The 56,679-nt window shown below is 70.8% G+C and carries 50 protein-coding genes and 1 tRNA gene (2 of these 51 only partly in view); 25 read left to right on the top strand and 26 right to left on the bottom strand.

What is annotated here, in order from left to right; all coding sequences use genetic code 11:
- The 7 genes from ACFVYL_RS16465 to ACFVYL_RS16495 all read right to left on the bottom strand — a co-directional run.
- Window positions 1-2,041: the 5' portion of an anthranilate synthase component I gene (locus ACFVYL_RS16465; protein WP_389716251.1), read on the bottom strand. 251 nt of this gene lie to the left of the window's left edge; 2,041 of the gene's 2,292 nt are visible here — the first part of the coding sequence; the start codon lies at window positions 2,039-2,041; the stop codon falls past the left edge of the window.
- Window position 2,042: 1 nt separating this feature from the next.
- Complete coding sequence (locus ACFVYL_RS16470) at window positions 2,043-3,635, bottom strand: AMP-binding protein (protein WP_389716252.1); 1,593 nt, start codon at window positions 3,633-3,635, stop codon at window positions 2,043-2,045.
- 219 nt (window positions 3,636-3,854) lie between these two features.
- Window positions 3,855-5,054: an SDR family oxidoreductase gene (locus tag ACFVYL_RS16475; RefSeq protein ID WP_389716254.1), complete on the bottom strand. Its 1,200-nt coding sequence runs from the start codon at window positions 5,052-5,054 to the stop codon at window positions 3,855-3,857.
- Entirely contained in the window at window positions 5,051-6,286 is a 1,236-nt protein-coding gene (locus ACFVYL_RS16480) for an alpha/beta fold hydrolase (RefSeq protein ID WP_389716256.1), read from the bottom strand. Before ACFVYL_RS16480 ends, ACFVYL_RS16475 begins: the two co-directional genes overlap by 4 nt.
- A gap of 15 nt (window positions 6,287-6,301) precedes the next feature.
- Entirely contained in the window at window positions 6,302-7,822 is a 1,521-nt protein-coding gene (locus ACFVYL_RS16485) for a class I adenylate-forming enzyme family protein (protein ID WP_389716258.1), read from the bottom strand.
- The gene (locus tag ACFVYL_RS16490) at window positions 7,822-8,064 is read right to left on the bottom strand and encodes an acyl carrier protein (protein WP_389716259.1); all 243 of its coding nucleotides are present in this window, start codon (window positions 8,062-8,064) and stop codon (window positions 7,822-7,824) included. The genes ACFVYL_RS16485 and ACFVYL_RS16490 overlap by 1 nt, the downstream gene beginning before the upstream one ends.
- The gene (locus ACFVYL_RS16495) at window positions 8,061-9,125 is read right to left on the bottom strand and encodes a hypothetical protein (RefSeq protein WP_389716262.1); all 1,065 of its coding nucleotides are present in this window, start codon (window positions 9,123-9,125) and stop codon (window positions 8,061-8,063) included. Before ACFVYL_RS16495 ends, ACFVYL_RS16490 begins: the two co-directional genes overlap by 4 nt.
- Window positions 9,126-9,495: 370 nt before the next feature.
- Between ACFVYL_RS16495 and ACFVYL_RS16500 the strand changes: the two genes are divergently transcribed.
- Genes ACFVYL_RS16500 through ACFVYL_RS16525 form a run of 6 tightly spaced genes read left to right on the top strand, consistent with a single transcriptional unit; the run spans window position 9,496 to window position 15,752 of the window.
- Window positions 9,496-11,718, top strand: coding sequence for an MMPL family transporter (locus ACFVYL_RS16500; RefSeq protein WP_389716265.1), 2,223 nt, complete (start codon window positions 9,496-9,498; stop codon window positions 11,716-11,718).
- A gap of 1 nt (window position 11,719) precedes the next feature.
- Window positions 11,720-12,823 carry a 1,2-phenylacetyl-CoA epoxidase subunit PaaA gene (gene paaA, locus ACFVYL_RS16505; protein ID WP_389716267.1) on the top strand — a complete coding sequence of 368 codons (1,104 nt, stop codon included), beginning with the start codon at window positions 11,720-11,722 and terminating at the stop codon, window positions 12,821-12,823.
- Window positions 12,823-13,128 carry a 1,2-phenylacetyl-CoA epoxidase subunit PaaB gene (gene paaB / locus ACFVYL_RS16510; protein WP_389716271.1) on the top strand — a complete coding sequence of 102 codons (306 nt, stop codon included), beginning with the start codon at window positions 12,823-12,825 and terminating at the stop codon, window positions 13,126-13,128. Before paaA (ACFVYL_RS16505) ends, paaB (ACFVYL_RS16510) begins: the two co-directional genes overlap by 1 nt.
- Entirely contained in the window at window positions 13,118-13,981 is an 864-nt protein-coding gene (paaC, locus tag ACFVYL_RS16515) for a 1,2-phenylacetyl-CoA epoxidase subunit PaaC (RefSeq protein WP_389716272.1), read from the top strand. The genes paaB (ACFVYL_RS16510) and paaC (ACFVYL_RS16515) overlap by 11 nt, the downstream gene beginning before the upstream one ends.
- Window positions 13,982-13,986: 5 nt before the next feature.
- The gene (gene paaD / locus ACFVYL_RS16520) at window positions 13,987-14,523 is read left to right on the top strand and encodes a 1,2-phenylacetyl-CoA epoxidase subunit PaaD (RefSeq protein WP_389716275.1); all 537 of its coding nucleotides are present in this window, start codon (window positions 13,987-13,989) and stop codon (window positions 14,521-14,523) included.
- A 29-nt stretch (window positions 14,524-14,552) separates the two neighbouring features.
- Window positions 14,553-15,752 carry a 2Fe-2S iron-sulfur cluster-binding protein gene (locus ACFVYL_RS16525; RefSeq protein ID WP_389716278.1) on the top strand — a complete coding sequence of 400 codons (1,200 nt, stop codon included), beginning with the start codon at window positions 14,553-14,555 and terminating at the stop codon, window positions 15,750-15,752.
- 133 nt (window positions 15,753-15,885) lie between these two features.
- On the opposite strand, the gene ACFVYL_RS16530 is transcribed toward ACFVYL_RS16525, so the two are convergent.
- From ACFVYL_RS16530 to ACFVYL_RS16545, 4 genes are all read right to left on the bottom strand, one after another.
- Window positions 15,886-18,171 carry a heterodisulfide reductase-related iron-sulfur binding cluster gene (locus tag ACFVYL_RS16530; protein WP_389716281.1) on the bottom strand — a complete coding sequence of 762 codons (2,286 nt, stop codon included), beginning with the start codon at window positions 18,169-18,171 and terminating at the stop codon, window positions 15,886-15,888.
- A gap of 221 nt (window positions 18,172-18,392) precedes the next feature.
- The gene (locus ACFVYL_RS16535) at window positions 18,393-18,890 is read right to left on the bottom strand and encodes a flavin reductase family protein (protein ID WP_389716284.1); all 498 of its coding nucleotides are present in this window, start codon (window positions 18,888-18,890) and stop codon (window positions 18,393-18,395) included.
- A 32-nt stretch (window positions 18,891-18,922) separates the two neighbouring features.
- A complete protein-coding gene (locus ACFVYL_RS16540) occupies window positions 18,923-20,401 on the bottom strand; it encodes an aminotransferase class I/II-fold pyridoxal phosphate-dependent enzyme (protein ID WP_389716287.1) in 1,479 nt (492 codons plus the stop codon).
- A gap of 222 nt (window positions 20,402-20,623) precedes the next feature.
- Window positions 20,624-21,340, bottom strand: coding sequence for a DUF5324 family protein (locus ACFVYL_RS16545; protein ID WP_389716402.1), 717 nt, complete (start codon window positions 21,338-21,340; stop codon window positions 20,624-20,626).
- A 400-nt stretch (window positions 21,341-21,740) separates the two neighbouring features.
- On the opposite strand from ACFVYL_RS16545, the gene ACFVYL_RS16550 reads away from it, so the two are divergent.
- Both ACFVYL_RS16550 and ACFVYL_RS16555 read left to right on the top strand, forming a co-directional pair.
- Window positions 21,741-22,274, top strand: coding sequence for a peptidylprolyl isomerase (locus ACFVYL_RS16550; RefSeq protein WP_389716290.1), 534 nt, complete (start codon window positions 21,741-21,743; stop codon window positions 22,272-22,274).
- 132 nt (window positions 22,275-22,406) lie between these two features.
- Window positions 22,407-23,303, top strand: a complete 897-nt coding sequence (locus ACFVYL_RS16555; RefSeq protein ID WP_389716292.1) for a rhomboid family intramembrane serine protease — start codon at window positions 22,407-22,409, stop codon at window positions 23,301-23,303.
- 280 nt (window positions 23,304-23,583) lie between these two features.
- Here the strand turns inward: ACFVYL_RS16555 and crgA are convergent, their stop codons facing one another.
- Complete coding sequence (gene crgA, locus ACFVYL_RS16560; protein ID WP_389716294.1) at window positions 23,584-23,841, bottom strand: cell division protein CrgA; 258 nt, start codon at window positions 23,839-23,841, stop codon at window positions 23,584-23,586.
- Window positions 23,842-23,985: 144 nt separating this feature from the next.
- Here crgA and ACFVYL_RS16565 point away from each other — a divergent pair, with 144 nt between their 5' ends.
- The 5 genes from ACFVYL_RS16565 (at window position 23,986) to ACFVYL_RS16585 (ending at window position 28,397) form a co-directional block, all read left to right on the top strand.
- Window positions 23,986-24,756, top strand: a complete 771-nt coding sequence (locus ACFVYL_RS16565; RefSeq protein WP_389716297.1) for a DUF881 domain-containing protein — start codon at window positions 23,986-23,988, stop codon at window positions 24,754-24,756.
- A gap of 24 nt (window positions 24,757-24,780) precedes the next feature.
- A complete protein-coding gene (locus ACFVYL_RS16570) occupies window positions 24,781-25,485 on the top strand; it encodes a class E sortase (protein ID WP_389716299.1) in 705 nt (234 codons plus the stop codon).
- Between the two features lie 210 nt (window positions 25,486-25,695).
- On the top strand, window positions 25,696-26,355 hold the full coding sequence (locus ACFVYL_RS16575; RefSeq protein WP_389716301.1) for an aminodeoxychorismate/anthranilate synthase component II: 660 nt from the start codon (window positions 25,696-25,698) through the stop codon (window positions 26,353-26,355).
- Window positions 26,352-27,635 (top strand): class E sortase, encoded by a 1,284-nt coding sequence (locus ACFVYL_RS16580; RefSeq protein ID WP_389716304.1) that lies wholly within the window; start codon window positions 26,352-26,354, stop codon window positions 27,633-27,635. Before ACFVYL_RS16575 ends, ACFVYL_RS16580 begins: the two co-directional genes overlap by 4 nt.
- Window positions 27,636-27,659: 24 nt before the next feature.
- Window positions 27,660-28,397: a class E sortase gene (locus ACFVYL_RS16585; RefSeq protein ID WP_389716306.1), complete on the top strand. Its 738-nt coding sequence runs from the start codon at window positions 27,660-27,662 to the stop codon at window positions 28,395-28,397.
- Between the two features lie 266 nt (window positions 28,398-28,663).
- Here the strand turns inward: ACFVYL_RS16585 and pknB are convergent, their stop codons facing one another.
- From pknB to ACFVYL_RS16615, 6 genes are all read right to left on the bottom strand, one after another.
- On the bottom strand, window positions 28,664-30,691 hold the full coding sequence (pknB, locus tag ACFVYL_RS16590; protein WP_389716308.1) for a Stk1 family PASTA domain-containing Ser/Thr kinase: 2,028 nt from the start codon (window positions 30,689-30,691) through the stop codon (window positions 28,664-28,666).
- A gap of 168 nt (window positions 30,692-30,859) precedes the next feature.
- The gene (locus tag ACFVYL_RS16595) at window positions 30,860-32,323 is read right to left on the bottom strand and encodes a peptidoglycan D,D-transpeptidase FtsI family protein (protein WP_389716311.1); all 1,464 of its coding nucleotides are present in this window, start codon (window positions 32,321-32,323) and stop codon (window positions 30,860-30,862) included.
- Window positions 32,320-33,753 carry an FtsW/RodA/SpoVE family cell cycle protein gene (locus tag ACFVYL_RS16600; protein WP_389716313.1) on the bottom strand — a complete coding sequence of 478 codons (1,434 nt, stop codon included), beginning with the start codon at window positions 33,751-33,753 and terminating at the stop codon, window positions 32,320-32,322. Before ACFVYL_RS16600 ends, ACFVYL_RS16595 begins: the two co-directional genes overlap by 4 nt.
- A 26-nt stretch (window positions 33,754-33,779) precedes the next feature.
- Entirely contained in the window at window positions 33,780-35,330 is a 1,551-nt protein-coding gene (locus ACFVYL_RS16605) for a Stp1/IreP family PP2C-type Ser/Thr phosphatase (protein WP_389716315.1), read from the bottom strand.
- Between the two features lie 131 nt (window positions 35,331-35,461).
- Window positions 35,462-35,977 (bottom strand): FHA domain-containing protein, encoded by a 516-nt coding sequence (locus ACFVYL_RS16610; RefSeq protein WP_098243670.1) that lies wholly within the window; start codon window positions 35,975-35,977, stop codon window positions 35,462-35,464.
- 10 nt (window positions 35,978-35,987) lie between these two features.
- Window positions 35,988-36,902 carry an FhaA domain-containing protein gene (locus tag ACFVYL_RS16615; protein WP_389716318.1) on the bottom strand — a complete coding sequence of 305 codons (915 nt, stop codon included), beginning with the start codon at window positions 36,900-36,902 and terminating at the stop codon, window positions 35,988-35,990.
- 552 nt (window positions 36,903-37,454) lie between these two features.
- Between ACFVYL_RS16615 and ACFVYL_RS16620 the strand changes: the two genes are divergently transcribed.
- The 4 genes from ACFVYL_RS16620 (at window position 37,455) to ACFVYL_RS16635 (ending at window position 40,672) form a co-directional block, all read left to right on the top strand.
- Window positions 37,455-37,541, top strand: a tRNA-Leu gene (locus tag ACFVYL_RS16620).
- 199 nt (window positions 37,542-37,740) lie between these two features.
- Window positions 37,741-39,225, top strand: a complete 1,485-nt coding sequence (locus ACFVYL_RS16625) for a DUF2252 domain-containing protein (RefSeq protein WP_389716320.1) — start codon at window positions 37,741-37,743, stop codon at window positions 39,223-39,225.
- Between the two features lie 308 nt (window positions 39,226-39,533).
- Complete coding sequence (locus tag ACFVYL_RS16630) at window positions 39,534-40,277, top strand: hypothetical protein (protein WP_389716403.1); 744 nt, start codon at window positions 39,534-39,536, stop codon at window positions 40,275-40,277.
- A 65-nt stretch (window positions 40,278-40,342) separates the two neighbouring features.
- Window positions 40,343-40,672: a rhodanese-like domain-containing protein gene (locus tag ACFVYL_RS16635; RefSeq protein ID WP_389716405.1), complete on the top strand. Its 330-nt coding sequence runs from the start codon at window positions 40,343-40,345 to the stop codon at window positions 40,670-40,672.
- A 101-nt stretch (window positions 40,673-40,773) separates the two neighbouring features.
- Here ACFVYL_RS16635 and ACFVYL_RS16640 read toward each other — a convergent pair whose 3' ends face one another.
- The 6 genes from ACFVYL_RS16640 to paaA (ACFVYL_RS16665) all read right to left on the bottom strand — a co-directional run bounded on the left by ACFVYL_RS16640 (window position 40,774) and on the right by paaA (ACFVYL_RS16665) (window position 45,754).
- Complete coding sequence (locus ACFVYL_RS16640) at window positions 40,774-41,907, bottom strand: acyl-CoA dehydrogenase family protein (protein WP_389716323.1); 1,134 nt, start codon at window positions 41,905-41,907, stop codon at window positions 40,774-40,776.
- A gap of 170 nt (window positions 41,908-42,077) precedes the next feature.
- Entirely contained in the window at window positions 42,078-43,163 is a 1,086-nt protein-coding gene (locus ACFVYL_RS16645; RefSeq protein ID WP_389716324.1) for a 2Fe-2S iron-sulfur cluster-binding protein, read from the bottom strand.
- A complete protein-coding gene (paaD, locus tag ACFVYL_RS16650; RefSeq protein WP_389716326.1) occupies window positions 43,163-43,663 on the bottom strand; it encodes a 1,2-phenylacetyl-CoA epoxidase subunit PaaD in 501 nt (166 codons plus the stop codon). The genes ACFVYL_RS16645 and paaD (ACFVYL_RS16650) overlap by 1 nt, the downstream gene beginning before the upstream one ends.
- A complete protein-coding gene (paaC, locus tag ACFVYL_RS16655; RefSeq protein WP_389716328.1) occupies window positions 43,657-44,418 on the bottom strand; it encodes a 1,2-phenylacetyl-CoA epoxidase subunit PaaC in 762 nt (253 codons plus the stop codon). The genes paaD (ACFVYL_RS16650) and paaC (ACFVYL_RS16655) overlap by 7 nt, the downstream gene beginning before the upstream one ends.
- Window positions 44,415-44,705 (bottom strand): 1,2-phenylacetyl-CoA epoxidase subunit PaaB, encoded by a 291-nt coding sequence (paaB, locus tag ACFVYL_RS16660; protein ID WP_361896546.1) that lies wholly within the window; start codon window positions 44,703-44,705, stop codon window positions 44,415-44,417. The genes paaC (ACFVYL_RS16655) and paaB (ACFVYL_RS16660) overlap by 4 nt, the downstream gene beginning before the upstream one ends.
- A complete protein-coding gene (paaA, locus tag ACFVYL_RS16665; protein WP_389716330.1) occupies window positions 44,702-45,754 on the bottom strand; it encodes a 1,2-phenylacetyl-CoA epoxidase subunit PaaA in 1,053 nt (350 codons plus the stop codon). The genes paaB (ACFVYL_RS16660) and paaA (ACFVYL_RS16665) overlap by 4 nt, the downstream gene beginning before the upstream one ends.
- Before the next feature lie 185 nt (window positions 45,755-45,939).
- Between paaA (ACFVYL_RS16665) and ACFVYL_RS16670 the strand changes: the two genes are divergently transcribed.
- Genes ACFVYL_RS16670 through ACFVYL_RS16680 form a run of 3 tightly spaced genes read left to right on the top strand, consistent with a single transcriptional unit; the run spans window position 45,940 to window position 48,981 of the window.
- Window positions 45,940-46,926 carry a DUF5819 family protein gene (locus ACFVYL_RS16670; RefSeq protein ID WP_389716333.1) on the top strand — a complete coding sequence of 329 codons (987 nt, stop codon included), beginning with the start codon at window positions 45,940-45,942 and terminating at the stop codon, window positions 46,924-46,926.
- Window positions 46,923-48,185, top strand: coding sequence for an HTTM domain-containing protein (locus tag ACFVYL_RS16675; protein WP_389716335.1), 1,263 nt, complete (start codon window positions 46,923-46,925; stop codon window positions 48,183-48,185). Before ACFVYL_RS16670 ends, ACFVYL_RS16675 begins: the two co-directional genes overlap by 4 nt.
- 10 nt (window positions 48,186-48,195) lie before the next feature.
- Window positions 48,196-48,981, top strand: a complete 786-nt coding sequence (locus tag ACFVYL_RS16680) for a TrmH family RNA methyltransferase (protein WP_389716338.1) — start codon at window positions 48,196-48,198, stop codon at window positions 48,979-48,981.
- Window positions 48,982-49,023: 42 nt separating this feature from the next.
- On the opposite strand, the gene paaN is transcribed toward ACFVYL_RS16680, so the two are convergent.
- A complete protein-coding gene (gene paaN / locus ACFVYL_RS16685) occupies window positions 49,024-50,715 on the bottom strand; it encodes a phenylacetic acid degradation protein PaaN (protein WP_389716341.1) in 1,692 nt (563 codons plus the stop codon).
- 197 nt (window positions 50,716-50,912) lie between these two features.
- On the opposite strand from paaN, the gene ACFVYL_RS16690 reads away from it, so the two are divergent.
- Window positions 50,913-52,424, top strand: a complete 1,512-nt coding sequence (locus ACFVYL_RS16690; protein ID WP_389716343.1) for a 3-hydroxyacyl-CoA dehydrogenase — start codon at window positions 50,913-50,915, stop codon at window positions 52,422-52,424.
- Window positions 52,421-53,014, top strand: coding sequence for a TetR/AcrR family transcriptional regulator (locus ACFVYL_RS16695; RefSeq protein ID WP_389716344.1), 594 nt, complete (start codon window positions 52,421-52,423; stop codon window positions 53,012-53,014). Before ACFVYL_RS16690 ends, ACFVYL_RS16695 begins: the two co-directional genes overlap by 4 nt.
- 32 nt (window positions 53,015-53,046) lie before the next feature.
- Here the strand turns inward: ACFVYL_RS16695 and ACFVYL_RS16700 are convergent, their stop codons facing one another.
- A complete protein-coding gene (locus ACFVYL_RS16700; protein WP_389716406.1) occupies window positions 53,047-53,502 on the bottom strand; it encodes an Lrp/AsnC family transcriptional regulator in 456 nt (151 codons plus the stop codon).
- Between the two features lie 378 nt (window positions 53,503-53,880).
- Here ACFVYL_RS16700 and pdhA point away from each other — a divergent pair, with 378 nt between their 5' ends.
- The 3 genes in view from pdhA to ACFVYL_RS16715 are tightly spaced (each overlapping or abutting the next) and all read left to right on the top strand, a layout consistent with a single transcriptional unit that may run on beyond the window.
- Complete coding sequence (gene pdhA, locus ACFVYL_RS16705; RefSeq protein ID WP_389716346.1) at window positions 53,881-55,026, top strand: pyruvate dehydrogenase (acetyl-transferring) E1 component subunit alpha; 1,146 nt, start codon at window positions 53,881-53,883, stop codon at window positions 55,024-55,026.
- On the top strand, window positions 55,023-56,039 hold the full coding sequence (locus tag ACFVYL_RS16710; RefSeq protein WP_389716348.1) for an alpha-ketoacid dehydrogenase subunit beta: 1,017 nt from the start codon (window positions 55,023-55,025) through the stop codon (window positions 56,037-56,039). The genes pdhA and ACFVYL_RS16710 overlap by 4 nt, the downstream gene beginning before the upstream one ends.
- Window positions 56,039-56,679, top strand: partial view of a dihydrolipoamide acetyltransferase family protein gene (locus ACFVYL_RS16715; RefSeq protein WP_389716350.1) — the 5' end (the start) only. 856 nt of this gene lie beyond the right edge of the window; 641 of the gene's 1,497 nt are visible here — the first part of the coding sequence; the start codon lies at window positions 56,039-56,041; its stop codon lies off the right edge, out of view. Before ACFVYL_RS16710 ends, ACFVYL_RS16715 begins: the two co-directional genes overlap by 1 nt.

Here is a 56,679-nt window from a genome sequence, read left to right on the forward strand (position 1 = left end):
ACCGCGGCGGCAGGCCGCTCAGCAGCTCCCCGCCCCCGTCCACCACCGAGACCGTCGACGGCTTGCCGTGGAAGGGGCGGTCGAGCACCGCGAGGCGCCCGCCCAGGTACTCCACGATGGCCTGCATGCCGAGGCAGACGCCGAAGACCGGGATGTTCTGGTCCTCGGCGACGCGCAGGGTGCCCGCCGTGTCGTGGTCCTCGGGGCGGCCGGGACCCGGCGAGAGGACCAGCAGGTCGGGATCGACGTCCGTCACGAGGGACTTGTCGAAGCCGCCGCGGTACGTCGAGACGCGGGCGCCCGCCTGCCGGAGGTAGCCGGCCAGCGTGTGCACGAAGGAGTCCTGGTGGTCCACGAGCAGCACGCGCGGGCGGTACGCGGAGCGGCCCCCGCCCGCCGGACGGACCACGCCCGCCGCACCGGACGCGCGGACCGCACCGGAGGAACCGGCCGCCCCCGGGCCGAACGGCGCGGCGAGCACGTCGAGGAGCGCCTTCGCCTTCAGCTCGGTCTCCTGCTCCTCGGCCTCGGGCACCGAGTCGTAGAGCAGCGTCGCGCCGGTACGGACCCGGGCCACACCGTCGCGCAGGTGCACGGTGCGCAGGGTGAGGCCGGTGTCCAGGGTGCCGTCGAAGCCGACGCGGCCGACGGCGCCGCCGTACCAGCGGCGCGGGGAGCGCTCGTGCTCCTCAAGGAAGGCGACGGCCGCGTGCTTGGGCGCGCCGGTGACCGTCACCGCCCACATGTGGCTGAGGAAGGCGTCCAGCGCGTCCCGTTCCGGCCGCAGCACGCCCTCGACGTGGTCGACGGTGTGGATCAGCGTCGAGTACATCTCCAGCTGGCGGCGGCCGATGACGCGGACGGTGCCGGGCTCGCACACCCGGGACTTGTCGTTGCGGTCCACGTCGGTGCACATGGTCAGCTCGGCCTCCTCCTTCTCGGAGACGATCAGCGCCTTGACCTGTTCGGCGTCCTCCAGGGCGTCGCGGCCGCGGGCCGCGGTGCCGCTGATGGGCGCCGACTCCACGCGCCAGCCGGTGCCGTCGGCCGTGTGCCGGGCGTGCACCCGGACGAACATCTCCGGCGAGGTGCCCACCAGGTGCTCGCCCTCGCCGAGGTTCATCAGCATCTGGTACGGCGAGGGGTTGCGGGTGCGCAGGGCCCGGAACAGCTCCGAGGGCGGGCAGGGCGCGGGCCGGTCGAAGGTGCGGCTGGCCACCACCTCGAACAGGTCGCCCGCGCGGAACCGCTCCCGTGCGAGGTCCACCAGCGCCGCGTACTCGCCCGGGGCGTGGTCGCCGGCCGGGGCGCCCGCGGGGTCCCCGGCACGGAACGGCCGCGCGGGTGTGGTCCGCGCGAGGCCGTGCGTGCTGCGGCCGTGGGCCGTGAACTCGTAGGTGTGCCGCCAGGCGGTGCCCGCCACCGGGTCGGTGACGGTCACCTCGTCCGGCAGGTGGAGGACCAGGTCGCGGTCGTGGTCCGAGCGGCCGGGCTGCCGAAGGGGTACGGGGTCGAAGGCGAGCACGAGGTCGTAGCCGAAGGCGCCGTACAGCCCGAGGAAGTCCCCGGCGGGGCCGGAGAACGCGTCGCGCACGGCCCGCACGAAGTCGAAGGCGCCGGGCCTGCGCGACCGGTCCTCCTCGCTGAACATGTCCTGGCCGGGTGTGGCGCGCACCAGGCCGGTGAAGCCCGGCTCGTCGGCGGCGAGTTCGCGGACCTCGCGCAGGGAGCGCCGCGCCGCCGCGCGCAGCACCGGCAGAAGCACCTCGCCGCGCGCGTTGAGTGCGCGGACCTCCACCGTGCGCAGCCCGCGCAGCACGATCTCGACGGGCGGGTCGCTGTAGCCGACGGCGTGCCGCCGGTAGCGGTCCGGCGATTCGTAGTCGGAGCGCAGGACGGCGCCCCGGCGGGTGTCCAGTGCGTTCTCCAGCTCCCGCAGGGCGCTCTCGCCGTCGACGGCGGTACGGGCGCGCTCGACGCGCACGCCGGCGCCGGTGGTCCACTCCCGGGGGAGCGGAACGGGCAGGGGGTGGGTGGTCATCTCAGCTCAGCACCTCGTCCAGAGCCGGAATCGAACCGTCCGTCAGACCGGCGGCGAGGACGTTCCGCTTCACCTTCCAGGTGGCGGTGTGCGGCATGTGCTCCCACGCCACGTGCACCGGCTCCGCGACCTCGGGCAGGTGCGCGACGGCGGCCCGCCAGGCGGCGCGGTCGAGCGGCAGGTCGCGGCGGGTGCTCACCACGGGCCGTACGGTGTCGCCGATCCGGACGAAGACGGCCTCGGTCAGCTCGGGGAGCGCCTCGATGAGGGAGTCCTCGGCGGCCAGCAGGCTCTCCAGGCCGTCCGTCTGGTCGAACTCCCGGTCCATCAGGTGCACACAGCCCCAGCGGGTCTTGTATCCGATGTCCTGGAGGTTCCACCAGTCGTCGTCGCACCGCTCGTCGTACAGCTCCTGCTGGCCGACGTAGGTGAGGGCGACGCCGGACGACCTGGCCTGGATGTAGCCGTTGCGGGTGCCCTCGTCCTGCGGGCGGGGCCGGATGCGGGCCTTGGTCATGCCGGGGAAGACGAAGCCGACGCAACGGCCGTCCGCCTTCTCGATGTTGCGGCGGGTGTAGATCCGCATGGTGACCGGGCCGGTCTCGGTCTGTCCGTAGGTCTGGATGAACAGGGGGGAGCGCCGCCGGCTCGCGCCGAGCAGGGTGCGGATGCTGCGCGGGTGGATCGCGTCGAAGGTGCTCATGAAGATGCGCACCCGCTCGAAGGGGCCGTCCGGGATGCCGGCCAGCTCCTCCCAGTGCAGGTACATGTTGGGGTGCGCCTCGACACAGCCGGGGCGGCACTCGGAGAGAACCTCGCGCACGCTGTCCACGTCCGCGTCGGCGAGCGGGGCGATGCCGACGCCGAGCTGCATCGCGGTGGCGAGCGCCGCGTAGGTGCGGGCGTGCACGAACGAGATGCACATGGCGAACGTCTCGCGGTAGCGCAGCAGCTTCGCCATCTTGGCCTGCGTGTTGATGGGCAGCTGCGTGCCGCGGCGGGCGGCGGCGACCAGCTTGGGCACCCCGGTGGTGCCGGAGGTGTGCGTGATCAGCGCGGGCGCGTCCTCCGGGATGTCCGGGTACGGCGGTGCCTCGCCCGGCGCGGTGGTGGCGAGCGAGGGCAGCCCGGCCGCCTCGCCGTGCGCGAGCAGGACGGACGGGGCGTGCTCGCGCAGCGCCTCGACGTGTTCCCCGGCGCGCGCCAGGACGGCCGGGTCGGTGATGAAGTGGTCCGGTGCGAGCCGGCTCATCATCGTCACCACGGTCGGCCACTCCAGGAAGGGCGCGAGCATGGCGGGGACCGCGCCCACCCGGCCGATGGCGCAGGCGAGGAAGAGGATGTCGGCGTTGTGGCTCTTGAAGACGGCCACGGTGTCGCCGGGGCGCACCCCCGCGGCGTACAGCCGGGCGGCCGTGTCCTCGACGAGTTCGGCGGCCTGCGCGTAGGTCGGCCGCAGGCCGAGCTCGGGGGCGAGGTCGAAGGGCCGGTCCAGGTAGAACAGCGAGTCGGGGTACTTCTTCGCGGCCTGCTGGGTGATCAGACCCAGCGTGAACAGCTTCCCGGGCTTGGGCAGATCGTCGGGCAGGTGCATGCGCGGTCTCCTCTCCTGGAGGGGACGGGAGACGGGTGCGGCGTCTCGGGCGTGGGTGGTCGGCGTACGGCGGCGTACGGCGGGTGCGGGCACCGGGCGCCGACGGCGGTGGGGGACACCGTCGGCGCGGTCGGTGCTCAGCGGTGGAGCTCAGCGGGCAGTGCCCGACGGGCGGTGTTCAGTGGGCAGTGCCCGACGGGCGGTGCTCAGCGGTGGTGCTCAGCTGGTGGTGGCAAGGCGGCGCGTGGCCTTGAAGGCGAAGGAGGCGCGGGCCGGTGCCGAGCTGCGGCCGTCGGACTCGATGCGGTCCAGGTACCACTGCACGAAGCGGCTGACCTCCGCGCGGTCCAGGTCGAAGCGCTGGGCGCCCTCGCCGCAGACGGACTCGGTGTTCGTCTGGTCGAAGCGCTTTCCGTTGATCATGTACGAGGCGTAGAACTGGATGCCCTCGTCGAGCTTCAGGTCGATCGCGGTGAGCAGCCCCCGGTTGGAGACGAAGCGGGGCTTGCGCAGCCCGGTGAGCGCGAAGACCTCCTCGATGACCTCGCCGACCTTCGGCGAACCGCCGTTGTTGAGGTGGTAAATGGTGCTCAGCGCCCCCGTACGGCCGATGGCGACGGCGTTCCTGGCCACCAGGTCGACGGGGACGAGGTCGCACTCGATGTCCGGGTCGGCGATGATCGGCACCTGCCGGTGCTGGAGCAGGTTGCCGAACTCCTTCTCCACGGCGCGGCGGAAGCGCAGCGCGGAGGAGACGAAGCCGTACATGCCGGTGAAGCTGGTGGCGGCGCCGGTCGCGGAGTGGCCGATGACGATCGAGGGGCGCAGCACGCGCCACGGCAGACCGGAGGCGGCGACCTCCTGCTCGCCGATGGTCTTGGTGGCCTCGTAGACGTTGTTGGCCGACTCGGTGTCGCCGGGGAACTCCTCGTGCATCAGGCCGGTGCGCTTGCCCGCGACGTACGCGGTGCTGACGTGGTTGAACACCGGCTCGCCGAGGGCCTTGGCGAGCGCGAGGACGTTGCGGGTGCCGGACACGTTCATCAGGTTGATCTCGTCGGCGTGCCGGTCCTCGTACTTGAGGGAGGCGGCGACGTGCCAGAAGGCGCCGGGCGCGACGCCTCCCGCGGCGGCGAGGAACCGGCTCGCGGACTCGGGCAGCGCCTCGTCCGTGATGTCCCCGGCTATCGCGCGGGTGCGCTCAAGGATCGCGGGCAGCAGGCCGGGGACGTCGTACATCTCGGCGGCGTGGCCGAGGGCGTCGTGCAGGCGGCGGGTCGCGGCCTCGTCGTCCTCGCCGCGCACCAGGCACACCAGGCGGTCGGAGGTCTGCTGGAGCAGTTCCAGCGCGACGGCGCCGCCGACGAAGCCGGTCGCCCCGGTGATGACGTGGACGGCGGGAGTGGTGGTGGCGGTCACTTGGCGGACTCCTGGGAGGTGTCGGGCAGGGCGGGGCTGTGGTGGGCGCGCAGATGGGCGGCGATGGAGGCGAGGCTCTCGAAGACCTCCGGCGGGACGTCCATGTCCCACTCGACGGAGAGCTGCTCCTCGATCCGGCCGAGGAGCAGGGTGAACGCCCAGGACTCCAGGCCGATGCTGTTCAGCGGCGTCTCGGCGAGGCCCGTCACGGGCAGGTCGGCCCGGTCGGCGACGATCTCGCGCAGCAGCGCGCAGAGGACGGCGAGCAGCGCGTCGTCACCCTCGGGGACACCGGCGACCGGAGCGGAAACGCCGCCGGTGGCCGTCTCGTCGGCGGCGGGGCCGCCGGCCGGGTCTCCGGTCTGCGGGGCCACGGCCGCCTCGCGGGCCGCCAGCGAGTCGAGGAAGCGCTGGACCCGCGCCTGGAAGCCGTCGGCGTCCTCCATGTACGGGAGGTGGCCGACGTCGTGCATCCACTCGACCTCGCAGTCCTCGATGAGCCGCCCGGCCTCCGCGCCGAGCGTCTCGTTCCACATGTCGTCCTTGTCGCCGAGGAGCAGCAGGGTCGGCTGCTTGATGGCGGCGAGGAGTTCCGGGCCGTCGGTGACCTGGGTGGCGCACTTGAGGTTGGTGAGCATCGGGTCCGGCGGGTGGATGGCGGTGAACGCGGAGCGCAGCCCGAGGTAGCCGGTGGCGCCCATCTCGCGCATCGCCGCCTCGCTGAAGACGACCGAGTAGAGGTGGTCCCAGAGCGCCTGGGTGCCGCCCAGTTCGAGGGAGTTGATGCAGGCGCGCTCGGTGGCCCGGCGCCGGACGCCGTCCCCGGGCGTGCAGGACGGGCCGGTCAGGATCAGGCCGTCCACGCGCTCGGGGTAACGGGCCGCGAAGTCACGGCAGATGAACCCGGACGCGGAGGTGCCGAGCAGATGGGTGCGCTCGATGCCGAGGCCGTCGAGCAGCACCCGCAGGTCCTCGACGTGGTCCTCCCAGGTCATGTCCGGGGAGACCGAGGAGGCGCCCTGGTTGCGCAGATCGTAGGTGAGGACCCGGTTCCGCTTGGCCAGTTCGGCGGTGAAGTTCCGCCACATCGGGGCGATGATGAAGAAGTTGTTGACCAGGGTGAGGTGCGGGCCCTCGTCCCCCTGGATCTCGTAGTAGAGCTCGGTGTCGTCCGAGACGCGGAGCGTGCGCTCCGCGGTGTAGCGCAGGTCGAGCGTCGGTGCGCTGGTCATGGCCTTCCTTCCGGCTCAGGCGCGCAGCAGCTTTTTGAGGATCTTTCCGGCGGGGCTGCGGGGCACTTGGTCGATGAATTCCAGATGCCGGGGGCGTTTGTACGGCGCCAGGCGTTCGGTGAGGTGGGCCATCAGCTCGGCCCGGGTGACGGCGGGCGCCTCGTCGGCCGCGGTGTCCGAAGGATCGGCGGGTCCGGTGACGACGTACGCCTTCGGGACCTCGCCGTAGTCCGCGTCCGGGACGCCGACCACGGCCGCGTCGCGCACCAGCGGGTGCGTGAGCAGCGCGCGCTCGATCTCGGCGGGGTAGACGTTCTGCCCGGCGCGCAGGATCAGGTCCTTGCGCCGGTCGACGAGGCGGATGAGCCCGCTCTCGTCGAGGAGGCCGAGGTCGCCGGTGCGGATCCAGCCGTCGACGGTGATCTCGGCGGTGGCGGCCGGGTTGTTCCAGTAGCCGCGCATCAGCCCGGGGCCGCGCACGGTGATCTCGCCGACGGTGCCGAGCGGCAGCTCCGCGCCCGCGTCGTCGAGGACCCGTACCGACATGCCGGGGATGACCCGGCCCGCGGGCAGCGCGCCGGGGCCCGCGGCGAGGTGGTCGGCCGGGCCGAGAGTGGCGAACGGGCCGCCCACCTCGGTCATGCCGTACACCTGCCGGAAGCCGCAGCCGAGCCGCTCGGCGGCCTCGGCCTGCACCTCGACGGGCATCGGCGCCGCCCCGTACAGGACCTCGCGCAGGGAGCCGAGGCCGGTGCTCGCCATGGCCTTGCTCTGCAGCAGGAAGCGGAGCATCTGCGGGACGAGCCAGACGTGCGTGGCGCGGTGGCGCTCCATCGCCGCGAGCGCCCGCTGCGGTGTGAAGCCCGGCAGCAGTACGACGGTGGCGCCCGCCGCCAGGTAGGTCAGGATGACGGTCATGCTGCCGTGGTAGAGCGGGCAGCAGTTGACCAGCACCATGTCGTCGGACGGCGCCGCCACGGCGAGCCAGCCCAGCGAGATGGAGCGGAACGAGCCGTGGTCGACGGTGACGCCCTTGGCCCGGCCGGTGGTGGCCGAGGTGTGCAGGATCGCGGCGAGGTCGCTGTCGGCCACGTCCGGGAGCCGGAAGTCCTCCGCGCCGTCGCCCTCGGCCCGCGGGGCGGTGAGCTCCGCGTACTCCGGACCGTCCACCGCGAGCCGGAGGCGCACCGGCAGATCGGGGTGGCGCGCCAGCAGCGCGGACTCACCGAGCAGCACACCGGCCCCGGTGCGCCGCACCATGTCGGCCACCTCGGGCGCCGTCAGGCTGTGGTTCAGCGGGACGAACAGCGCGCCGAGCTTGGCCAGCGCGAAGTACGACTCGATGACCTCGACGCGGTCCAGGGACAGGACGGCGACCCGGTCCCCCTTGGCGACGCCGCGCGCCGCGAGACCGCGGGCGAGCCGGGTCGTGCGCTCCGCCAGCTCGGTCCAGGTGAGCGAACGGTCGGCGTCGATCAGCGCCGTGCGGTCCCCGAAGCACTGCTGGTTGCGGTGCAGGACCTGGGAGAGCCACATCAGGCGGCTCCCGCCGCCGCACGGCGGGTGGTGATCATGCGTTCGTAGTCGGCGATGGAGGACAGGCCGTCCATGTCCTCCGCCGTGACCTCCACGCCGGTGCGCTCCTCGATGAGCAGGACCAGGCGGACCAGGTCACCCGAGTCGACCCCGCTGGTGCTGAGGTCGGCGTCGTCGGCGATCTCGCCGCCGAACTCCGTCATGCCGGTCAGTTCGACGAGCATCTCCCGTACGGTGCTCATGCGTTGCCTTTCGCTGTGGTGCCGCTGAAGGTGTTGTCCCAGGACCCGTCGCCGACGGGGCAGTCGTGCACGGCCAGCGGTTCGCCGGCCGGCACGGACCAGGGCAGGAACCGGCTCGGGACGGAGCCGGCGCAGAAGTCGGAGAACTCCTCGTGGGGCGGCCTGTGCCGCTCGGAGAGGACCGCGAAGACCGGGTCGACGGGCTTGAACACGCCGTCCTCGTCCAGGACTTCGCACCAGGCGTGCTCGGCGTCGAGCACCCCCAGGTAGCGGCCGCGCCGGGTCCGGGTGGTCAGCCCGTCCGCCGCCGCCCGGCGCTGGAGCTCCAGGGCGCAGACCGTGCAGTCCATGATCCCGAGCCGCTTCGTCGCGGCCGGGTCGGTGCGCAGCAGCGGGTGCATCCACTGGAAGCGGTACGTACCGTCGCGCAACTCGCCCACCAGCGCGTCGAAGTGGCGCCGCGCGGTGGCCGAGAGCAGCGGGGCGCGCCACCCGGAGGTGGTGACCCGGCCGCTCAGGCGCAGCGACGCGGCGTCGCGCACGACCAGCGCGCCGTCCTCGTGCACGGCGGCCTTGTCGCACTCCAGCGCGTCGATGCCGCCGCCGAACACCTCGGGCGTGGGCAGCGCGATCCGCCAGGTGCCGCCGGGACACCGGGGTTCGCGGCAGCGCAGCCGCCAGTCCAGCGTCCAGTGGCGCGGCGGGGTCCAGGTGTCGGGGGCGCCCGAGGCGAACCGGAGCATCATCCGCTGCCCGGCCAGCGGGACGCTGGCGACGGCGCCGGAGTACAGGGCCGTGTTCGCCAAGTCGTGGTAGTCGAAGCGGAGTTCGGCGCCGGAGCCCTCGTGGGCGAGGCCGCCCTCCGCGAGCCGGTCGAGGAGCTCGTCCTTGCAGCCGAGCAGGGCACGCGCCTCGTCCCGGCCCACCCGCAGCTCCCGGTACCTCTCCGGCATCGGCACCAGCTCGCGCAGCGCCGACAGCCAGGGCCGCAGCGCGGGATCCCCGCCGTCGTCCCCCTCGGGGGGCGGCGCGGCAGCGCGTGCGCGGACGTCAGAAGACATGGTGGCGCGGTCCTTCCTGGACAGGCGGGCAGACGGTGGCCGCCGCGAGCGCGCGGCGGGGCGCTCGGGGGCGGTACGGCAGAGGTACTGCGAAGAGGTACGGCAGGGGCACGGCAGAGGTACTGCGAAGAGGTACGGCAGGGGCACGGCAGAGGTACGGAGAACGGCACGGGGCCGCGCACCGAAGCGGCACGCACATCAGAAGAGTCCGGGACACCGCCCCCGCAATCCCTCGCCCCCCGAGAAAGACGCTGTGGCGTACCCCATAGCCCTGCCGTGGATTGCACGGCCGGTCCGCGACCTCATCACCCACGGGGGCGTCCCGCCCTCAGCCCTGTCACGCCCCCCCCCGCGAAAGGGAGTTTGAGAAGTGTTCGAAAGGCTGTTGCACCTGCTGAAGAGGGGACCGCGGCGTCTGCTCTGGACCGTCGGGCTTCTCGCGCTCGTCTGTCTTGCGGGCGGCGGATCCCAGATGAAGTCCATGACCATGGGCGTGGACGACTACGACGACTCCGAATCGGCCGCCGTCCAGGTCCTCGGCGACGTGGAGAAGGCCACCGGCGCCAGCCTCGAACAGGGCTATGTCGTTCTCGTCGAGCTGGACAAGCCCGTCGACCCCCGCTCCGCCGACCGGCCGGAGCGGCTGCGGCGCGCGGTCGACCTGATCAAGAAGCGGCCGGAGGTCACGGGCGTCGAGGACTACGTCTCGGCCAAGAACCCCGCGATGGTGCGCAAGGACGGCCGGAGCACCTACTTCGTCGCCTCCGTCAAGGGATTCGCGCCGGGCGACGCCGTCACCAAGGCGGTCACCGCGACCCAGGACGCCCTCGACGCGGACAAGAAGCTGGCCGACGGCGTCACCCTCGGCGGCCCGACCGCCTCGAACGTCGAGGCCAGCACGATCTCCAGCGAGGACCTCGGCAAGGCCGAGGCGCTCGCCTTCCCGATCCTGCTGATCCTGCTGCTCTTCATCTTCCGCGGCGTGATCGCGGCGCTGATCCCGCTCGGCGGCGCCCTCGTCTCCATCGCCGTGGCGCTGGGCGTGCTCGGCGCGGTGATGACCGTGCTCGACCTCTCGATCTTCGCCCTCAACCTGGTGATGGCGCTCGGCATCGGCCTGTCCATCGACTTCAGCCTGCTGATCATCTCCCGCTTCCGCGAGGAGCTGCGGGCCGGCCACGAGACCCTCGACGCCGTCGGCCGGACCATGCGCACGGCCGGCCGCACCGTCCTGTTCAGCGGCCTGACCGTCGCCGTGGCGCTGGCCTCGCTGCTCGTCTTCCCGCAGCGGTTCCTCTACACGATGGGCATCGCCGGCATCGCCACCTCCCTCGGCGCACTGCTCTTCGCGCTGCTCGGGCTCCCCGCGCTCCTCACCGCGCTGGGCGGACGCATCAACAAGTGGGCGCCCAAGCGCTGGCAGCGCACCCAGGAGCACGGCACGGGCAACGAGTCCGGCGGCCGCTGGTACCGCTTCTCGCACGGCGTCATGCGCCGCCCGGTGAGCGCCGCGGTGGCCGCGAGCGCGGTGCTCGTCGTCCTCGCCCTGCCCGCCTTCGGCATCAAGTTCACCGGCATCGACTCCGCCTCGATGCCCGCGGACTCCGACGCGGGCCGGGTGTACGCGACGCTGGAGAAGGACTTCCCCGGCTCGCTCCAGTCGCCGGTCCACCTCATCTCCGAGGCACCGAAGGAGGCGGGCGCCAAGCTCGCCGCCTACCGCGAGCAGCTGGCCGGTCTCGACGGCGTCGCCGCCGTGACGCAGCCCCGCCCGATCGGCGACGGAATGTGGGAGACGCAACTGGCGCTCAAGGACGCCCCGTTGTCGCTCGACGCCCAGGACACCCTGGACGCGGTCCAGGCCGTGCACGCCCCGTACCCGACCGTGACCACCGGCAACACCGCGCTCTACGACGCGATGATGAGCAGCCTCGGCGACCACCTGCCGCTGAGCATCGCCCTGATGTCGATCACCACGCTGCTCATCCTCTTCGCGATGACCGGCTCCGTGGTGCTCCCGCTGAAGGCGGTCATCACCAACCTGCTCACCCTCGCCAGCACCCTCGGCCTGCTCATCCTGGTCTTCCAGGACGGCCACCTGGAGGGCCTGTTCGACTTCACAGGCCAGGGCGCGCTCCAGCCGACGATGCTCATCATCCTGCTTGCGGTGGCCCTGGCGATGTCCACCGACTACACGGTCTTCCTGTTCTCCCGCATCAAGGAGGGCGTGGACCACGGGCTGCCGGACCGCGAGGCCATCGCGGGCGGCCTGGAGAAGGTCGGCCGCACGGTCACACTCGCCGCGGTGCTCTTCTGCATCCCGATGGGCGCCCTCGTACTGTCCCGCCTGATCTTCATCAAGCAGCTCGGCTACGGCACGGCCGTCTCGGTCATCATCGACGCCACCCTCGTCCGCGCACTCCTGGTGCCGTCGCTGATGGCGCTGTTCGGCAAGGCCAACTGGTGGGCGCCCGGCCCGCTGCGCCGCTTCCACACGCGTTTCCTGAGCGGCCTCCAGGAGCGGGACGAGCCGTCCGCCGCCACGGCCGCGGGCACCGCGCGTGAGCCCGTCTCCACCGGACGGGAGGCCTGACGTGACCGCGGACACCGCGTCCGCCGAGCACTTGGAGGAGCGTTTCGCGGAGCGCTTCGAGGAGCTGCTCCGCGACGACGAACGGGTCGAGCCGCACGACTGGATGCCGGACGGCTACCGCCGCATGCTCGTACGGCAGATCGGCCAGCACGCCCACTCGGAGATCATCGGCATGCAGCCGGAGGGCGCCTGGATCGGCCGCGCCCCCTCGCTGCGCCGCAAGGCCGTCCTCCTGGCGAAGGTGCAGGACGAGGCGGGGCACGGCCTCTACCTCTACGCGGCGGCGCAGACCCTCGGCGTCAGCCGCGGCGAGCTGCTCGACGCCCTGCACAACGGCAGCCAGCGGTACGCGGGCACGTTCAACCACCCGGCGCTGACCTGGGCGGACACCGGCGCCATCGCCTGGCTCACCGACGGCGCCGCCGTCATCAACCAGGTGCCACTGTGCCGCACCTCGTACGGGCCGTACGCCCGCGCCATGCTGCGCATCTGCCAGGAGGAGACCTTCCACGTGCGCCAGGGCTTCGACTCCCTGCGCGCACTGTGCCAGGGCACACCGGAGCAGCGGCAGATGGCGCAGGACGCGGTGAACCGCTGGTGGCTGCCGGCCGTGGCGCTGATGTTCGGCCCGCCGGACACCCCGGCGAGCAAGGACCGCGCCGCGGCCTTCGGGGCGGCGCACACCAGGCGGGCCATCGCCTGGGGCATCAAGCGCCACCCCAACGACGAGCTGCGCCAGCGGTTCGTCGACATCTGCGTGCCGCAGGCCGAGGAGCTGGGCCTGAGCCTGCCCGACCCGGCCATCGCCTGGAACCCCGAACGCGGGCACTACGACTTCACGCCGGTCAGCTGGGACCAGTACCGCGAGGTGCTCTCGGACGACTCCCAGTGCGCGCGCCAGCGCCTGGCGCACCGGGTCGCCGCGCACGAGGACGGCGCGTGGGTACGGGAGGCCGCCGTCGCGGCCGCCCGTCGCGAGGCGGAACAGGCGGAACAGGCCGAGCGGGCCGGGCGGGCCGAAGGTGCGGCCGCGGCGCGACGGGACACACACGAGGCGGCCCGGGGCACCGCGCCGGCCGCCGGCCAGAGCAGGGGGACACCGTGATGAGTACGTACGCGAGCACGAGAGCCGAGACGCCGTGGGAGGTCTTCGTCAGAACCCGCCGCGGCCTGGGCCACCAGCACGTCGGCTCGGTGCTCGGCGCCGACGCCGACCTGGCGATGGCCAACGCCCGTGACCTGTACACGCGGCGCGGGGAGCCTTCGTCGATCTGGGTGGTCCGCTCCTCGGACATCCGGGCCACCGCGCCGGACGAGAAGGAGCCGATGTTCAGCAACGGCACGGGCAAGCCGTACCGGCTCTCCGAGCAGTACGCGGCTCCGGCGGGCGGCAGCGACCATGGCCACTGAGACCGTGCTCGCACCGCAGGCCACCGCCACCTCGCAGACCACCGCCACGTCACCGGAGACCGCCACGTCGCCGGAGACCGCCGCGCCGCGGGACACCGCCGCGCTGGAGAGCGACACCGCGCGGTACGCACTCGCCCTGGGCGACGACGCCCTGATCCTCTGTCAGCGGCTCTCCGCCTGGGTGACCAGGGCGCCCTCCATCGAGGAGGACCTGGCGCTGTCGAACATCGCCCTCGACCTCCTCGGCCACGCCCGCACCCTGCTCGCGTACTCCGCCGAGCTGACCGGACACGGCGACGAGGACACCCTCGCGTTCACCCGCACCGAGCGGCAGTTCCGCAACGTGCTGCTCGCGGAGATCCCCAACGGGGACTACGCGCTCACCCTCGCGCGCCAGCTCTGCCTCGCCCACCAAACCAGGCTGCTGTACGCCGCGCTCACCGGTTCCGCGGACCAGGCACTCGCCGGGTTCGCCGGAAAGGCGGTCCAGGAGTCGGCCTACCACTGCACGCACGCCGAGCAGTGGACGGTCCGGCTCGGCACCGGCACCGAGGAGAGCCACCGCCGGATGCAGGCGGGCCTCGACCAGGTCTGGCCGTACACCGCCGAGCTGTTCGCGACGGACGCGGTGACCGCACGGCTCGTGGCGGACGGTGTCGCCGTGGACCCGGCGGGGCTGCGGGCGGAGTGGGACGCGGCCGTCGGCGGCGTCCTCGACCGGGCCGGGCTGACCCTGCCCAAGGCCACCTGGCACGCCCGCGGCGGCCGGGACGGCCTGCACACCGAGGGGTTCGGGCCGCTGGTGGCCGAACTCCAGGCGGTGCACCGGCAGTACCCCGGGGGCACGTGGTGACGGCGGTGCGCGAGCGGCCGGCCTCCGAGCGGCCGACCTCCGAGCGGTCGGCGGCCGAGCGGCTCACTCCGGAGCAGGTACGGGAGCGGGTCGCCGCGGTGGCCGACCCGGAGCTGCCGTTGATCACTCTCGGGGAGCTCGGGGTGGTACGCGAGGTGACGGCGGGCCCCGACGGGACCGTGGAGGTCACCGTCACGCCCACCTACACCGGCTGCCCCGCCATGGACGTCATCGTGGCGGACATCCGGACCGAACTCGCCCGCTGCGGGCATCCGGACGGGCGGGTACGGACCGTCCTCGCGCCCGCCTGGACCACCGACTGGATCACGGCCGACGGGCGGCGCAAGCTCGCCGAGAACGGCATCTCACCGCCGGGCAGCCGGACCGCACCGCTCGACCTGCGGCTCGGCACCGGCGTGGCCTGCCCGCACTGCGGCTCGACGGCCACCCGGCCGCAGAGCCCGTTCGGGGCGACGCGCTGCCAGTCCGTGCTGGTGTGTCTCTCCTGCCGGGAGACCTTCGGTCACATGAAGGCGATATGACACCACGAGACGGAGCTGTCCGTACCCTCATGGAGCGAACGCAGAGCCCCGCCACCCCTGCCCCCGCCACTCCTGCCCTCCGCACTCCCGCCCCGGCCGGGACCGGTTTCCACGCGCTGCCGGTGCTCCGCGTGGACCGGCTCACCGAAACCGCCGTGGCCATCACCCTCGGCGTCCCCGAGGCGCTGGCCGCCACCTTCGCCCACCGTCCCGGCCAGCACATCGCCGTACGCCACCGTCTCGGCACCCCGGGCGCGGGCGCGGACGCGGGTACAGCCACAGGCACCGGCACGGGGGAGGAGATCCGGCGCAGTTACTCGATCTGCCGCCCGCCCGGCTCCGCGCCGCCCGGCACACTGCGCATCGTCGTCAAACAGCTGGGTCCCGGCGGCTTCGGCGAGTACGCCGTCACGCGGCTCGCCGCGGGCGACACCCTGGAAGCGGGCCCGCCGAAGGGCAGCTTCACGCTCGCGGACCGGCCCGGCGCGCACCACGTGCTGATCGGCGGAGGCAGCGGCATCACCCCGCTCCTGAGCATGGCGGCCGCCGCCCTGGACGGGGACCCGCGGTGCAAGGTCTCGCTCGTCTACGCCAACCGCACGGCGCGCTCGACCCTCCTCGCCGAGGAGGTGGCGGACCTCAAGGACCGTCACACCGGCCGGTTCTTCGTCCTGCACGTGCTGTCCGGCGAGGAGCGCGAGTCGGAGGTGCTGTCCGGCCGGGTCGACGCGGCGAAGCTGCCGCGCCTGCTGGCCGGGCTCGGCGCCGAACCGCGCGACGCCCGCACGCACTTCTACCTCTGCGGCCCCTGGGGCCTGGTGGAGTCGGCGGACGAGGTCCTGCGGGAACTCGGCGCCGCCCCCTCCCGCGTACGCCGTGAACTGTTCACGACGGACCCGGCGGACCAGTCCATGGCGATCCGTGAGGACACGGCCGCGGGCGACGGTGGCGGCGCCCGCGTCACGGCCAGGCTGCACGGCCGCAGCACCGAGGCCGAGATGACCCCGCAGGACCCCTCGCTCCTCGCGGCCGTCCTGCGGCACCGGCCGGAGACCCCGTACTCGTGCCGCGACGGCCTGTGCGGTTCGTGCCGGGCGCGGGTGGTCGACGGCGAGGTCGTGCTCGCCCGGCGCCACGCGCTCACCCAGGAGGAACAGGACGCGGGGTACACCCTGCCGTGCCAGGCCCGTCCGGTGTCGGACCACGTCGGGCTCGACTTCGACGCGTAGCCGGACAGGTAGAAGCCCCGGACAGGTAGAAAGCCCGGACAGGCAGAAGCCCCGGACAGGCAGAAAGACAGGGCCGGAACCGCACAGTGCGGTTCCGGCCCTGTCTCGTGGAACGGGGTGCCCGACGCCAGTGTTACGTGGCGGGCTCGTGCTCCGTGGCCTCTTCCCCGGCCGTCTCACCCGTGGTGTCGTCGACCGGTGTTTTGACGGAGTCGAGGAGGAGTTGGGCGACGTCGACGACTTGGAGGCTTTCCTTGGCGGCTCCGTCGTTTTTCTTGCCGTTGACGGAGTCGGTGAGCATGACGAGGCAGAAGGGGCAGGCGGTGGAGACGATGTCGGGGTTGAGGCTGAGTGCTTCGTCGACTCGTTCGGTGTTGATGCGCTTGCCGATGCGTTCTTCCATCCACATGCGGGCGCCGCCGGCGCCGCAGCAGAAGCCGCGTTCCTTGTGGCGGTGCATTTCCTGCTGGCGCAGGCCGGGGACCTTGTCCATGATCTCGCGCGGGGGCGTGTAGATCTTGTTGTGGCGGCCCAGATAGCAGGGGTCGTGGTAGGTGATCAGGCCCTCGACGGGGGTGACGGGGATCAGCTTGCCCTCGTCGATGAGGTGCTGGAGCAGCTGGGTGTGGTGGATGACTTCGTAGTCTCCGCCGAGCTGGGGGTACTCGTTGCCCAGCGTGTTGAGGCAGTGCGGGCAGGTCGCGACGATCTTCTTCGCGCTCTTCGGCTTGGCCGATTCGGGCGTGGTCTTGCCGTCGTCGTCGAGCTCTTCGCCGAAGGCCATGTTCAGGGCCATGACGTTTTCCTGGCCGAGCTGCTGGAAGAGCGGTTCGTTGCCCAGGCGGCGGGCGGAGTCGCCGGTGCACTTCTCGTCGCCGCCCATGATGGCGAACTTGACGCCCGCCATGTGCAGGAGCTCGGCGAAGGCCTTGGTGGTCTTCTTGGCGCGGTCTTCCAGGGCGCCGGCGCAGCCGACCCAGTACAGGTACTCGACGTCGGTGAGGTCCTCGATGTCCTTGCCGACGACCGGCACCTCGAAGTCGAGTTCCTTGAGCCATTCCAGGCGCTGCTTCTTGGCCAGGCCCCAGGGGTTGCCCTTCTTCTCCAGGTTCTTGAGCATCGTGCCCGCTTCGGAGGGGAACGCGGACTCGATCATGACCTGGTAGCGGCGCATGTCGACGATGTGGTCGATGTGCTCGATGTCGACGGGGCACTGCTCGACGCAGGCACCGCAGGTGGTGCAGGACCACAGGACATCGGGGTCGATGACACCGTTCTCCTCGGCCGTGCCGATGAGGGGGCGCTCGGCCTCGGCGAGAGCGGCGGCGGGCACGTCCTTGAGCTGCTCCGCACTCGCCTTCTCGTTGCCCTCCATGTCCTTGCCGCCACCGGCGAGCAGGTAGGGCGCCTTGGCGTGGGAGTGGTCCCGCAGCGACATGATCAGCAGCTTTGGGGAGAGCGGCTTGCCGGTGTTCCAGGCAGGGCACTGCGACTGGCAACGCCCGCACTCCGTGCAGGTGGAGAAGTCCAGCAGGCCCTTCCAGGAGAACTGCTCGACCTGGGAGACACCGTAGACGTCGTCATCGCCCGGGTCCTCGAAGTCGATCGGCTTGCCGCCCGAGGCCATCGGCTGCAGCGCGCCCAGGGCCGTGCGGCCGGAGGATTCCCGCTTGAACCAGATGTTCGGGAAGCCGAGCATGCGGTGCCAGGCGATGCTCATGTCGAGGTTCAGGCTGACCGTGATCATCCAGATGAAGGACGCGCTCAGCTTGAGCATGGCGAAGAAGTAGACCCAGGTCTCCACGCCGGAGTGGCTGAGGCCGTCGAAGAGCAGCGTGAAGCCGTAGGAGACGTAGTTGTCCGGGCCGTAGTCCGCGTGGTGCAGCACGCCTTCCAGTCCGCGCAGCGCCATCACCGAGAGACCGATGAGGAAGATGACGATGTCGACGAAGTAGGCGTGGGTCCGGTTCGATCCGGCGAAGCGGGACTTGCGGCCCGGCCGGGTCGGCAGGCTCAGCTGCCGGATCACGAACATGATCACGATGCCGAGCGTGGTGCCGGTGCCGATGAACTCGATGTACATCTCGTACGGCAGCCAGCCGCCGATGACCGGCAGCGTCCAGTCCGGGTGGAACAGCTGCCCGTACGCGTTCACGATCGTCAGGAACAGTGTGTAGAAACCCAGCGCGACGAACCAGTGGGCAAAGCCCACCAGTCCCCACTGGGCCATCCGCGTATGGCCGAGGAACTCCTTGACCAGCGTCACACTCCGCTGCCACGGATTGTCCAGACGATTCGCGTTCTCCGGCAGCGGCGCACCCAGCCGGAAGAAGCGGAAGAAATGCACAAAGGCGCGCACGAACAATGCAATGCCGACCGCGCTGAGTGTCAGCGAAACGACGATCGCGGCGAGTTGCATGGGGGCTCCTCGAACCGGTCCCGGTGGGGCTGATGGACGTAGATGTAATCTGCGAGCGGGCGCCCGCCCGGACAGGCGGGGACGCCCGACTATTACTAAGCGGTAACTTATTGAGCTCGTACGAGACTACCGCCCCGCTCAGCAGGGGCACACCCGCTCAGGCAGTGATCTGCGTCGCTGATGAGATCTGCGTCGCTGCTGAGCGCTGAGAGCCTGTCCGCTCAGGCGGGGTGTCCGGCAGTGATGTCGCTCGCGTCGTGGAGCGAGAGCGGGGCACGCCCTCCGGCCCCCACCGCGTGGACGGCGATCGGGTCGAGGAAGAAGGCGACGTGGTCGCCACCGTCGACGCGGTCATGGACGCGACCGGCGAACCAGGCGAGGGCGTCGTCCAGGACGAGGGTTCCGTCCGGCCCTTCGTGCCACTTCAGGCCGGCGAACTTGTCCGTCTCGGCACTGCAGAGGGAGCCGAAGCGCTCGGCGAGGTCGTGCCGGTCGCGCGGCAGGAGGTGGACCGCGAGGGTGCGGGCCTGCCGGGCGAGGCGGTACGTGTGGTTGGCCTTGGAGATCCATACGGCGAACCGCACGGGCTGCAGGGAGCACTGGCTCGCGAAGCCGACCAGGCACCCCGCGCGCCGCCCGTCCTCCGCCACCGCCGTGACCACGTACATGGGTGGGGAAAGGAGATCGGTGAAGGCATCCATGCGCTCGCCCCTGCTCATGCGCCCGCCCTCATATCCGTGCTCCTGCTCGTTCACGCGGTGACCCGGACGGTCCGCAGGCCGCTGTCGGCGGCGTCCGGAAGGTTCATGCCTGCCCGCACCCCCGAGCGCAGATAGGTCAGCACCGGTTCGGTCAGTCGCTCGCCGGGCAGGACGACGGGAATCCCGGGCGGGTACGGGGTGATCATCTCGGCGGCGACACGCCCTGCCGCGTCCTCCACGGGGACGTCCTCGTAGGAGGCGAAGTAGGCGTCACGCGGCAGCGCCGCCTGCGTCATGCGCAGCCCGGCCGGGTCGGGCACGGTCACCCCGGGCACGTCCTTCAGCTCCTCGGCGTGCGTGGCCAGATCGCGCAGTGCGTCGAGGAGCCGCCCCACGGTGGAGGCGTCGTCGGCGTGTGTGAGCTGGGCGCTGATCCGGCGATGGTCGAAGAGGTGCATGTCGACGTGGTGGTGGGCGCGCAGCCAGTCCCCGGCGCGGTAGCCGGTGGTGCCGAGGCCGGAGAGGTCGATCACGACGGGCAGCGGGTCGAAATCCGCCGCTCTCCCCGGACCGCAGTAGTCGGCGGCGCCGTCGACGTGCAGGCCATCGACGCGTTCGATCGCCGCACGGGTGCGGGCGGCGAGGTGCAGTGCGTCGTCGAGGAGTCGCTTGCCGTCCTTGACCATCTGGCGCCGCCAGCCGTCGAGACCCGCATAGAGCAGGACCGAGGGACTTGTGGTGCCCAGCAGGTCGGCGCGGGAAGCGAGGACCGCGGGGTCGATGAGGTCGCCCTGGAGGTGGAAGACCGAGCCTTGTTCGAGGCCGCTGCCCATCTTGTGGACGCTGGTCACGCAGATGTCCGCGCCCGCGTCCATCGCCCAGGCCGGCAGCTCGTCGTGGAAGGGCAGGTGTGCGCCCCACGCCTCGTCGACGATCAAGGGCTTGCCGCGCCGGTGGCACACATCGGCGATGCCGTGCAGGTCGGCGGCCGAACCGTAGGGCGTAGGGCTGGTCACCAGCGCGCCGTCGGCGTCGGGGTGGGCGGCGAAGGCCTCCTCGAACGAGTCGGCCGTGGGCGGATGCGCGAGGTGCCGATCGGGGTCCCAGGCGGGACTGACCCAGACGGGCTCGACCCCCGACAGGATCAGCCCCGCGATGACGGACTTGTGGGCGTCGCGCCCGACCAGCAGACGGCGATGCGGCGCGGTCACCGTCAGCATGGCCGCCTTGACCGACAGGGAGCTGCCACAGGTGGAGAAGAAGGTGTGCTCGGCGTGGACGGCGTCCGCCATCAGACGCTGGGCGCGCGCCAGGACGTTGCCGCGGTTCAGCCGGTCGTCGAGGCCTCCGTTGGCGAGCAGGTCACCGAGGAACACCGCGTCGCCGAGCACCTTCCTGACCCGGGGGTCCGCGCCGCGGGCCTGCTTGTGGCCGGGCGGGGTGAAGGCGAGTTCATCGACGTCGTGGTAGCGCTCCAGCGCCTCCAGCACAGGGGCCTCGTCGTGGTCCAAGCTCTCGTTCACGGCCATGCCAGGAGCAGTTCCCTTTCCACCGTGCACCAATCAGCACGAGCGCTCGGATGGCTCACAGCCTGTCGTTGAACCCCGCCTGTGCTCGCCCTGCTCACGGGTGGCACGGCCTCGCCGTCCCATGTTTCACGTGAAACGCCGTGGGGCGGGAGACCTCCCGGCCTCCCGCCCCACGGCGTCGTTGCGTCCCGCCCGACGGCGTCGTTCGCTCCAAGAGCGGGGTCAGCTCTTCTTCTTCTCCCCGTTCGTGGCGTCGGCCTCCGCCTCCGCCTCGGCCTGCTTGGCCTGGACCTCGGGGTCGAGGGCCGCCTGAGCGCTGCCGTCCACGGACGTCAGCGGCGTGCTGGCCGGGACCTCCGTGGCCGCGGGCGGCTCGACCAGCCAGTCGGGGTTGGCCTGCTTGTCCCACCACTTCCAGGCGGCGACCGCACCGCCCGCGAGGATGCCGAACACGGCCAGGCTCTTGGCGAGCCGGCCCGCCCTGGCCCGGCGCTCGTGCTTGCGCGCCAGGCGCTGGATCTCCTTGGCCGAGACCTGACCGCGCAGCGCGGCGAGGGCCGCCGTGCCACGGGACGCGGCCTCGTCGCGTACGGGCTGCGCGGCGGCGACCGCGTGCTCGATGCGGGGCTTGGAGTACTCGGCGGCCTGCCGGGCGGCCTTGCGGGTGCGGACGGCGGCCTCGTGCGCGGCCTGGTCGACCTTCGGCGGTACATGCGTGCGGGCCTGCTCGACGCGGGGGGCGACGTGGGCGCCGTACTGGACACGGGCCTGCTCAGCGGCCTGCGACACCTTGGGTGCGAGCCGTACGCGCGCTTCGTGGGCGTAGTGGGTGGCCCGGTCCTTGGCCGTGTCGGCGTAGGGCGCCACCGCGTCCGCGGCGTGACGCACGCTGTCCTTGGCCGAGCCGGTCGCGGCGCGCACGCTGTCGATGCGGGTCACGGGTTCCTCCTCCTCGGTGGCGTATAGGTATGTCACCTTTCCACCCTTTCAGCGATCATGCCTTCCGGATCGCTCCGAAGACATGCGAGGGCGGGCATCCGGGTCACAGGGGCTGGCGCCGGCCCTGTTTCCGGTCCAGTCGATCCAGTCTCCGAGTCCGGCTCTGGGCGAGTTGTACTGCGAGTCGTTCAGCGGGTTGTTCGGCAAGAAGAAATCTCTGCTCCACCCGGTTACCCCGATCGGCCCGTCTGTCCCGTTCCATTCGGTCGAATCGGCGCAAGAAGAGCTCCCGGCCGACAATGCCACGGATCGCTTCGGCGCGCGCCCAGTCGGTGGCTACTCGTCCCAATCCGGTCCGTGCGAGGATCGGGGGGTCACAGAAGACAACGGAAGGCAGATCGTGGCTGAGCAGCTTTACGCCACCCTGAAGACCAACCAGGGCGACATCGTGGTCCGGCTCCTGCCGAATCACGCGCCCAAGACGGTCAAGAACTTTGTTGAGCTCGCTCAGGGCGAGCGCGAGTGGGTCCACCCCGCGACCGGCAAGAAGACCTCGGACCGCCTGTACGACGGCACCGTCTTCCACCGGGTGATCAGCGGTTTCATGATCCAGGGCGGCGACCCGCTGGGCAACGGCACCGGCGGCCCGGGCTACGAGTTCGAGGACGAGTTCCACCCGGACCTCGCCTTCGACAAGCCTTACCTCCTGGCCATGGCCAACGCCGGCCCGGGCACCAACGGCTCGCAGTTCTTCGTGACTGTGTCGCCGACGGCCTGGCTGACGCGCAAGCACACGATCTTCGGCGAGGTCACCGACGCGGCCAGCCAGAAGGTCGTGGACGCCATCGCGGCCACCCAGACCAACCCGCGCACCGACCGTCCGGTCAACGACGTGGTCATCGAGTCCGTGGTCATCGAGACCCGCGACGCCTGACCTGCGCGTATTCGCGAGGGAGCCTCGCGCGCCCGCGAGGGAACCAAACCGCCCCGCCCATCCGTAAGGAAGGGCGGGGCGGCGCGTTGCCACGTGTGCACCGTGCCTTCGTACGAGGATTGAGGGGACCCCATGGACCAGGCGCCAGGCAGCCCGCAGGAGTCACAGGGGGCGTCGGGCCTGCCCGCCTGTTACCGGCATCCGGGCCGGGAGACCGGCATCACCTGCACGCGCTGCGAGCGGCCCATCTGCCCCGAGTGCATGATCAGTGCCTCGGTCGGTTTCCAGTGCCCCGACTGCGTCCGCAGCGGCTCGGGCACCGGCCACACGCCGGCGGCCAACCAGCCGCGCACGGTCGCGGGCGGCACGGTCGCCGCCGACCCGCGCCTGGTGACCAAGGTCCTCGTGGGGCTCAATCTCGCGCTGTTCGTCGTGCAGCTGGCGGTCGGGGACCGCTTCACCGACCGGTTCGATCTGCTGGGGCGCGCCTTCGTCCCGGAGTTCGGCTCGGTCGAGGGCGTCGCCGAGGGGCAGTGGTACCGCCTCGTGACGGCGATGTTCCTGCACAGCAGTTATATGCACATCGCTTTCAACATGCTCAGCCTGTGGTGGATCGGCGGTCCGCTCGAAGCGGCCCTCGGCCGCGTCCGCTACCTCGCGCTCTACGCGGCCTCCGGCCTCGCGGGCAGCGCCCTGACCTACCTCCTGGAGGAGCCGTACCGGCCCTCGCTCGGCGCCTCCGGTGCCATCTTCGGTCTGTTCGGCGCGACCGCCATCCTGATGAGGCGGCTCAACTACGACATGCGGCCGGTCATCGCACTCCTCGCGATCAACATGGTCATCACCTTCTGGTGGCCCAACATCGCCTGGCAGGCCCACGTCGGCGGCCTCGTCGGCGGTGTCATCGTCGGCTACGCGATGGTGCACGCGCCCCGCGAGCGGCGGAACCTCATCCAGTACGGCAGCTGTGCGCTGGTGCTGGTCGCGACGGTCGTCATGGTCCTCGTACGGACCGCGGAGCTCACCTGACGTACCAGGTTGTCCACAGCGTGTGGCGGATCTTGTGCATGATGTGGGAACACGCGTGCCCCTTGTCACTGTCCTGGGTTTCCCCAGGAAGGACAAGGGGCACGCGAGGTGCGGGGATGCGGTGGGCCAGTCACACCGGCGTCAACCGGCCGAGGGTTATCCACAGATCTTCAGTCTTATCCCCAGGTGGGGATAGCGCTGTGGATAACTCAGGGCAAGGCTTGCGCTCGGAGCGGTGGAACTGCTCGTGCCCACCGCCGCACGAGGGCCCGTGCGGGCGCTACTTCCACTGGGTGGAGACGCCGAAGCCCGCGGCGATGAAGCCGAAGCCGACCACGATGTTCCAGTTGCCCAGCGGGTCGACCGGCAGCTTGCCGTCCGTGACATAGAAGACGACGATCCAGGCGAGGCCGATGAGGAACATCGCCAGCATCACCGGAGCCACCCAGCTCCGGTTGGTCAGCTTGATGTTCGTCGCCTTCTTGGCGGGCGGCGGCGTGTAGTCGTCTGCCTTCTTGCGGATACGTGACTTCGGCACGAGGGTCTCTCCTGTCGATGCGCTGCGTGGCCGCGCAGGTAACTGTGGTCTGGCGCGCCGGGCGTGGCACTACACGGAGCTGAAGCCTCCCCCGGGCGTCCGTTAGCGTAGTGCTTCCGCGGCGCTGAAGGAGATAAGGGTACGTTGAGCAATTCTGCCGACCCCCACAAAGGTGCCGGCCGTCGCCCCCGATGGCGTCCGGTTCGGGTGCTTACGGGTGCTGTTTTCGCCCTCGCCGGCCTGATCTTTTTCACCAGTTTCAACACGGCCAAGGGCACCAACATCCGTACGGATGCCTCCCTGCTGAAACTCTCCGACCTCATTCAGGAGCGCAGCCACAAGAACGGCGAGCTCGACGAATCCAACGGCTCCCTGCGCGACGACGTCGAGTCGCTCGCCCAGCGCGACAGCGGCGGCACCAAGGCCGACGACGCCCGGCTCAAGGCGCTGGAGGAGAACGCCGGCACCAAGAAGCTCAGCGGCGATGCGGTCACCGTCACCCTCGCCGACGCCCCGCCCAACGCCACCGCCAAGCTGCCCGGCTACCCCGAGCCGCAACCCAATGACCTGGTCATTCACCAGCAGGACCTGCAAGCCGTGGTGAACGCCCTCTGGCAGGGCGGCGCCGAGGGCATCAAGGTCATGGACCAGCGCCTGATCTCCACGAGCGCCGTGCGCTGCGTCGGCAACACCCTGATCCTCCAGGGCCGCGTCTACTCCCCGCCGTACAAGGTGACCGCGGTCGGCGACCCCGGCAAGCTCAAGAACGCCCTGGCGGCCTCCCCCGAGATCCAGAACTACATGCTGTACGTCAATGCCTACGGACTCGGCTGGAAAGTGGACGACGACGGGGCGGTGACTCTTCCCGGCTACTCGGGCACAGTGGATCTCCACTACGCGAAGCCTGTGGAGTAGCGGCCCCTGGGGGAGCCTGTGTCCGTGCGTGTGCTCGTCAGGACGTTCAGCGAACTGTGCATCACCGTCGGCACGTTGATCGTGCTCTTCGTCGTGTACGTCCTGTTCTGGACCGGCGTGAAGGCCGACAACGCCATGGACGGCCAGATCGACGAGCTGCGGGACCAGTGGGCGCGGGGCGCGGTATCCACCGGCGCGGACGACAAACCGGCCGGGACGGGACCCGCCGAGAGCTCGCCGGAGAAACCGGCCCCCTACAGAGACGGCAACGCCTTCGCCGTCATGTACATCCCGCGGTTCGGTTTCACGTGGAACAAGCCCGTGCTCCAGGGCACCGGCGCCGGCGTCCTGAAGAAGGGCCTCGGTCACTACGCCTCCACCGCCCGGCTCGGACAGAAGGGCAACTTCTCCGTGGCGGGCCACCGGCGCACCTACGGCGACCCCTTCAAGGACTTCCCCGAGCTGCGCCCCGGCGACCCCGTCGTCCTGACCGACGGCGCGACCTGGTTCACGTACCGCATCGACAAGAAGCCCTACAAGACGCTCCCCGGCGACATCGGTGTCATCGATCCCGTGCCGCGCCGATCCGGCTATGACGGCCCGGGGCGTTACCTGACCCTTACGACCTGTGAACCGGAGTGGGGCCACAGTCACCGGCTGATCGCCTGGGCACATCTGGATGCCACCCAGCCCGTGGAGGCCGGGAAACCGGAGGCACTGCGCCGTTAGTCTGGTGCGGTACGGCGAGGGAGGCCATGCCGTACGCGACGGAAGGGACGGCATGTACGGCTGGATCTGGCGGCATCTGCCGGGAAACGCCTGGGTGAGAGCACTGGTTTCGCTGGTGCTCGTCCTCGCGGTGGTCTATGTGCTGTTCCAGTACGTCTTCCCGTGGGCGGAACCGCTGCTGCCCTTCAACGACGTCACCGTGGACGGCCAGTGAGTACCGCCGACGGCCGTGGCCGTACCCGCATCCTCGTCGTCGACAACTACGACAGCTTCGTCTTCAACCTCGTCCAGTACCTCTACCAGCTCGGTGCCGAGTGCGAGGTCCTGCGCAACGACGAGGTCGAGCTCCGGCACGCCCAGGACGGCTTCGACGGCGTGCTGCTCTCGCCCGGCCCCGGCACCCCGGAACAGGCGGGCGTCTGCGTGGAGATGGTGCGGCACTGCGCCGCCACCGGCGTGCCCGTCTTCGGCGTCTGCCTCGGCATGCAGTCCATGGCGGTGGCGTACGGGGGCGTGGTGGACCGCGCCCCGGAGCTCCTGCACGGCAAGACCTCCTCCGTCCGCCACGAGGGCAAGGGCGTCTTCGCGGGCCTGCCGTCGCCGTTCACCGCGACCCGCTACCACTCGCTGGCCGCCGAACCGGCCACCGTCCCGGCCGATCTTGAAGTCACCGCGCGTACGGAGGACGGCATCATCATGGGCCTGCGCCACCGTGAACTGCCGGTCGAGGGTGTGCAGTTCCACCCCGAGTCGGTGCTGACCGAACACGGTCATCTGATGCTGGCCAACTGGCTGGCGGAGTGCGGCGACACCGGCGCCGTCGGCCGATCGAGCGGGCTGGCCCCGGTGGTGGGCCGGGCCACGGCGTGACCGACCTGCGCCCCGAGCGCGACTCCTCCGGAGCCCCGTACGACGCGAACGGCGCGCACGGGGACACGGGTGCGTTCGAGGCGGCGGTCGATCATCTGGACGACCCGCTGACGGATCCGCTGCCGGGGCAGCACTCCTCGCCGTGGTTCCGCAGCGCGTCCGCGGAGCCGCAGCCGCAGCCGCAGCCGCAGCCGCAGGCGCAGGAAGAGGAGTGGTACGACCCCGAGGGGTACGCCCGCGACTGGTACGGGGCGCAGTCACCGTCACCGGCATCGGCACCGGCACCGGCCCCCGAAAGCCAGCCGGAACCCACGTACGAGGAGCTGTACGGCGCATACGCCCCCGAGCAGCCCGCGCCCGCGCCCACGCCCCCGCCCGTACAGGACGACGAGACCGTGGGCCTGCGGACGGTGGACACCCGTCGAATAGCCGAAGCGGAGCCCGACGGCACCCCGGGGGCGGGAAACGCCGTCGAGGGCGGCAGGGCAGCCCGCCGCAAGGCCGCCAAGAAGGGCGGTGCGCGCCCGGCCGCGAGCCCCGCCGGGGCCCGATCCGCCGCCGCTCCCCTCTCCCGCGTCGAGGCACGTCGTGCGGAGCGCGCCCGCAGGCCGTCGCCGGGCGCCGTGATCAGCCGAGGGCTCGGCGAAGTCTTCATCACCGTCGGCGTCCTGATGCTGCTGTTCGTCACGTACCAGCTGTGGTGGACGAACATCCGCGCCCACCAGCAGGCGAACGGCGCCGCCCACGACCTCCAGGAGAGCTGGGCCAAGGGCGAGGGCAAGCCCGGGACCTTCGAGCCGGGGCAGGGTTTCGCGATGCTGCACATCCCGCGCCTTGACGTCGTCGTGCCGGTCGCCGAGGGCATCGACAAGGAGAAGGTCCTCGACCGCGGCATGGTCGGCCACTACAACGAAGGCAGCACCAAGACCCCGATGCCGGACGCGGCGAAGGGCAACTTCGCGGTCGCGGGCCACCGCAACACCCATGGTGAGCCGTTCCGCTACATCAACCGCCTGGAGCCGGGCGACCCGATCGTGGTGGAGACGCAGGACAAGTACTTCGTCTACAAGATGGCGAGCATCCTGCCCCAGACGTCCCCGGGCAACACGAGCGTGATCGGTCCCGTGCCGCCGGGCTCGGGGTTCACCAAACCCGGCCGGTACATCACACTGACCACCTGTACCCCGGAATTCACGAGTAAGTATCGAATGATCGTCTGGGGCAAGATGGTCGAGGAACGACCGCGCAGCAAGGGCAAGCCCAGCGCGCTCGTGAACTAGAACGGTGAGAACGGGGCAGATCGAGTGGCAGCCACGACCGACGACGAGCAGCAGGCTCAGGCGCCCGCACCGCCCCCCGCACCCTCGCGCCGGGGCCGCGGCCCCCTCGCCACGGCGGTCAGCGTCTTCGGTGAACTCCTCATCACCGCGGGCCTCGTGCTCGGCCTCTTCGTCGTCTACTCGCTGTGGTGGACGAACGTCATAGCGGACCGCGAGGCGCACAAGCAGGGCAACCGGGTGCGCGACCACTGGGCGAGCGGCCCCGGCAGGATCGACACCAAGGACGGCATCGGCTTCCTGCACGTGCCCGCGATGGGCGGCGGTGAGGTGCTGGTCAAGAAGGGCACCAGCAGCAAGGTCCTCAACGACGGCGTCGCCGGCTACTACAAGGAGCCGGTCAAGTCGGCCCTGCCCGAGGACAAGAAGGGCAACTTCGCGCTGGCCGCGCACCGCGACGGGCACGGCGCGAAGTTCCACAGGATCGACAAGATCAAGAAGGGCGACGCGATCGTCTACGAGTCCCGGGACAAGTGGTACGTGTACAAGGTGTACTCGACGCTCTCCGAGACCTCGAAGTTCAACGTGAAGGTCCTTGACCCCGTCCCGAAGGAATCGGGCGCGAAGAAGCCGGGCCGCTACATCACCCTCACGACCTGCACGCCGGTCTACACCTCCCGCTACCGGTACGTCGTCTGGGGCGAGCTGGAGCGGATCGAGAAGGTCGACGCCGAGCGGACACCGCCGCCGGAGCTGCGGGGCTAGGCCCTGTCGTCAAACTCCCGTCTGCCTCGCGACGCCTGGCACGCACGCTCGCCGCGTTGCCGGGCTCATCCCGGTACGCCCAGTACCGGGATGACCCTCCGCCTTGCGATCGCACGCACCAGACGCCGCGAGGCCGCCCTCCGGGCCAACGACGCGAGTTCGACGACAGGGCCTAGCCGCGGAGCACGGACGCAGCGAGAGAGCCCCGGTACCGCTCAGCGGCACCGGGGCTCTCTCGTGCTCTGGAACGCGCGTCCAGGAACGGGTCAGTAGTCGAAGCCCGGCCACCTGTCGTGCTTGTCGCGATGGGACAGGCCGCCGACGAAGCCGTCGTCCCCGTCGTCTCCGCCGCCGCCGTTGTTGCCGTTGCCGCCACCGCCGCCTGCGGTGGTCAGGTTGACCGCCGAACCGGGCGCCACCTTCTCGCCCGCGTTGGGCTGCGAGAAGACCACCAGGGCGTCGTCGTCCTGCGGCCCTGTGATGGTGCCGACCGTCAGACCCGCGTCCTCGATGGCCTTGCGGGCGTCCTTCAGCTTCTGGCCGGTGAGGGGCGGGACGGTGGACTCCTCGGCCGCCTTGGCCACCTGGACGGTGACCGTGGAGCCGGGGTCGGCCGGGGTGCCGGCCGACGGCGTGGTCTTGATGACCTTGCCCTCGTCGACATCCTCGCTCGCGACGTCCTCGCGGGAGGCAGTGAAGCCGTTGTCCTTGAGTCGCTTCTCGGCGGCCGCGTAGTCGAGACCGGTCACGTCCGGGACGCTGACCTGCTTCTTCTCCTTGGCGACGATCAGCGTGATCTTGCTGCCCTTCTGGACCTCGGTGCCGGAGGTCGGGTCCTGCTCCAGGACCGTGCCCGGCTCCTCGGTGGACTCCCGGGACTTGGACGTGACCTTGAACTGGTACTTGTCGTCCTGGAGCTTCTCCGTGGCGTCATCGACGTTCGTCGAGATGACGTTCGGCACCGCGACCTTGGGCGCGCCGGTCGACACCGTCACCGTCACGGTGTCGCCCTTCTTGACCTCGGCGTCGGCCCCGGGGTCCTGAGCGCAGATCTCACCCTTGGGGTACTTCTCGCACGGCTTGCGCTCGCCGATCTCCAGCTTGAGGCCGACGTTGTCCGCCGACTCCTCGGCTTCCTTGTACGTCTCACCCACGAAGTTCGGCGCCTTGGTGGAGTCGTCACCGCCGTTCCCGGTGAACGCCACCTTGCCGATGAGGATCGCCCCCACGAGGACTAGGACGCCCGCGAGGACGAGGAGCCACGTCGAGGTGTTGCTCTTCTTCTGGCGCCGGCCGCGGCCCTCGTCGTAGCCGTAGCCCCCGTCGTCCGGGTTGACCGGAGGCATCATCGACGTCTGGCCCTGGTTGTTCTGCGGGCGCAGCATCGCGGTCTGCTGGTCGTTGGGGTGACCGCCGTAGCCCACCGCGCCCATGGCGGCGGTGGCCGCGACGGGCTGGCCGTCGAGGCAGGCCTCGATGTCGGCACGCATCTCGTCGGCCGACTGGTAGCGGTAGTCCGGGTCCTTGGTGAGCGCCTTGAGGACGATGGCGTCCATCTCCGGCGTGATCTCCGCGTCGAAGACGCTCGGGGCCTGCGGTTCTTCCCGTACGTGCTGGTAGGCCACCGCGACCGGGGAGTCGCCGACGAACGGCGGCCGGACGGTGAGCAGCTCGTAGAGCAGACAGCCGGTGGAGTAGAGGTCGGAGCGGGCGTCGACCTGCTCGCCCTTGGCCTGCTCCGGCGAGAGGTACTGCGCCGTGCCGATGACCGCGGCGGTCTGCGTCATCGTCATGCCGGAGTCACCCATGGCGCGGGCGATGCCGAAGTCCATGACCTTGACCTGGCCGTTGCGCGTCAGCATGACGTTCGCGGGCTTGATGTCGCGGTGGACGATGCCGTTCCGGTGCGAGTACTCCAGGGCCTGGAGGATGCCGATCGTCATCTCCATGGCCCGCTCCGGCAGCAGCTTGCGGCCGGAGTGCAGGAGCTCGCGCAGCGTGGAGCCGTCGACGTACTCCATCACGATGTACGGGATGGAGACCCCGTCGACGTAGTCCTCGCCGGTGTCGTAGACCGCGACGATCGCCGGGTGGTTGAGCGAGGCGGCAGACTGGGCCTCACGGCGGAACCGGGCCTGGAACGACGGGTCGCGGGCGAGGTCGACTCGCAGCGTCTTCACCGCCACGGTGCGGCCGAGGCGGGTGTCGTGCGCGAGGTAGACCTCCGCCATCCCGCCGCGGCCGAGCACCTGGCCCAGCTCGTACCGGCCGCCGAGGCGACGCGGCTCTTCCATAGCTAATCCAGCCCTCTCCGTCGGTCCCGACCGCACCGTTGTGTGGTCCGGCGGTGTGCTGTCCGGGCTTACCGTACCCGGCTCGTCTTGCGTGACCCGGCCGCGACCGTCACCCGATACCGGACCGGTACCGCAACGTGCACCGATGTGGAGGGGGCGTGATGGGGGTCACTTCTTGCTGTCGATGACCGCCTTCATCACGTCCTTGGCGATCGGAGCCGCCAGACCGCCACCGGAGATGTCCTGACGGCTCGCCTTGGAGTCCTCGACGACGACCGCGACGGCGACCGGCGAACCGGAATCCGTCTTGGCGTACGAGATGAACCAGGCGTACGGGTTCTTGCTGTTGGCGACGCCGTGCTGCGCCGTACCCGTCTTTCCGCCGACGGTGACGTTCGGGATCTGGGCGTTGGTTCCGGTGCCCTTCTCGACGACCGTCTCCATCATTTCCTGCAGCTTCTGGGCGTTCTCCTTCGAGAGCGGCTCGCTCATCTCCTTGGGCGAGTGCTTCTCGATGACGTCGAGGTTGCGCGCCTGCAGCTCGCTGACCATGTACGGCTCCATGAGCGTGCCGTCGTTGGCGATCGCGGAGGCGACCATGGCCATCTGCAGGGGCGTCGTGGCGGTCTCGAACTGGCCGATGGACGACAGCGCGGTCTGCGGCTTGTCCATGTCCTCGGGGAAGTTGGAGGCGTTGGAGCGGACGGGGACGAACTGCTGCTCGTTGAACCCGAACTTCTTCGCCGTCTCCAGCATCTTGTCCTTGCCGAGATCGGAGCCGATCTTGCCGAAGACGGTGTTGCAGGACCACCGCAGCGCCTCACGCAGTGTGGCGTTCTTGCAGGGGATGTTGCCCTCGTTCTTCAGCGGCTGGGTGGTGTTCGGCATCGTCCACGGCAGCGGCGAGTCGGTCTTCTCGTCGATGCCGTCGTACAGGCCGTGCTCAAGGGCGGCCGCCGCCGTGACCACCTTGAAGGTGGAGCCGGGCGGATAGGTCTCGCGCAGCGCGCGGTTGACCATCGGCTTGTCCTTGTCCTTCTCCAGGCTCAGGTACTTCTCGGCTTCCGCGTTCGAGTTGCCCGCGAAGTCGCCGGGGTCGTACGACGGCGTGGAGGCCAGCGCGAGGATCGCGCCCGTCGACGGGTCGATCGCGGCGACGGCGCCCTTGCCCTTGCTCTTCAGGCCGTCGTACGCGGCCTTCTGCGCGGCGGAGTTGAGGGTCGTGACGACATTGCCGCCCTCCTTCTTCTCGCCGGTCAGCATGTCGAGGGTGCGGCGGAAGAAGAGCCGGTCGTCGTTGCCGGTGAGGATGCCGTCGTCGATGCTCTCCAGCTGGGTGGCGCCCATGCGCTGCGAGGAGTACCCGGTGATGGGGGCCCACATGGGCCCGTCCTTCCAGGTGCGCTTGTACTTGAGGTCGCTGCCCGGCGTCGCCTTCGAGCCGGTGATGGGCTTGCCGTCGACGATGATGTCGCCGCGCGGCTGGGAGTAGCGCTCGATGGTGACGCGGCGGTTCTTCTCGTGCTTCGCGAGGGAGTCGGCCTGGACGTACTGGAGCCAGTTGTCCCGGGCGAGCAGGGCGAGGATGAGCAGCCCGCAGAAGATCGCGATCCGGCGCAGGGGCTTGTTCACGGTCGGACCACCTGGGTCATTTCGGCGTCGGGGTTCGGGGCGGGGGAGGGGGCCGGGCGGCGTGCGGTGTCGCTGATTCTGATCAGGATCCCGATCAGGGCCCAGTTGGCGATGACGGACGAACCGCCGTACGCCAGGAAGGGCATCGTCATACCGGTCAGCGGGATCAGGCCCATGACGCCGCCGGCGACGACGAAGACCTGGATGGCGAAGGCTCCGGAGAGGCCGATCGCGAGGAGCTTGCCGAACGGGTCGCGGGCGGCGAGCGCCGTGCGGACGCCGCGCTCGACGATCAGGCCGTAGATCAGCAGGATCGCCATGATGCCGGCGAGACCCAGCTCCTCACCGAAGGTGGCGAGGATGAAGTCGGAGTTGGCGGCGAACTTGATCAGGTCCGAGTGGCCCTGGCCGAGACCGGAGCCGAGGGTGCCGCCGGAGCCGAAGGCCCACAGGGCCTGCATCGCCTGCTCGGAGTGGATGACACCGTCCTGGACGCCGGCCTGGCTGAGCTTGTACTCGCCCAACGGGTCGAGCCATGCCTGCACACGCGTCTGGATGTGCGGTTCGAAGCTCGCCACGGCGACGGCGCCGACCGCGGACATCAGGAGACCGAAGACGATCCAGCTGGTGCGCTCCGTGGCGACGTACAGCATGACGACGAACATGCCGAAGAACAGCAGCGACGTACCGAGGTCCGTCTCGAAGACCAGGATGAGGATCGACATCGCCCAGACGACGATGATCGGCCCGAGGTCGCGCCCGCGCGGCAGGTACAGACCCATGAAGCGGCGGCTGGCCAGGGCGAGGGCATCGCGCTTCACCATCAGATAACCGGCGAAGAAGATCGCGATGACGATCTTCGCGAACTCACCGGGCTGGATGGAGAACCCGCCGACGTGGATCCAGATCTTCGCGCCGTAGATGTTGAGGCCGAGGCCCGGCACGAGCGGCAGGAGCAGCAGGATCAGGGCAGCGACCATGGAGATGTAGGTGTAGCGCTGCAGGACGCGGTGGTCCTTGAGCAGCAGCAGCACACCGACGAACAGGGCGATGCCGATCGCGGAGTACATGAGCTGGTTCGGCGCCGCGGCGCTGAAGTTGGGCAGCTGCTGCAGTCGCTCGGACTGGTCGAGCCGCCAGATCAGCACCAGGCCCAGACCGTTCAGCAGGGTGGCCAGTGGCAGCAGCAGCGGGTCCGCGTATGCCGCGAACTTGCGGACGACCAGGTGGCCCACCGCCGCGAGCAGGCCGAGGCCTGCTCCGTATCCGAGCATGCCGGACGGCACCTTGCCGTCAAGCGCCAGGCCCACGTTCATGTAGGCGAACAACGGGATGACGACCGCGAACGCGAGCAGCGCGAGCTCGGTGTTGCGCCGGCTCGGCGCCCCGATCGCGCCGATCGTCGACGTGTGTGTAGTACTACTGCTCATGGCGTGCAGAGGCCCCCAACGGCTGCTTACTGCTTACCGCACAGCGGGACCAGCTTCTGCTCATCCTCGGAGAGGCTGGGGCCGGGTGTGGGAGTCGGTGCGGTCTTGGACTTGTTCTTGTCGGTCGGGCTGTTCTTGTCGTTCTTCTCGTCCCCGACGGGCGGGGACGTCGTGGAATCCGGGCCCGGCGTCCTGCGCTGGCCGGAGGTGCCTCCGGCTTCGCCCTCGCCCGTCTTGGCGTTGTTCTCGCGCTCGATCTCGCGACGCTCGGCTTCCTTCTTGCAGGCGGAGGCCTGCAGCCCCAGCTCCTCGATCTTGCTCGTGGCCTCGTCGAGGTCGTCCTCGGGGATGGTGGCCTCGACCTGCTTGCGCTGATACGGCGGCAGGTACTTGAGTTCGATCTCGGGGTGGTCCTTCTCGACCTTCGACAGGCTGACCCAGGCCAGATCCTGGTCGATGCCGCGGTAAAGGGCGATGTGCTTGTCGTTCGTGCCCACGTAGTACTGGGTCTGCGTCCAGCGGTAGCCCCCGTAGAGGCCGCCGGCGATGACGGCGAGCGCGAGCACTCCGTAGAGGGATCTCTTGAGCCACTTGCGGCCGCCGCCGGGCTTGACGAAGTCATCGTCGGCGTAGTCCCCGAAGCTGCCCTCGGGGGCGTATCCCGTGGTCTCGCCGCTGCCGGGCGGGCCGAAGCCACCTCCGGAGGGCTGCGGCGGCACCGGGCGGCCGAGGCCCGACGCGCGCCCCGCGGGCGTCTGCATGGAGCCGTCGTCCTGCGCCTGGAGCTGGTTCTCGGCGACCGCGCCGACCACCACGGGGGTGTCGGACAGCTGGCCCGCGAGGGTGTCGCCGCTGTCGATGTCCAGGACGTCGGCGACGATCACGGTGATGTTGTCGGGGCCGCCGCCGCGCAGCGCGAGCTGGATCAGCTCCTGCACGGTCTCCTGGGGGCCCTGGTAGCTCGCGAGGGTGTCTTCCATCGTCTGGTGCGAGACGACGCCGGACAGCCCGTCCGAGCAGATCAAGTACCGGTCGCCGGCGCGCACTTCGCGGATCGACAGATCCGGCTCGACGTGGTCGCCGCTGCCCAGCGCGCGCATGAGGAGGGACCTCTGCGGGTGGGTGGTGGCCTCTTCCTCGGTGATGCGGCCCTCGTCGACGAGGCGCTGCACCCAGGTGTGGTCCTGCGTGATCTGCGTGAGCACGCCGTCCCGCAGCAGGTACGCGCGCGAGTCGCCGACGTGCACGAGACCGAGGCGCTGGCCCGTCCACAGGAGGGCGGTCAGGGTCGTCCCCATGCCCTCGAGCTGGGGGTCCTCCTCGACCATCAGGCGCAGCTGGTCGTTGGCCCGCTGCACGGCGGTGCCCAGTGACGTCAGGATGTCCGAGCCAGGCACGTCGTCGTCGAGCGTGACGAGCGTCGAGATGACCTCGGAACTCGCCACCTCACCCGCGGCCTGTCCCCCCATGCCGTCGGCGATCGCGAGGAGACGTGGGCCGGCGTAACCGGAGTCCTCGTTCCCCTCCCGGATCATGCCTTTGTGCGATCCGGCGGCGAAGCGCAAAGACAGACTCATGCGCACCTCGCCCGTCGGCTCCGGGTACATCCGCACGGTGCCCACCCTCCGGTCGGGAGCGCGCCGGCGTCCAGTGCCTGGACAGCCGTTTCGGCTCGCTCGCTCCGCTCGCGCTCTGTCATGACGTAGTACTACTTCCGCAGCTCGATGACGGTCTTGCCGATGCGGATCGGCGCGCCCAGCGGAACGGGCGTCGGGGTGGTGAGTCGGGTCCGGTCGAGATACGTGCCGTTGGTGGACCCGAGATCCTCGACGATCCACTGGCCGTCACGGTCCGGGTAGATCCTGGCATGCCTGCTGGAGGCATAGTCGTCGTCCAGCACGATCGTCGAGTCGTGCGCACGGCCCAGCGTGATGGTCTGGCCCTGCAGCGCGACGGTCGTCCCGGCGAGGATGCCCTCGGAGACGACCAGCTTGCTGGGGGCGCCGCGCCGCTGGCGGCCACCGCCGCCCTGCTGCCGCTGCTGCGGAGGCGCGGCGGCCTGTTGTTGGCGGGCGGCCTGCTGGGGCCGCTCGCGGCGCGAACCGCGCTGTGTGACGCGCGTTCCGAACAGGTCGCTGCGGATGACCTGGACGGCCACGATCACGAACAGCCACAGAACAGCTAGGAAACCTAGCCGCATGACCGTCAGGGTCAGCTCTGACATTGCCCCCGCTTCACCCTTCGGCTTGCCGGTAAACGATGGTGGTTTGACCCACGACGATCCGCGAGCCGTCGCGGAGCGTAGCGCGGGTGGTGTGCTGCCCGTCTACCACGATGCCGTTGGTAGACCCGAGATCCTGGATCGTCGAGGGCGTTCCGGTCCGGATCTCACAGTGCCGGCGGGATACGCCGGGGTCGTCGATCCGCACATCGGCGTCGGTGCTGCGTCCCAGCACCAGCGTCGGGCGGGAGATCTGATGGCGATTGCCGTTGATCTCGATCCAGCGCCGCACCTGGGCACCCGGAAGTGGTCCGGCGCCGGGGCCCGCGGGCCTGCTCGGTGCCGGGGACTGCCCGCCGGGGCGACCCGCGCCGGGCGGGGGCGCGGCGGGCATGGGAGGTGCGCCTCCGGGGGCTCCGGCGGCTCCGGAAGGCGGCTGCGGGTAGCCATAACCGCCACCGCCACCGCCACCGCCACCGCCCCCACCAGCGCCGCGGCCGGGGGCCGCCGGGGCTCCGGGGCCCGCGGGGGCGCCGTCGGTCGCCTGGGAGGAGCTGGAGGCGAGAGTGCGGCTGCGCACGCGGTACAGGCCGGTGTCGAGGTCCTCGGCCTTCTCGAGGTGAACCTTGATGGGGCCCATGAAGCTGTAGCGCTGCTGCTTCGCGTAGTCACGCACCATGCCGGAGAGCTCGTCGCCCAGCTGGCCCGAGTACGGGCTCAGCCGATCGAAGTCGGGGGCGCTGAGCTCCACGATGAAGTCGTTGGGGACGACCGTCCGCTCGCGGTTCCAGATCGTCGCGTTGTTGTCGCACTCGCGCTGGAGGGCGCCGGCGATCTCGACGGGCTGGACCTCGGACTTGAACACCTTGGCGAAGGTGCCGTTGACCAGGCCTTCGAGACGCTGCTCGAACTTCTTCAGGACTCCCATGGGGCACCTCCTCCGTCGTAGTCATCCTGGTACTGCTTACTGATCGTATCCACGCGCCGGGAAATCGGCTGGTTCCCCCTGTCCGCCCAGTCGACGAGTGTCGCCTCTCACAAGACATGCCCGCACCAGGGTCCTGAGGATCCTCCCAGGACCCCTGAGAGAGCCCTGATCCGTGGCCCCGGAACCCCGTACGGGCAGTTGCGCGGGACGCCTGCTCGAGCCTCCTTTTACAACGGATCGTAGAGGGGGCCCAGAGCCAGTGTCCCGCACCTGGCTGTGGAGCTCACCGGGCTCGGGCGGGTCGGGGGCGGGACGGGCGCTCGTGGGTGGGGCGTGCGGGGGGAGACGGGGGCCGGGTGCCGGGCTGGACGGGTTTCCTCCGGGTGCCGGGCCGGGCGAGGCGAGCCCGCCCCCGGACCGGCCTGCCGGACCGGCCTGCCTGGGCAGGTGCCCCGCCAAACGGATGTGAATCCACCCCCTGCAGCGTGCTAATCTTCTGGATGTCGGCAGGCGCTCGCACCACACAGTGAGAGACCCAAAGACAACACCCATGCGCGGGTGGCGGAATAGGCAGACGCGCTGGATTCAGGTTCCAGTGCCCGAAAGGGCGTGGGGGTTCAACTCCCCCCTCGCGCACCATGAGGAAGCGGTCCTCCCTCGGACGAAAGTCCGGAGGAGGACCGCTTCTTTTGCATGCCCGGACGTGCGAGCCCCGGGGGGGGCGCCGACGGGGGCCGTGATGTATGTCACCGAAGTTATCCACAGGCTCTGACGGCCGGTGGCGGGCGGCGGTACGGTCGAGGCCGGATTCGGGGTTGGCCGATGACCGGCGGGGGCGATGGGCATGGTGGAGCTCGGCGGGAGGATTCCCGGGCAGCGAGGACGACAGGGGCAGCAGGGGAAGCGGCGGGGGCCGGAGCAGCGCGGTGAGCGGGTGCCGCCGGTGCCGGGGTTCGCCGAGTGGCCGGCGCAGGGGTCGCCCAAGCGGGAGGGCAAGGCGCTGCGGGAGCGGGTGCCCCGTGCCTCGCACGCGGAGTTCGCGGTGGACGGCGGGCGTCCCGACCCCGTGGCCGCCGTGCGGGAGTCCAATCGCAGCAGGCTCCCGGAGCTCACGCCGATCCGCGTCGGCAGGATGGCCGCCTCACCCTTCGCGTTCCTGCGAGGCTCCGCCGGACTCATGGCGTACGACCTCGCGCGCACCCCGCTCTCCGGCATCGGCACCCAGATCTGCGGAGACGCGCACGCGGCGAACTTCGGGCTGTACGGGGACGCGCGCGGCGGCCTAGTCATCGACCTGAACGACTTCGACGAGACGGTGCACGGGCCCTGGGAGTGGGACCTCAAACGCCTGGCCGTCTCCCTGGTGCTCGCGGGGCGGGAAGCGGGCGCGGGCGAGGACGTCTGCGGGGAGGCCGCGAGGGACGCCGTCGGGTCCTACCGTCGCACCATGCGGCTGCTCGCGAAGATGCCGGTCCTCGACGCGTGGAACGCCATCGCGGACGAGGAGCTGGTCTCGCACACGGACGCGCGTGACCTGCTCGGTACCTTGGACCGGGTCTCCGAGAAGGCGCGCAAGAACACGAGTGCCCGTTTCGCCGCGAAGGCGACCGAGGCCGTCGAGGGCGGTGACGGCTCCGCCGGGCGGTGCTTCGTCGACGCTCCGCCCGTGCTCCGGCGAGTGCCGGACGCGGAGGCCGCCGCGGTGGCCGGAGGGCTCCAGGAGTATCTGGGCACACTGACCGAGGACCGGCTGCCACTGCTCGCGCGGTACGCGATCCAGGACGTGGCGTTCCGCGTCGTCGGCACGGGCAGCGTGGGCCTCCGGTCGTATGTGGTGCTGCTGCTCGACCACTGTGGCGAGCCACTGGTGCTCCAGGTGAAGGAGGCACGGTCCTCCGCGCTGTTGCCGCACCTGCCGGTGGCCGGTTTCAAGGCGCCGGAGAGCGTCCACGAGGGGCGCAGGGTGGTCCTCGGCCAGAAGCGGATGCAGGTCGTCAGTGACTTCTTGCTCGGGTGGACGACGGTGGGCGGACTGCCGTTCCAGGTGCGGCAGTTCAGGAACCGCAAAGGCAGCGTGGACCCGGCGGCGCTTGCCGCCGACCAGCTGGACGACTACGGCCGCATGACCGGCGCCCTGCTGGCCCGCGCACACGCACACAGCGCGGACCCGCGCCTCATAGCGGGGTACTGCGGCAAGAACGACGAGCTGGACGAGGCGATGGCACGGTTCGCCACGGCGTACGCGGACCGTACCGAGGAGGATCACGCGCTGCTGGTGAGCGCGGTCAAGGACGGACGGGTGGCGGCGGAGACCGGCGTCTGAGGGCCGGAGGACGGGGCCTGAGGGACAGGGATCGGCGTCTGTGGCGCGGGTTTCCGGGGGCCGGGGCCACGGTGGCCTACCCTGGACGGGTGACGATCCCGGAAGCCGAGCCGACGCAACCCGAGACTCCTGAGACTCCCGCAGAGGGGGCACAGCGGTCGGGTGCAGAAGGGCGGCTCAAGGAGCAGCTGAAAGCGCGGCTCAAGGAGCGGTCCGCCGCACGGTCCGAAGAGCGTTCCGAGCAGCGTGCGCAGGAACGCGCTGAGGAACGCCCCGAGGAACGCCCCGAGGAACGCCTCGAAAGAGCTGTGCGCGCGGCCGAGCAGGCGCTGATCGAGTACGAGATCGCGCTGGAGACCTTCCGTGTGGAGGTGGAGAACTTCTCCCGCCTGCACCACCAGAAGCTCGGTCCGATGTACGCACGCCTCGATGAGCTGGACGCGCAGATCGCCGAGGCCACCGCGGCCCGCACTGGCGACGCGGAGGACCGGCGCAAGGCGGAGGAGGCGCGGGCGCGGGTGATGCCGATGCCGGGCGTCGAGGAGCTGTTCCACGGCTGGATGGACGGCGACGGGCTCTACCCCGAGGCCGCCGCGATGCTGACCGATCAGTCCGTGCGGCCGCCGCAGCGGGTGCGCCCCGGCGAGGAGGCCCGCAAGCTCTACCGCGAGCTGGCCCGCAAGGCGCATCCGGATCTGGCGCAGGAGGAGGGCGAACGACAGCGGCGTGAGGAGTTCATCACGCGCGTCAATGCCGCGTACGCCCGCGGTGACGAGGCGTTGCTGCGTGAGCTGTCCGAGGAGTGGGCCGCGGGGCCCGTGCCCGAGGAGCAGCGGCTCACCCACAGCGAGGAGCTGTACGCCCGGCTCGAATGGCTCTCCCAGCGCAAGGAGCTCCTCTCGGTCCTCGCCAAGGAGCTTGAGGAGAGCGCGATCGGCGGAATGCTGCGGCTCGCCCCCGACGACCCGGACGCGCTCCTCGACGAGATCGCCGAGCAGTTGCTCACCCAGGTCGCCGAGCGAGAGACGGAGCTGGCTCGGCTGACCGCTTAGGGCCTTAGTCCGTCCGTCGGGCGGCGGTGGTCGGGTAGCGTCGGGGCATGGCTTTCGGATCTCATGTGCCCACGGTCGGCGTCGACGACCTCGCGAACGGTGACTTTCTGCTGGACGTCCGGGAGGACGAGGAGTGGAAGGCCGGGCATGCCGCGGACGCACTGCACATTCCGATGAGTGAGTTCGTGGCCCGCTACGGCGAGTTGACCGAAGCCGCACCGCAGGACGGCAAGGTCAATGTGATCTGCCGGTCCGGCGGGCGCTCCGCTCAGGTCACCATGTACCTCGGGCAGCAGGGCATCGACGCGGTGAACGTGGCCGGTGGCATGGAGGCCTGGGCGGCCTCCGGGCGGCCCGTCGTGGACGACGAGGGCCAGCCGGGCACCGTGGTCTGAGGCCGGTCGTTTTTCCGGCCTTGTTTTTTCCAAGGCCGGTCACTTCTGGGGCAACCGCTGTTTCTGAGGCCGGTCGTTCCTGGGTCCTTGAGGCGTGCGGGCTAGCCGAGGGCGTGGGCGGCCAGTAGGTCGCCCAATGCCTCCTCGTGTGCCGCGGCCGGGCCGAGGGAGAGCTCCAGTTGCTTGGCCCAGGCGTGGTAGCGGTGCAGAGGGTAGTCCGTGTCGGCGCCGAAGCCACCGTGCAGGTGCTGGGCCGTCTGTACGACCCTTCGTACGCCGTCCGACGCCCAGATCTTTGCGACCGCCACGTCTCCCGCGGTGGGCAGGGCGCCGTCCGCTCCGGTGCTGATGCGCCAGGCGGCCTGCCAGAGGGTGACCTCCATCGCGCGCAGGTCGATGTAGCGGTCGGCGGCCTGCACGGCCACGGCCTGGAAGGTGGCCACCGGGTGGCCGAACTGCTCGCGCTTGCTGGTGTATTCGCTCGTCATGCGCAGAACACTTTCGCCCAGGCCGAGGGCGAGCGCGCAGGTCCCGGTGGTGAGTAGATCCCGCAGCCGGTCCCAGGCGCCGTCGGCCTCGATGACGTCGGTCGCGGGGACGCGTACGTCTTCCAGGCGAAGCTCGGCCAGGCGCTCGCCGCTGGTGGAGAACTGCTCGGCGAGCGTGAGGCCTTGCTGTTCGCGGGGGACGAGCGCGAGGACGGTGTGGCCCTCCGGCGTGTGGGCGGGCACGACGACGAGGTCGGCGTTGTACGCCCAGGGCACACCCGTCTGCAGGCCGTCCAGGAGCCAGCTGTCGCCGTCCTGCTGTGCGGTGACGGCCAGTTCGGCCGGGTCGTGTCCGGTGCGGCCGTGGGCGGCGGCCGTCAGGACCAGTTCGCCACGGGAGGCCGGGGCCAGGACCTTGCGCTTCAGCTCGTCGCCGCCGTGGGCCTGTACGACAGCTGTGGCTGCGCTGCTCTCCAGAAGCGGCACCCGCGCGAGCACCTTCGCGGCCTCGCGCAGCACCAGGCACAGCGCGATGGGGTCCAGGCCCACGCCGCCGTGGTCGGTGTCGATGAGTACGCCCAGCAGGTCGGCGTCGGCGAGCCGGGACCACAGGGCGCGGTCGAAGTCCTCGGCGACGGCACCGGGCGTGAGGGCGGGGCTGGGCACTCCGTCCGGCACGACGTCGGCGAAGAGTGCCTTCGCCGCCTCGACCACGGCCTGCTGTTCCTCGGTGAAGGTGAAGTCCACTGCCAGTCCTCCCGCGCACCGGTCGGCCGACGTCTCCGCCGCCTCTTCCGCTTCTCTTGACCTGATTCTCTGCACCTGACGGGGCGTCAAGATAGAACAGGTTCTATGGGAAGGGAACAGGGAGGGAGGGAGGAAGGGAGGGGTGTGGGGGTGGGAGCGGGCGGGCGGGGTCAGCGGTCGAAGTCGAGCTCCACTGTGTCCGTCGCCGGACGGGACTGGCACGCCAGCACATATCCCGCTTCCGTCTCCTCCGGCTCCAGCGCGAAGTTGCGGTCCATCCGCACTTCGCCCGAGACGCAGAAGGCGCGGCAGGTGCCACACACCCCGCCCTTGCAGGCGTACGGCGCGTCGGCGCGGTTGCGCAGCACCGTCTCCAGAAGGGTCTCGCCTTCCATGACGGGCCAGGTGCCGGAGCGGCCGTCGAGGGTCGCCGTCACCGTGCTGTGCGCGGGCGCGGCGAGCGCGGGGGCCGTGGCGTCGGTGGGGGCAGTGGAGAGGCCGTCGTCCACGTGGAAGATCTCCTCGTGGATGCGGCGGCGGGGCACGCCGAGAGCGCGCAGCGTCCGCTCGGCGCCCTGCACCAGGCCGAACGGGCCGCACAGGAACCACCCCTCGATCTCCGCCACGGGAAGCAGCGCGGGCAGCAGCCGGGTGAGGCGCTCCTCGTCGAGCCGCCCGGAGTCGAGGCCGGACTGCTGCTCCTCCCGGGAGAGCACGGTCACCAGCTGGAACCGGTCGGGCCAGCGGTCCTTCAGGTCGGCGACTTCTTCCAGGAACATCGTCGAAGCGGCGGTGCGGTCGCTGCGTATGAGGCAGAAGTCCGCTTTCGGTTCGCGCTCCAGGAGCGTCGAGACGATGGAGAGCACCGGGGTGATGCCGCTGCCGCCGACGATCGCCGCATAGTGGCCGGGGGCCGGGTCCAGCGTGAAGCGCCCGGCGGGGGTCATCACCTCCAGTTCGTCGCCGATGGCGACTTCCTTGAAGGCGTACGTGGAGAAGGCGCCGTCCTCCACGAGGCGCACGCCGACGCGCAGGGACCGGGGCTCGTCGGGGGCGTCGAGGGACGGAGCCGGGGAGCAGATCGAGTACGTACGCCGGATCTCCGTGCCGTCGGCGAAACGGCGGACGGCGAGGTGCTGGCCCGGAGCGAACCGGAACTCCTCGCGCAACGAGGGCGGCACGTCGAACGTCAGCGTCACGGAGTCGTCGGTCAGCCGGTCGACCGCCGCTACCCGGAGCGGGTGGAAGCGGGCCATCACAACTCCTTGAAGTGGTCGAAGGGTTCGCGGCAGGAGACGCAGCGGCGCAGCGCCTTGCAGGCCGTGGAGGAGAAGCGGCTGAGCAGTTCGGTGTCGGTCGAGCCGCAGTGCGGGCAACGGATCGACAGGCTCAGGGCGACAGGCCCGTCCGTCGCGTGGGAGCGCGGGGGAGCTATGCCGAACTCGGCCAGTTTGCGGCGGCCTTCGGCGCTGATGTCGTCCGTCGACCAGGCGGGGGAGAGCACCGTGTGCACCGAGACCTCGGACATGCCGTGGTCGTGCAGCACCTGCTCGATGTCGGCCGTCATGGCCTCTATCGCCGGACAGCCGGTGTACGTCGGGGTGAGCTCGACGTCGACCTTGCCGGTAGCGAGGACCCGTACACCACGCACCACACCGAGCTCGGCCAGGGTGAGCACGGGCAGCTCGGGGTCGGGCACCGAGCCCGCGAGGGCCAGGAGCTCCGTCTCCAGGGCGGTGGGCGCGGTGGTCACCATGACGCCCCCGGGTGGCTGCGGTGCAGGTGCTGCATTTCGGCGAGCATCCGGCCGAACGGCTCGGTGTGCAGGCCCTGACGTCCGGCGCCTGCCGACCATGCGCCGGACTGCGGGCCCTCGGGCACGGTCAGTGTCGCCCGCTCGATGACCGCCGTCACCGACGAGGTCCAGCTCTCCCGCAGCTTGTGCCAGTCGACCGTCAGCCCGGCCACGGGCTGGAACATCTCGCCGGTGAACCGCCACAGCGCGTCGAGTCCGCGCTGCATCCGCGCGTGGCTCTCGTCCGTGCCGTCACCGAGGCGCAGCGTCCACTGCTCGGCGTGGTCCTGGTGGTAGGCGACCTCCTTGACCGCCTTCGCGGCCAGGGGGGCGAACTCACCGTCTCCGGCGGCCAACTGGCCGTACAGCAACGTCTGGTAGGTGGAGAAGCAGAGCTGGCGGGCGATGGTGTGGGCGAAGTCGCCGTTCGGCTGCTCGACCAGCTGGAGATTGCGGAAGGCGCGCTCTTCGCGGAGGTACGCCAACTCGTCCTCGTCGCCGGCCAGGGAGAGCAGGATGCGGGCCTGGCCGAGCAGGTCGAGGGCGATGTTCGCCAGCGCGACCTCCTCTTCGAGGACGGGGGCGTGTCCTGCCCACTCCCCCAGGCGGTGGGAGAGCACCAGGGCGTCGTCGCCGAGGGCCAGAGCGGGGAGGGCCGGGGTGTCGACGGCGAGGGGGGCCGGGGTGGTCGCAGATGAGGGGGCCGGGGTGGTCACAGGTGCTTCACCCCTTCCGGGATCTCGTAGAACGTCGGGTGGCGGTAGGGCTTGTCGCCGGCCGGCTCGAAGAAGGAGTCTTTCTCGTCCGGGGAAGATGCGGTGATCTCGGTGGACGGCACGACCCAGACGGAGACGCCCTCGCTCCTGCGCGTGTACAGGTCGCGGGCGTTGCGCAGGGCCATCTCCGCGTCCGGGGCGTGCAGGCTGCCCGCGTGAGTGTGGGAGAGCCCGCGGCGGGAGCGGACGAACACCTCCCACAGCGGCCAGTCGGTCGAGCTGCTCATGCTGTCGCCTCTCCGTGCTGTCCGGCGTCGCCGTGCGGGCCGGTCACGTCCGTACGCTTCGCGGCCGCCTGCTTGCCGGCATACGCCGCCGCGGCTTCCCTGACCCAGGCGCCCTCTTCATGGGCGCTTCGGCGCTGGGCGATGCGCTGGTCATTGCAGGGGCCGTTGCCCTTGAGGACGTCCCAGAACTCGGTCCAGTCGATCGGGCCGAAGTCGTGGTGGCCCCTGGACTCGTTCCACACCAGGTCCGGGTCCGGGAGCGTCAGCCCGAGCGACTCGGCCTGGGGGACGCAGATGTCCACGAACCGCTGGCGCAGCTCGTCGTTCGAGTGGCGCTTGATCTTCCACGTCATCGACTGCTCGGAGTGCGAGGACTCGTCGTCGGGCGGGCCGAACATCATCAGGGAGGGCCACCACCAGCGGTTCACCGCGTCCTGCGCCATGTCGTGCTGGGCCTGGGTGCCGCGGCTGAGGGCGAGCAGCGACTCGTACCCCTGGCGCTGGTGGAAGGACTCCTCCTTGCAGACGCGGACCATCGCGCGTGCATACGGGCCGTACGAACAGCGGCACAGAGGGACCTGGTTGGTGATCGCCGCGCCGTCCACGAGCCAGCCGATCGCGCCGACGTCCGCCCAGGTCAGCGTGGGGTAGTTGAAGATCGACGAGTACTTCTGGCGGCCGGAGTGGAGCTTGTCGAGCAGCTCGTCGCGGCTGGTGCCGAGGGTCTCGGCCGCGCTGTAGAGATACAGGCCGTGACCGGCCTCGTCCTGCACCTTGGCCATGAGGATCGCCTTGCGCCGCAGGGAGGGGGCGCGGGTGATCCAGTTGGCCTCCGGCTGCATGCCGATGATTTCGGAGTGCGCGTGCTGGGCGATCTGGCGGACCAGGGACGCGCGGTAGGCGTCCGGCATCCAGTCGCGCGGCTCGATGCGCTCGTCGGCGGCGACCGCCGCGTCGAAGGCGGTCTGCTGCTCCGCCGTGCGCGCGGCGGTGGACGCCGCCTCGTCCGGCTCCGTCGTCGCCGCCTGGTGTGCGGCTGCTGTCGCCATCTCGGTCCCCCTCGACCCTGATGCGAACCGCCCGACCGATCGTTCGGTTCGTTGAATTCAATGGTGCGGCCCTCCGCCATAAGGTGTCAACCCTGTGGATAACTTCACGGGCGCTGTGCGTGGCGGGCAGGCCTGAGTACCGTTCCGGCGGCAGGGTTCGGTGCGCGATCGGGGAACGGGGCGGAATGGACGGGTACGACAAGGGCTCGGGCGGTGGGCCCGCCGTGCCTGACGAGCCCGGTCCGGCGGCCGAGCGGAGGGCGTCGGCCGAACAGGTAACGTCGGCCGAGCCCAGCGGGGGTGTCCGGTCGAGACCGACGGATGGGGCGCCGTCGGTGGACGAATCCGGACCGGAGGACGGGCCGGAGCCGGAGGACGGGCCAGAGTCGGCGGACCGGCCGGAGTTGGCGGACGAAGCCGAGCCGCAAGTGCGGGTCGGTATCGCCGGGCTCAAGCTCGGGTATCAGATCGCCGCGGCGTGCGCCCTCGCGGTCGTCGCCGCGGCCGCCTGCGTCCACATAGGAATGCTCTTCCTGCACGTCGCGCCCTCGAACACGGTGACCAAGCAGCACGGCGACGTGGTCGACGACTGGATCTATCCCGAGTTCGAGCAGAACTGGAAGCTCTTCGCGCCCAACCCGCTCCAGCAGAACGTCGCGGTGCAGGCCCGGGCGGAGCTCCGTACGGCCGACGGGGCCATGCGGACCACGGACTGGTACGAGCTGTCCGCGCAGGACGGCGCCGCTATCGACGGCAGCCTGCTGCCCAGCCATACGCAGCAGAACGAACTCCGCCGGGCCTGGGACTTCTACGTGGGGTCGCACGACGCGAAGAATCGTCCCGTCGGTCTGCGCGGCCAGCTCTCCGAGCGCTACGTCCGCCGTATCGCGTACATGCGGCTCGACCGGGAGGCTCCGGGCGGCAAGGGCGACAAGATCGCGAACGTCCAGCTGCGCTCGAAGACCACGAACGTGCCGCTGCCGAAGTGGAGCGAGGAGAAGATCTCCACCAAGCCGTCGTACCGGCTGCTGCCCTGGTGGCCGGTGAAGCCCGGGGATCTGCCGCTCAGTGAGGGTGAGAGCAGTGCGCGGAGCGTGCGCGGGGCGCCCGGCACCGCTTCATCCGCGACCACGCACCGGCCCGTCTCGCCCACGAAGGGGATCGCCCGGTGACCCGTCTCGAACACCCGCTGGCACGGGGCCTCAACCGCGTCACCGGGTTCGCCCTCGGCCCGTACCAGTCCGCGGTGATCCGCATCGGCTTCGCCGCCACCTGGTTGTTCTTCCTGCTCCGCGAACTCCCCCACCGCCAGGAGATGTACGGGCCCGACGGCCCCTGGAGCTGGGACATGGCGCAGCAGCTCATCGCGAGCAACGGCGCCTTCACCGCCCTGATGTGGTCGGACGGGCAGATCTGGTTCGAGGTCGTCTACGCGCTCGCCATGGTCAGCAGCGTCCTGCTGCTGCTCGGCTGGCACACGCGGGCGATGTCCGTGCTCTTCATGATCGGTGTGCTGTCGCTGCAGAACCGCAGCATCTTCATGGGGGACGGTGGCGACAACGTCATCCACTTGATGGCGACCTATCTGGTCTTCACCCGGTGCGGTCAGGTGTGGTCGCTGGACGCGCGGCGTGCGGCACGCGCGCGTGGAGAGGGGATGGAGCGGCCGGTCGACCGGGCGGGGCCCGCGCTGTGGTGGGTGTGCGGGCTCGGCCTGTCCTTCGTGACGTTCACGGGGGAGGTCAGCGGCGGGTGGCTGCTGTTCTTCTGGGGGCTGCTGCTGGTGCACGGCCTGTGGTGGGCCGTGGGGCGGCGCGCGCCGGGGAGCGAGCTGCGCAAGCTGCTCGACGTCGTGGCCAATCTCGCCCACAGCGCGGGCCTGTTGGTGATCATGGTCGAGGCCTGTCTGATCTATTCGACAGCAGGCTGGTACAAGATCCAGGGGAGCCGCTGGCAGGACGGCACGGCCGTCTACTACCCGCTGAACCTCGACTACTTCTCTCCGTGGCCCGCGCTCTCCGAACTGCTCGCGTCGCACGGCGTCATGGTGCTCCTCGTGACGTACGGAACGGTCGCCGTACAGGTGGCCTTCCCCTTCACGCTCTTCAACCGCAGGGTCAAGAACGTCCTCCTTGCGGCCATGATCGTGGAGCATGCCGTGATCGCGGTCGTCCTGGGGCTGCCGTTCTTCTCGCTGGCGATGATCGCGGCCGACGCGGTGTTCCTGCCGACGACGTTCCTGCGCCGTATGGGCGGCTGGGCTGCACGCGCGCGTGGAGGGGTGGTTTCCCGTCTGCCGCTCTCCCGCCTCCCGCTCTCCGGCCCTCCTCTTTCGCGCTTGCGCCGCCTCTCCGGTGGCGGCGGTCTGCCGGAGCAGCGCGCCGCGGACGGGAAGCGGGACGAGGAGCCCACCGAGTCGGCGCGCGCGTAGGCTGCACTCCATGAACAGCACGGACGGGGCGGGCCCCGAGGGCGCCGTACGCGCCTGGCGCCAGATCGCCGACTCCTCCGTGCTGCTGGACGGTTTCCACGCGATCAAGCATGCGCTGCGCTTCGGTGCGCGGGTGCCGGTCGCGCTGACCAGCGACCGGTCGGCCGTCCTGGCCCTCGCGGACGACCTCGCGCCGGATGTCACCGAAGCGCTCGGCGCGCTCCTGGTGGAGGTCCCGGACGAGCGGCTGCGCGCCCTCGTGCCGCGGTTGCACCCCACGGCGGTGGCCGCCCTCGCGGCACGTCCCTCGCGTGCGGCCAACCTCGAAGCGCTGGGGCGTACGGGCAGGCCGGCGCCCGTCGTCGTGCTCGACGACCCCCGCAACCTCGGCAACGCCGGAGCGGTGATCCGTCTCGCCGCGGGGTTCGGGGCGACCGGTGTCGTGACGACCGGCACCCTCGACCCCTGGCATCCCACGGTCGTACGGGGTGGCGCGGGCCTGCACTTCGCGACGGCCGTGGAGCGCATGGACGTGTCGGAGCTGCCGCCGGGCCCGGTCTTCGCGCTCGACGCGGAGGGCGAGGACATCAGAGGGCTGAAGATCCCGGACGACGCCGTGCTGGCCTTCGGGTCCGAGCGCAGCGGTCTCTCGGACGAACTTCGGCACCGCGCCGATCACTTGGTGTCCCTGCCGATGCGCCCGCAGGTCTCCAGCTACAACCTCGCGACGAGTGTCGGCATGACGCTCTTCCACTGGTCGGCGTCCTCGGGGTGGCCCCCGGAGATGCCGCACTGACACCTCCGGCAGCCGGGCCGCCTCTGGCCCCCCACGTCGCGATCAGGCGTCCTTGCGGATCTCCACCACACGGAAGCGGTTGGCGACGAACGCGCCGTCGCACAGTGCGGCGTTCGCCGCGGGGTTGCCGCCCGAGCCGTGGAAGTCCGAGAACGCCGCTGTCTGGTTCACATACACGCCGCCCGTGAGGTTCAGGGACAGCTGGGCGCACTCCTCGAGGCAGGCCTCCTCCACGGCGGCGGAGAGCTCCTCCGACGTCGTGTACGCCCCGACGGTCATCGCTCCCTTGTCGCGCACCGTACGGCGCAGCAGGTCCACGGCGTCCGCCGCCGAGTCGACGGCTACCGCGAAGGAGACCGGGCCGAAGCACTCGCTGAGGTAGGCCGCCTCGGCGTCCGGCTTGGCGCCGTCCAGCTTGACGATCACCGGAGTGCGGACCACGGCGTCCGGGAACTCCGGGTTGGCGATCTCCCGTGAGGGGAGGGCGACTTCACCGAGGCCGGCGGCCGCTTCCAGCCTGGTCTTCACGTCGGGGTTGACCAGCGCGCCGAGGATGCCGTTCGCCCGGGCGTCGTCGCCGAGCAGGCCGCTCACCGAGGCCGCGAGGTCGGACACCACGTCGTCGTACGACTTGGCGCCGGCGTCCGTCCGGATGCCGTCACGCGGGATCAGGAGGTTCTGCGGGGTGGTGCACATCTGGCCGCTGTACAGGGACAGGGAGAAGGCGAGGTTCGCCAGCATGCCCTTGTAGTTGTCCGTCGACTCGACGACGACGGTGTTGACCCCGGCCTTTTCCGTGTAGACCTGCGCCTGGCGGGCGTTGGCCTCCAGCCAGTCGCCGAACGAGGACGATCCGGTGTAGTCGATGATTTTGATCTCGGGGCGCAGGGCGAGCGTCTTGGCGATGCCCTCGCCGGGGCGCTCGGCGGCCAGGCACACGAGGTTCGGGTCGAAGCCCGCCTCCGCGAGGACCTCGCGGGCGATCCGCACCGTCAGCGCCAGGGGCAGCACCGCGCGCGGGTGCGGCTTGACCAGGACGGGGTTACCGGTGGCGAGCGAGGCGAACAGGCCCGGATAGCCGTTCCACGTCGGGAAGGTGTTGCAGCCGATCAGGAGCGAGATGCCGCGCGCCACGGGCGTGAAGCGCTTGTTCAGCGCGAGCGGGTCGCGCTTGCCCTGGGGCTTGGTCCACTCCGCCGCGTCGGGAGTGCGGGCCTGCTCGGCATACGCGTACGCGACCGCTTCCATGCCGCGGTCCTGGGCGTGCGGCCCGCCCGCCTGGAAGGCCATCATGAAGGCCTGGCCGCTGGTGTGCATGACCGCGTGCGCGAGCTCGTGCGTGCGGGCGCTGATCCGCGACAGGATCTCCAGGGAGACCATCGCGCGCACCTCCGCGCCGGCGTCGCGCCAGGCGCGCATTCCGGCGCGCATCGCGGGGAGCAGGGTGTCGACGTCCGGGTGCGGATAGGTGATGCCCAACTCGGGGCCGTACGGCGAGACTTCGCCGCCCACCCAGTCGTCCGTGCCGGGCTGGTCGAGGTCGAAGCGGGTGCCCTGAAGGGCGTCGAAGGCGGCCTTGCCCTCGGGCAGGCTCAGGCTCCCGTCCTCCCCGTACGCCTTGGGGTGTTCGGGGTGGGGGGACCAGTACGCGCGCGAGCGGATGGTCTCCAGCGCCTGGTCGAGGGTGGGCCGGTGCTTGGCGATCAGCTGGTGCGCGGTGAGTTCGGCGGCCATGACGGGACCAACTCCTCCTCGGCCGGCTCTTCGTCGAGCCGGCGAGCTGGGCAGGGACGGTGGGCAGGAACGCTCTGACACAGCTAGAGTAACCGAACGATCGGTCGGGACAAGGGGGTCCGCCAAACCTGTGGACAACTTCTTCACGGTCACCCCCGGACCCTGCGGCCGACGGGCCGTGCGGGAGGATCGCGAGCATGACAGCACTCGAGCTCAGCAGCGCCGTTGCCGTGGTCGGTACCGGAACCATGGGGCAGGGCATCGCCCAGGTCGCCCTGGTCGCGGGCCACGCCGTGCGGCTGTACGACGCCGTGCCCGGCCGCGCGAAGGCGGCGGCCGACGCGATCGGTGCCCGCCTGGACCGGCTGGTCGAGAAGGGCCGCCTCACGGCCGAGGACCGCGCCGCGGCAGGGGCCCGGCTCAGCCCTGCCGAGAGCCTCGCGGAGCTCGCCGACTGCGGTCTCGTCGTCGAGGCGGTCCTGGAGCAACTGGACGTCAAGCAGCGGCTCTTCCAGGAGCTCGAGGAAGTCGTCGCCGAGGACTGTCTGCTCGCCACCAACACCTCGTCCCTCTCCGTGACCGCCGTCGCCGGCCCGCTGCGCAGGCCGGGCCGCTTCGTCGGCCTGCACTTCTTCAATCCGGCCCCCCTGCTCCCCCTCGTCGAGGTCGTCAGCGGCTTCGCGACGGACGAGGCGGCGGCCACGCGCGCGTACGAGACCGCCAAGGCCTGGGGCAAGACCCCGGTGCGCTGTGCGGACACCCCCGGCTTCATCGTCAACCGCATCGCACGGCCCTTCTACGCCGAGGCGCTGCGCCTGTACGAGGAGCGGGCCGCCGACCCCGCGACCATCGACGCCGTCCTGCGCGAGTGCGGCGGCTTCAAGATGGGCCCCTTCGAGCTCACCGACCTCATCGGTCAGGACGTGAACGAGGCCGTCACGCGCTCCGTCTGGGAGTCCTTCTTCCAGGACCCCAAGTTCACGCCCTCGCTGGCCCAGCGCCGCCTCGTCGAGTCGCGCCGCCTCGGACGGAAGTCGGGACAGGGCTGGTACGCGTACGGGGACGACGCCCCGCGCGCGGAACCGCACACGGCCCCGCCCGGGAAGGCGCCGGCCTCTGTCGCCGTCCACGGCGACCTGTTCCCGGCCGACGCCCTGCCCGGCCTGATCCGCGAGGCGGGCATCAAGGTCCGCCGCAGCGAGGGCGCCCCCAGCTACCCCGGCTTCATCGAGCTCCCCAGTGGTGTCCGGCTCGCCCTGGCCGACGGCACGGCCGCCGACGCCGCGGCGGAGCCCACGGTCCACTTCGACCTCGCCCTGGACTACGCCGCCGCGACCAGGATCGCCCTCGGTCCGTCGAGCCGGGTGAGCGAGCAGGGACTGAAGGAGGCCATCGGCCTCTTCCAGGCACTCGGCAAGAAGGTCAGCGTCATCGGGCACACCCCTGGGATGATCGTGGCCCGCACGGTATGGATGCTCGTCGACTTCGCCCTCGACGCCGTCGGCCGCGAGGTGGCGGACGCCGAGGACATCGACACGGCCATGCGGCTCGGCGTCAACTACCCGCTCGGACCGCTCGAATGGGGCCGCAGGCTCACCGCGTACAGGGTGGCCGAGGCGCTCGACGTCCTGCACGACGAGTACCCCACCGGGCGCTACGCGCCCTCCCAGGCACTGCGGCGCCAGGCCGTGCGAGAGGAATACTCATGACCACCGCCCGGCGGGACACGTACACCCCGGAGACGCTGCTGAGCGTGGCCGTCCGGGTCTTCAACGAGCGCGGTTACGACGGCACGTCCATGGAGCACCTCTCCAAGGCGGCCGGCATCTCCAAGTCGTCGATCTACCACCACGTCGCGGGCAAGGAGGAGCTGCTGCGCCGGGCGGTGAGCCGGGCCCTTGACGGGCTCTTCGGGATTCTCGTCGAGGAGCACGCGCGCGTGGGTACCGCGGTGCAGCGTCTTGAGTACGTCACGCGGCGCACCGTGGAGGTCCTGGTCGCCGAACTGCCCTATGTGACGCTGCTGCTGCGGGTGCGCGGCAACACGGACACCGAGCGCTGGGCCATGGAGCGGCGCAGGGAGTTCGACCAGCAGGTGGCCGAACTGCTCAAGGAAGCCGCCGCGGAGGGCGACCTGCGCTCCGACGTCGAGCTGCGCCTGGCCACCCGGCTGCTCTTCGGAATGATCAACTCCATCGTGGAGTGGTACCGCCCGGAGAGCCGGGGAGCCGCCAACGGCGAGCAGATCGCCGACGCGGTCGTGCAGTTGGCCTTCGCGGGGCTGCGCACCGACCGCTGAGGCGGGGCTGCGCACCGGTCAGCTGTCCGGAGTCAGTTCTCCGGCTCCATGTCGTCCTCCTCGAAGACCAGCAACGTACGCGTACTGAGTACTTCGGGGATGGACTGGAGCCGGGTCAGCACCAGTTCACGCAGGGCGCGGTTGTCCGGTGTGTGCACCAGGAGCAGTACGTCGAAGTCCCCGCTGACCAGGGCGATGTGAGACGCACCCGGCAGTGCGCGCAGCTGCTCGCGCACCGTGCGCCAGGTGTTCTGGACGATCTTCAGCGTGATGTACGCGGACGCGCCCTGTCCGGCGCGCTCGTGGTTGATGCGCGCCCCGAAGCCCCGGATGACGCCGTCGTCGATGAGGCGGTTGATGCGCGCGTACGCGTTGGCGCGTGACACATGGACGCGTTCGGCCACGGAGCGTATCGACGCGCGACCGTCCGTGTGCAGGATCTGCAGGATGTCGCGGTCGATGGCGTCCAGGGGGCGGGGATCCGGCAGCTGCCCCTCCGGAAACCGTCCATCCTGAACCCTTCCTTCCGGAGCCCGGGTGTCCGGAGCTCGGGCCTCCGGAACCCTTCCCTCCGAAGCTCGGGCGTCCGGGATGCCGGTCTCCGGCGCGCGGGCGTCCGGGGTTCGGGGCTCGGCATCGCCGCCGTCCTGCCCGGTGGCCATTCGTTCAGATGCCATGTCCCCCCGCCTCCCTACCATGGACGTACTGCATCCATCCCAGGCTGTGGAGAACCGTTTGTCCACAGCCTGGAGGTGCCTGTAGCCAAAATGTGCCGACGACCGAACAATCGGTAGGTGAGGCGCATCACGTCGACGCGCCTCTTTTCCGCTCCCACGAGGAGACCGCTTCCCCCAGGAGGTGCCGTCATGACGGTCATGGAGCAGCGGGGCGCCTACCGGCCCACCCCGCCCCCCGCTTGGCAGCCCAGGACCGACCCCGCGCCGCTGCTGCCGGACGCGGAGCCGTACCGCGTCCTGGGCACCGCGGCCGCCGAGAAGGCCGATCCGGGGCTGCTGCGCCGTCTGTACGCGGAGCTGGTGCGCGGTCGTCGCTACAACACGCAGGCGACGGCCCTGACCAAGCAGGGCAGGCTGGCGGTCTATCCCTCGAGCACCGGGCAGGAGGCGTGCGAGATCGCCGCCGCGCTCGCTCTGGAGGAGCGGGACTGGCTCTTTCCCAGCTACCGGGACACGCTCGCCGTGGTCGCCCGCGGTCTGGACCCCGTGAGCGCGCTGACCCTGCTGCGCGGCGACTGGCACACCGGGTACGACCCGCGCGAGCACCGCATAGCGCCCCTGAGCACGCCTCTCGCGACGCAGCTGCCGCACGCCGTCGGCCTCGCGCACGCCGCCCGGCTCAAGGGCGACGACGTGGTCGCGCTCGCCATGGTGGGCGACGGCGGCACCAGCGAGGGCGACTTCCACGAGGCGCTGAACTTCGCGGCGGTGTGGCAGGCCCCCGTGGTCTTCCTCGTGCAGAACAACGGCTTCGCGATCTCCGTGCCGCTCGACAAGCAGACCGCCGCTCCGTCCCTGGCCCACAAGGCGGTGGGGTACGGCATGCCGGGTCGTCTGGTGGACGGCAACGACGCGGCGGCGATGCACGAGGTGCTCGGCGAAGCGGTCTCCCGCGCGCGGGGCGGCGGCGGCCCCACGCTCGTCGAGGCCGTCACGTACCGCATGGAAGCCCACACGAACGCCGACGACGCCACGCGGTACCGCCAGGACACCGACGTCGACGCCTGGCGCGACCACGACCCGATCCTGCTCCTTGAGCGGGAGCTGACGGAGCGCGGACTCCTGGACGACGACACGAAGCGGCAGGCGGGCGAGGACGCGGAGGCCATGGCGGCCGACCTGCGCGAACGCATGAACCAAGAGCCCGTGCTCGACCCCATGGACCTCTTCACGCACGTGTACGCCGAGCAGACCTCGCAACTGCGGGAGCAGGCGGCCCAGTTGCGTGCCGAGCTGGAAGTGGCCTCGGAAGAGGCCGAGGAGGAAGCGCGATGACCACGGTCGCGGCGAAGCCGGCCACCAAACCGGCCACGATGGCCCAGGCGCTCGGACGCGCGCTGCGGGACTCCATGGCCGAGGACCCCTCCGTGCACGTCCTCGGAGAGGACGTCGGGGCGCTCGGCGGGGTCTTCCGGGTCACCGACGGGCTCACCAAGGAGTTCGGCGAGGACCGCTGTACGGACACACCGCTCGCCGAGGCGGGCATCCTGGGGACGGCCGTCGGCATGGCGATGTACGGGCTGCGGCCCGTCGTCGAGATGCAGTTCGACGCCTTCGCCTACCCCGCCTTCGAACAGCTCATCTCGCACGTGGCGCGGATGCGCAACCGCACGCGGGGAGCGCTGCCGCTGCCCATCACCGTCCGCGTGCCCTACGGCGGCGGCATCGGCGGCGTCGAGCACCACAGCGACTCCTCCGAGGCGTACTACATGGCGACGCCGGGACTCCACGTCGTCACGCCCGCCACGGTCTCCGACGCCTACGGCCTGCTGCGCGCCTCCATCGCCTCCGACGACCCCGTCGTCTTCCTGGAACCGAAGCGCCTCTACTGGTCGAAGGCCGACTGGAACCCGGACGCCCCGCAGACCGTGGACCCGATAGGCCGCGCCGTGGTGCGCCGCGCCGGTCGCAGCGCCACGCTCATCACGTACGGACCGTCCGTGCCCGTCTGCCTGGAGGCCGCCGAGGCCGCGCGCGCCGAGGGCTGGGACCTGGAAGTGGTCGACCTGCGTTCGCTCGTGCCCTTCGACGACGAGACGGTCGCCGCGTCCGTGCGGCGCACGGGACGAGCGGTCGTCGTGCACGAGTCGGGCGGCTTCGGCGGCCCCGGCGGCGAGATCGCCGCGCGCGTCACCGAGCGGTGCTTCCACCACCTGGAGGCGCCGGTGCTGCGGGTCGCGGGCTTCGACATCCCGTATCCGCCGCCGATGCTGGAGAAGCACCATCTGCCGGGTGTCGACCGGATCCTGGACGCGGTCGCGCGGCTGCAGTGGGAGGCGGAGAGCTGATGGCCCCGGCCTTTGATGTGAACAGTCTGGAATTCAAACTGCCCGACCTCGGGGAAGGGCTCACGGAGGCGGAGGTCGTCCGCTGGCTCGTCGAGGTCGGCGACGTCGTGGCCGTGGACCAGCCGGTCGTCGAGGTCGAGACGGCCAAGGCGATGGTCGAGGTGCCGTGTCCCTACGGAGGCGTGGTGACGGCGCGCTTCGGCGAGGAAGGCACGGAACTGCCGGTGGGGGCGCCGCTGTTGACCGTCGCCGTCGGCGCTCCGGCCGAGGCCGGTGCCGGTGCCCTGGAGACGACGATCGGGGGCCGGGCCCCCGAGGAGCCCGCCGAGCGGGCCCTGCAGACGGCCGCCGAGGAGTCCTCCGGGAACGTCCTCGTCGGGTACGGGACGGCGGCCGCTCCCGCGCGCCGCCGCAGGGTGCGGCCCTCGCGCCCCGCACCGCAGGCAGCCGCCGCGCCCCGCGTGGAGCCCCCGGCACGGGATCAGGTCGCCTCCCTCGCGCGCGGGGACGGCCCCATACCGGTGATCTCCCCTCTCGTCCGCAAGCTGGCCCGGGAGAACGGCGTGGACCTGCGCGCCCTCGTGGGCTCCGGCCCGGACGGGCTCATCACGCGCGCGGACGTCGACGCGGCGCTCACGGC

This window comes from Streptomyces sp. NPDC058308, from assembly GCF_042880275.1.
Classification (GTDB): domain Bacteria; phylum Actinomycetota; class Actinomycetes; order Streptomycetales; family Streptomycetaceae; genus Streptomyces.

Coding starts and splice junctions, on each gene's coding strand:
- ACFVYL_RS16470 (WP_389716252.1), bottom strand. CDS start 3,635: ATGCACCTGCCCGACGATCTGCCCAAGCCCGGGAAGCTGTTCACGCTG.
- ACFVYL_RS16480 (WP_389716256.1), bottom strand. CDS start 6,286: ATGACCAGCGCACCGACGCTCGACCTGCGCTACACCGCGGAGCGCACG.
- ACFVYL_RS16485 (WP_389716258.1), bottom strand. CDS start 7,822: ATGTGGCTCTCCCAGGTCCTGCACCGCAACCAGCAGTGCTTCGGGGAC.
- ACFVYL_RS16490 (WP_389716259.1), bottom strand. CDS start 8,064: ATGAGCACCGTACGGGAGATGCTCGTCGAACTGACCGGCATGACGGAG.
- ACFVYL_RS16495 (WP_389716262.1), bottom strand. CDS start 9,125: ATGTCTTCTGACGTCCGCGCACGCGCTGCCGCGCCGCCCCCCGAGGGG.
- paaB (WP_389716271.1), top strand. CDS start 12,823: ATGAGTACGTACGCGAGCACGAGAGCCGAGACGCCGTGGGAGGTCTTC.
- paaC (WP_389716272.1), top strand. CDS start 13,118: ATGGCCACTGAGACCGTGCTCGCACCGCAGGCCACCGCCACCTCGCAG.
- ACFVYL_RS16525 (WP_389716278.1), top strand. CDS start 14,553: ATGGAGCGAACGCAGAGCCCCGCCACCCCTGCCCCCGCCACTCCTGCC.
- ACFVYL_RS16530 (WP_389716281.1), bottom strand. CDS start 18,171: ATGCAACTCGCCGCGATCGTCGTTTCGCTGACACTCAGCGCGGTCGGC.
- ACFVYL_RS16535 (WP_389716284.1), bottom strand. CDS start 18,890: ATGAGCAGGGGCGAGCGCATGGATGCCTTCACCGATCTCCTTTCCCCA.
- ACFVYL_RS16540 (WP_389716287.1), bottom strand. CDS start 20,401: ATGGCCGTGAACGAGAGCTTGGACCACGACGAGGCCCCTGTGCTGGAG.
- ACFVYL_RS16555 (WP_389716292.1), top strand. CDS start 22,407: ATGGACCAGGCGCCAGGCAGCCCGCAGGAGTCACAGGGGGCGTCGGGC.
- pknB (WP_389716308.1), bottom strand. CDS start 30,691: ATGGAAGAGCCGCGTCGCCTCGGCGGCCGGTACGAGCTGGGCCAGGTG.
- ACFVYL_RS16600 (WP_389716313.1), bottom strand. CDS start 33,753: ATGAGCAGTAGTACTACACACACGTCGACGATCGGCGCGATCGGGGCG.
- ACFVYL_RS16605 (WP_389716315.1), bottom strand. CDS start 35,330: ATGAGTCTGTCTTTGCGCTTCGCCGCCGGATCGCACAAAGGCATGATC.
- ACFVYL_RS16610 (WP_098243670.1), bottom strand. CDS start 35,977: ATGTCAGAGCTGACCCTGACGGTCATGCGGCTAGGTTTCCTAGCTGTT.
- ACFVYL_RS16615 (WP_389716318.1), bottom strand. CDS start 36,902: ATGGGAGTCCTGAAGAAGTTCGAGCAGCGTCTCGAAGGCCTGGTCAAC.
- ACFVYL_RS16625 (WP_389716320.1), top strand. CDS start 37,741: ATGGGCATGGTGGAGCTCGGCGGGAGGATTCCCGGGCAGCGAGGACGA.
- ACFVYL_RS16645 (WP_389716324.1), bottom strand. CDS start 43,163: ATGGCCCGCTTCCACCCGCTCCGGGTAGCGGCGGTCGACCGGCTGACC.
- paaD (WP_389716326.1), bottom strand. CDS start 43,663: ATGGTGACCACCGCGCCCACCGCCCTGGAGACGGAGCTCCTGGCCCTC.
- paaB (WP_361896546.1), bottom strand. CDS start 44,705: ATGAGCAGCTCGACCGACTGGCCGCTGTGGGAGGTGTTCGTCCGCTCC.
- paaA (WP_389716330.1), bottom strand. CDS start 45,754: ATGGCGACAGCAGCCGCACACCAGGCGGCGACGACGGAGCCGGACGAG.
- ACFVYL_RS16670 (WP_389716333.1), top strand. CDS start 45,940: ATGGACGGGTACGACAAGGGCTCGGGCGGTGGGCCCGCCGTGCCTGAC.
- ACFVYL_RS16680 (WP_389716338.1), top strand. CDS start 48,196: ATGAACAGCACGGACGGGGCGGGCCCCGAGGGCGCCGTACGCGCCTGG.
- paaN (WP_389716341.1), bottom strand. CDS start 50,715: ATGGCCGCCGAACTCACCGCGCACCAGCTGATCGCCAAGCACCGGCCC.
- ACFVYL_RS16690 (WP_389716343.1), top strand. CDS start 50,913: ATGACAGCACTCGAGCTCAGCAGCGCCGTTGCCGTGGTCGGTACCGGA.
- ACFVYL_RS16695 (WP_389716344.1), top strand. CDS start 52,421: ATGACCACCGCCCGGCGGGACACGTACACCCCGGAGACGCTGCTGAGC.
- pdhA (WP_389716346.1), top strand. CDS start 53,881: ATGACGGTCATGGAGCAGCGGGGCGCCTACCGGCCCACCCCGCCCCCC.
- ACFVYL_RS16710 (WP_389716348.1), top strand. CDS start 55,023: ATGACCACGGTCGCGGCGAAGCCGGCCACCAAACCGGCCACGATGGCC.